At 73.2% G+C, this 54,991-nt stretch carries 52 protein-coding genes; 29 read left to right on the plus strand and 23 right to left on the minus strand.

Annotation, left to right across the window (positions count from 1 at the left end; genetic code table 11):
• Nucleotides 1–80: 80 nt before the first annotated feature.
• Nucleotides 81–827: a maleylpyruvate isomerase family mycothiol-dependent enzyme gene (locus KUM39_RS22220; RefSeq protein ID WP_217787514.1), complete on the minus strand. Its 747-nt coding sequence runs from the start codon at nt 825–827 to the stop codon at nt 81–83.
• 191 nt (nt 828–1,018) lie between these two features.
• Between KUM39_RS22220 and KUM39_RS22225 the strand changes: the two genes are divergently transcribed.
• Nucleotides 1,019–1,447 carry an ATP-binding protein gene (locus tag KUM39_RS22225; protein WP_217787515.1) on the plus strand — a complete coding sequence of 143 codons (429 nt, stop codon included), beginning with the start codon at nt 1,019–1,021 and terminating at the stop codon, nt 1,445–1,447.
• Nucleotides 1,448–1,501: 54 nt separating this feature from the next.
• Here KUM39_RS22225 and KUM39_RS22230 read toward each other — a convergent pair whose 3' ends face one another.
• Entirely contained in the window at nt 1,502–3,136 is a 1,635-nt protein-coding gene (locus KUM39_RS22230) for an alkaline phosphatase D family protein (RefSeq protein ID WP_217787516.1), read from the minus strand.
• A gap of 232 nt (nt 3,137–3,368) precedes the next feature.
• Nucleotides 3,369–3,860: a hemerythrin domain-containing protein gene (locus KUM39_RS22235; protein ID WP_217787517.1), complete on the minus strand. Its 492-nt coding sequence runs from the start codon at nt 3,858–3,860 to the stop codon at nt 3,369–3,371.
• 155 nt (nt 3,861–4,015) lie between these two features.
• Between KUM39_RS22235 and KUM39_RS22240 the strand changes: the two genes are divergently transcribed.
• Nucleotides 4,016–6,496 (plus strand): ATP-binding protein, encoded by a 2,481-nt coding sequence (locus tag KUM39_RS22240; protein WP_217787518.1) that lies wholly within the window; start codon nt 4,016–4,018, stop codon nt 6,494–6,496.
• Nucleotides 6,497–6,534: 38 nt separating this feature from the next.
• Here the strand turns inward: KUM39_RS22240 and KUM39_RS22245 are convergent, their stop codons facing one another.
• From KUM39_RS22245 to KUM39_RS22255, 3 genes are all read right to left on the minus strand, one after another.
• Nucleotides 6,535–6,984 carry a response regulator gene (locus tag KUM39_RS22245; protein WP_217787519.1) on the minus strand — a complete coding sequence of 150 codons (450 nt, stop codon included), beginning with the start codon at nt 6,982–6,984 and terminating at the stop codon, nt 6,535–6,537.
• Nucleotides 6,981–8,828: a PP2C family protein-serine/threonine phosphatase gene (locus KUM39_RS28715; RefSeq protein WP_217787520.1), complete on the minus strand. Its 1,848-nt coding sequence runs from the start codon at nt 8,826–8,828 to the stop codon at nt 6,981–6,983. The genes KUM39_RS22245 and KUM39_RS28715 overlap by 4 nt, the downstream gene beginning before the upstream one ends.
• A 118-nt stretch (nt 8,829–8,946) precedes the next feature.
• Entirely contained in the window at nt 8,947–9,360 is a 414-nt protein-coding gene (locus KUM39_RS22255) for an SRPBCC family protein (protein ID WP_217787521.1), read from the minus strand.
• Between the two features lie 261 nt (nt 9,361–9,621).
• Between KUM39_RS22255 and KUM39_RS22260 the strand changes: the two genes are divergently transcribed.
• Nucleotides 9,622–9,942 (plus strand): hypothetical protein, encoded by a 321-nt coding sequence (locus KUM39_RS22260; protein WP_217787522.1) that lies wholly within the window; start codon nt 9,622–9,624, stop codon nt 9,940–9,942.
• 85 nt (nt 9,943–10,027) lie between these two features.
• Here the strand turns inward: KUM39_RS22260 and KUM39_RS22265 are convergent, their stop codons facing one another.
• Nucleotides 10,028–10,195, minus strand: coding sequence for a hydrophobic protein (locus KUM39_RS22265; RefSeq protein ID WP_217787523.1), 168 nt, complete (start codon nt 10,193–10,195; stop codon nt 10,028–10,030).
• A 287-nt stretch (nt 10,196–10,482) separates the two neighbouring features.
• Here KUM39_RS22265 and KUM39_RS22270 point away from each other — a divergent pair, with 287 nt between their 5' ends.
• On the plus strand, nt 10,483–11,058 hold the full coding sequence (locus KUM39_RS22270; protein WP_246620567.1) for a lytic transglycosylase domain-containing protein: 576 nt from the start codon (nt 10,483–10,485) through the stop codon (nt 11,056–11,058).
• A gap of 91 nt (nt 11,059–11,149) precedes the next feature.
• On the opposite strand, the gene KUM39_RS22275 is transcribed toward KUM39_RS22270, so the two are convergent.
• The 3 genes from KUM39_RS22275 to KUM39_RS22285 all read right to left on the minus strand — a co-directional run bounded on the left by KUM39_RS22275 (nt 11,150) and on the right by KUM39_RS22285 (nt 13,426).
• Nucleotides 11,150–11,914, minus strand: coding sequence for an SDR family NAD(P)-dependent oxidoreductase (locus KUM39_RS22275; RefSeq protein ID WP_217787524.1), 765 nt, complete (start codon nt 11,912–11,914; stop codon nt 11,150–11,152).
• Between the two features lie 161 nt (nt 11,915–12,075).
• Nucleotides 12,076–12,660, minus strand: a complete 585-nt coding sequence (locus tag KUM39_RS22280) for a TetR/AcrR family transcriptional regulator (RefSeq protein WP_217787525.1) — start codon at nt 12,658–12,660, stop codon at nt 12,076–12,078.
• A gap of 79 nt (nt 12,661–12,739) precedes the next feature.
• Nucleotides 12,740–13,426: a TetR/AcrR family transcriptional regulator gene (locus KUM39_RS22285; protein WP_308288203.1), complete on the minus strand. Its 687-nt coding sequence runs from the start codon at nt 13,424–13,426 to the stop codon at nt 12,740–12,742.
• A gap of 161 nt (nt 13,427–13,587) precedes the next feature.
• Between KUM39_RS22285 and KUM39_RS22290 the strand changes: the two genes are divergently transcribed.
• The 4 genes from KUM39_RS22290 (at nt 13,588) to KUM39_RS22305 (ending at nt 16,398) form a co-directional block, all read left to right on the plus strand.
• A complete protein-coding gene (locus KUM39_RS22290) occupies nt 13,588–14,778 on the plus strand; it encodes a cytochrome P450 (RefSeq protein WP_217787526.1) in 1,191 nt (396 codons plus the stop codon).
• A gap of 7 nt (nt 14,779–14,785) precedes the next feature.
• Nucleotides 14,786–15,004 (plus strand): ferredoxin, encoded by a 219-nt coding sequence (locus KUM39_RS22295; protein WP_217787527.1) that lies wholly within the window; start codon nt 14,786–14,788, stop codon nt 15,002–15,004.
• 28 nt (nt 15,005–15,032) lie between these two features.
• Nucleotides 15,033–15,188, plus strand: coding sequence for a hypothetical protein (locus KUM39_RS22300; RefSeq protein ID WP_217787528.1), 156 nt, complete (start codon nt 15,033–15,035; stop codon nt 15,186–15,188).
• Nucleotides 15,189–15,504: 316 nt separating this feature from the next.
• Entirely contained in the window at nt 15,505–16,398 is an 894-nt protein-coding gene (locus KUM39_RS22305; RefSeq protein WP_217787529.1) for a glycoside hydrolase family 19 protein, read from the plus strand.
• A 93-nt stretch (nt 16,399–16,491) separates the two neighbouring features.
• Here the strand turns inward: KUM39_RS22305 and KUM39_RS22310 are convergent, their stop codons facing one another.
• From KUM39_RS22310 to KUM39_RS22325, 4 genes are all read right to left on the minus strand, one after another.
• Entirely contained in the window at nt 16,492–17,154 is a 663-nt protein-coding gene (locus KUM39_RS22310; RefSeq protein WP_217787530.1) for a hypothetical protein, read from the minus strand.
• A 186-nt stretch (nt 17,155–17,340) separates the two neighbouring features.
• Nucleotides 17,341–18,897 carry an FAD-dependent oxidoreductase gene (locus KUM39_RS22315; RefSeq protein ID WP_217787531.1) on the minus strand — a complete coding sequence of 519 codons (1,557 nt, stop codon included), beginning with the start codon at nt 18,895–18,897 and terminating at the stop codon, nt 17,341–17,343.
• Between the two features lie 136 nt (nt 18,898–19,033).
• The gene (locus KUM39_RS22320) at nt 19,034–19,765 is read right to left on the minus strand and encodes a class I SAM-dependent methyltransferase (protein ID WP_217787532.1); all 732 of its coding nucleotides are present in this window, start codon (nt 19,763–19,765) and stop codon (nt 19,034–19,036) included.
• 13 nt (nt 19,766–19,778) lie between these two features.
• Nucleotides 19,779–20,978, minus strand: coding sequence for a lycopene cyclase family protein (locus KUM39_RS22325; RefSeq protein WP_217787533.1), 1,200 nt, complete (start codon nt 20,976–20,978; stop codon nt 19,779–19,781).
• Between the two features lie 458 nt (nt 20,979–21,436).
• On the opposite strand from KUM39_RS22325, the gene KUM39_RS22330 reads away from it, so the two are divergent.
• From KUM39_RS22330 to KUM39_RS22390, 13 genes are all read left to right on the plus strand, one after another.
• Nucleotides 21,437–22,831 carry a polyprenyl synthetase family protein gene (locus tag KUM39_RS22330; protein ID WP_246620568.1) on the plus strand — a complete coding sequence of 465 codons (1,395 nt, stop codon included), beginning with the start codon at nt 21,437–21,439 and terminating at the stop codon, nt 22,829–22,831.
• Between the two features lie 286 nt (nt 22,832–23,117).
• Nucleotides 23,118–24,659, plus strand: a complete 1,542-nt coding sequence (gene crtI, locus KUM39_RS22335) for a phytoene desaturase family protein (protein WP_217787534.1) — start codon at nt 23,118–23,120, stop codon at nt 24,657–24,659.
• On the plus strand, nt 24,656–25,690 hold the full coding sequence (locus tag KUM39_RS22340) for a phytoene/squalene synthase family protein (RefSeq protein ID WP_217787535.1): 1,035 nt from the start codon (nt 24,656–24,658) through the stop codon (nt 25,688–25,690). The genes crtI and KUM39_RS22340 overlap by 4 nt, the downstream gene beginning before the upstream one ends.
• Nucleotides 25,687–26,703 (plus strand): Rieske (2Fe-2S) protein, encoded by a 1,017-nt coding sequence (locus KUM39_RS22345; protein WP_217787536.1) that lies wholly within the window; start codon nt 25,687–25,689, stop codon nt 26,701–26,703. Before KUM39_RS22340 ends, KUM39_RS22345 begins: the two co-directional genes overlap by 4 nt.
• A 400-nt stretch (nt 26,704–27,103) precedes the next feature.
• Complete coding sequence (locus KUM39_RS22350) at nt 27,104–27,634, plus strand: sortase family protein (protein ID WP_246620569.1); 531 nt, start codon at nt 27,104–27,106, stop codon at nt 27,632–27,634.
• A complete protein-coding gene (locus KUM39_RS22355) occupies nt 27,631–28,803 on the plus strand; it encodes a hypothetical protein (RefSeq protein ID WP_217787538.1) in 1,173 nt (390 codons plus the stop codon). Before KUM39_RS22350 ends, KUM39_RS22355 begins: the two co-directional genes overlap by 4 nt.
• A gap of 76 nt (nt 28,804–28,879) precedes the next feature.
• Nucleotides 28,880–30,055, plus strand: coding sequence for a DUF6545 domain-containing protein (locus tag KUM39_RS22360; protein ID WP_217787539.1), 1,176 nt, complete (start codon nt 28,880–28,882; stop codon nt 30,053–30,055).
• A 46-nt stretch (nt 30,056–30,101) separates the two neighbouring features.
• Nucleotides 30,102–31,703, plus strand: coding sequence for an FAD-dependent oxidoreductase (locus KUM39_RS22365; RefSeq protein WP_246620577.1), 1,602 nt, complete (start codon nt 30,102–30,104; stop codon nt 31,701–31,703).
• A gap of 399 nt (nt 31,704–32,102) precedes the next feature.
• Nucleotides 32,103–33,188: a fatty acid desaturase family protein gene (locus tag KUM39_RS22370; protein ID WP_217787541.1), complete on the plus strand. Its 1,086-nt coding sequence runs from the start codon at nt 32,103–32,105 to the stop codon at nt 33,186–33,188.
• Nucleotides 33,189–33,313: 125 nt separating this feature from the next.
• The gene (locus tag KUM39_RS22375) at nt 33,314–33,514 is read left to right on the plus strand and encodes a hypothetical protein (protein WP_217787542.1); all 201 of its coding nucleotides are present in this window, start codon (nt 33,314–33,316) and stop codon (nt 33,512–33,514) included.
• A gap of 219 nt (nt 33,515–33,733) precedes the next feature.
• On the plus strand, nt 33,734–34,810 hold the full coding sequence (locus KUM39_RS22380) for a YihY/virulence factor BrkB family protein (RefSeq protein WP_217787543.1): 1,077 nt from the start codon (nt 33,734–33,736) through the stop codon (nt 34,808–34,810).
• A 62-nt stretch (nt 34,811–34,872) separates the two neighbouring features.
• Complete coding sequence (locus KUM39_RS22385; RefSeq protein WP_308288204.1) at nt 34,873–35,298, plus strand: phage holin family protein; 426 nt, start codon at nt 34,873–34,875, stop codon at nt 35,296–35,298.
• The gene (locus KUM39_RS22390) at nt 35,295–35,807 is read left to right on the plus strand and encodes a DUF3618 domain-containing protein (RefSeq protein WP_217787544.1); all 513 of its coding nucleotides are present in this window, start codon (nt 35,295–35,297) and stop codon (nt 35,805–35,807) included. The genes KUM39_RS22385 and KUM39_RS22390 overlap by 4 nt, the downstream gene beginning before the upstream one ends.
• A gap of 239 nt (nt 35,808–36,046) precedes the next feature.
• On the opposite strand, the gene KUM39_RS22395 is transcribed toward KUM39_RS22390, so the two are convergent.
• From KUM39_RS22395 to KUM39_RS22405, 3 genes are all read right to left on the minus strand, one after another.
• Nucleotides 36,047–36,652, minus strand: coding sequence for a GNAT family N-acetyltransferase (locus KUM39_RS22395; RefSeq protein ID WP_217787545.1), 606 nt, complete (start codon nt 36,650–36,652; stop codon nt 36,047–36,049).
• Entirely contained in the window at nt 36,649–37,824 is a 1,176-nt protein-coding gene (locus KUM39_RS22400) for a ThiF family adenylyltransferase (protein ID WP_308288205.1), read from the minus strand. Before KUM39_RS22400 ends, KUM39_RS22395 begins: the two co-directional genes overlap by 4 nt.
• A 153-nt stretch (nt 37,825–37,977) precedes the next feature.
• Nucleotides 37,978–38,766 carry an SAM-dependent methyltransferase gene (locus KUM39_RS22405; RefSeq protein WP_217787546.1) on the minus strand — a complete coding sequence of 263 codons (789 nt, stop codon included), beginning with the start codon at nt 38,764–38,766 and terminating at the stop codon, nt 37,978–37,980.
• 161 nt (nt 38,767–38,927) lie between these two features.
• On the opposite strand from KUM39_RS22405, the gene KUM39_RS22410 reads away from it, so the two are divergent.
• Together KUM39_RS22410 and KUM39_RS22415 are read left to right on the plus strand one after the other, a co-directional pair.
• Nucleotides 38,928–39,953, plus strand: coding sequence for an endonuclease/exonuclease/phosphatase family protein (locus KUM39_RS22410; protein WP_217787547.1), 1,026 nt, complete (start codon nt 38,928–38,930; stop codon nt 39,951–39,953).
• A gap of 211 nt (nt 39,954–40,164) precedes the next feature.
• On the plus strand, nt 40,165–42,591 hold the full coding sequence (locus KUM39_RS22415; RefSeq protein ID WP_217787548.1) for a GH92 family glycosyl hydrolase: 2,427 nt from the start codon (nt 40,165–40,167) through the stop codon (nt 42,589–42,591).
• A 119-nt stretch (nt 42,592–42,710) separates the two neighbouring features.
• Here KUM39_RS22415 and KUM39_RS22420 read toward each other — a convergent pair whose 3' ends face one another.
• Nucleotides 42,711–43,862 (minus strand): glutathione-independent formaldehyde dehydrogenase, encoded by a 1,152-nt coding sequence (locus tag KUM39_RS22420; protein WP_217787549.1) that lies wholly within the window; start codon nt 43,860–43,862, stop codon nt 42,711–42,713.
• A gap of 406 nt (nt 43,863–44,268) precedes the next feature.
• On the opposite strand from KUM39_RS22420, the gene KUM39_RS22425 reads away from it, so the two are divergent.
• On the plus strand, nt 44,269–45,147 hold the full coding sequence (locus tag KUM39_RS22425) for an alpha/beta fold hydrolase (RefSeq protein WP_217787550.1): 879 nt from the start codon (nt 44,269–44,271) through the stop codon (nt 45,145–45,147).
• Nucleotides 45,148–45,403: 256 nt separating this feature from the next.
• Here KUM39_RS22425 and msrA read toward each other — a convergent pair whose 3' ends face one another.
• From msrA to KUM39_RS22440, 3 genes are all read right to left on the minus strand, one after another.
• On the minus strand, nt 45,404–45,925 hold the full coding sequence (msrA, locus tag KUM39_RS22430) for a peptide-methionine (S)-S-oxide reductase MsrA (RefSeq protein WP_217787551.1): 522 nt from the start codon (nt 45,923–45,925) through the stop codon (nt 45,404–45,406).
• Nucleotides 45,926–46,055: 130 nt separating this feature from the next.
• Nucleotides 46,056–46,820: an SDR family NAD(P)-dependent oxidoreductase gene (locus KUM39_RS22435; RefSeq protein ID WP_217787552.1), complete on the minus strand. Its 765-nt coding sequence runs from the start codon at nt 46,818–46,820 to the stop codon at nt 46,056–46,058.
• 141 nt (nt 46,821–46,961) lie between these two features.
• Nucleotides 46,962–47,621 carry a TetR/AcrR family transcriptional regulator gene (locus KUM39_RS22440; protein WP_308288206.1) on the minus strand — a complete coding sequence of 220 codons (660 nt, stop codon included), beginning with the start codon at nt 47,619–47,621 and terminating at the stop codon, nt 46,962–46,964.
• 146 nt (nt 47,622–47,767) lie between these two features.
• On the opposite strand from KUM39_RS22440, the gene KUM39_RS22445 reads away from it, so the two are divergent.
• Both KUM39_RS22445 and KUM39_RS22450 read left to right on the plus strand, forming a co-directional pair.
• Complete coding sequence (locus tag KUM39_RS22445) at nt 47,768–48,541, plus strand: YqjF family protein (protein ID WP_217787553.1); 774 nt, start codon at nt 47,768–47,770, stop codon at nt 48,539–48,541.
• Between the two features lie 45 nt (nt 48,542–48,586).
• Nucleotides 48,587–49,360 (plus strand): PIG-L deacetylase family protein, encoded by a 774-nt coding sequence (locus KUM39_RS22450; RefSeq protein ID WP_308288207.1) that lies wholly within the window; start codon nt 48,587–48,589, stop codon nt 49,358–49,360.
• Nucleotides 49,361–49,424: 64 nt separating this feature from the next.
• Here the strand turns inward: KUM39_RS22450 and KUM39_RS22455 are convergent, their stop codons facing one another.
• The gene (locus KUM39_RS22455) at nt 49,425–50,693 is read right to left on the minus strand and encodes an FAD-dependent oxidoreductase (protein WP_217787554.1); all 1,269 of its coding nucleotides are present in this window, start codon (nt 50,691–50,693) and stop codon (nt 49,425–49,427) included.
• Between the two features lie 337 nt (nt 50,694–51,030).
• Between KUM39_RS22455 and KUM39_RS22460 the strand changes: the two genes are divergently transcribed.
• On the plus strand, nt 51,031–52,230 hold the full coding sequence (locus KUM39_RS22460; RefSeq protein WP_308288208.1) for a PP2C family protein-serine/threonine phosphatase: 1,200 nt from the start codon (nt 51,031–51,033) through the stop codon (nt 52,228–52,230).
• 85 nt (nt 52,231–52,315) lie between these two features.
• On the opposite strand, the gene KUM39_RS22465 is transcribed toward KUM39_RS22460, so the two are convergent.
• The gene (locus KUM39_RS22465) at nt 52,316–52,483 is read right to left on the minus strand and encodes a hypothetical protein (RefSeq protein WP_217787555.1); all 168 of its coding nucleotides are present in this window, start codon (nt 52,481–52,483) and stop codon (nt 52,316–52,318) included.
• A 179-nt stretch (nt 52,484–52,662) separates the two neighbouring features.
• On the opposite strand from KUM39_RS22465, the gene KUM39_RS22470 reads away from it, so the two are divergent.
• Together KUM39_RS22470 and KUM39_RS22475 are read left to right on the plus strand one after the other, a co-directional pair.
• Nucleotides 52,663–54,555, plus strand: coding sequence for a glycoside hydrolase family 5 protein (locus tag KUM39_RS22470; RefSeq protein WP_217787556.1), 1,893 nt, complete (start codon nt 52,663–52,665; stop codon nt 54,553–54,555).
• 81 nt (nt 54,556–54,636) lie between these two features.
• On the plus strand, nt 54,637–54,882 hold the full coding sequence (locus KUM39_RS22475; protein WP_217787557.1) for a Smr/MutS family protein: 246 nt from the start codon (nt 54,637–54,639) through the stop codon (nt 54,880–54,882).
• The last annotated feature ends 109 nt before the right edge of the window (nt 54,883–54,991 follow it).

Consider the following 54,991-nt stretch of genomic DNA (forward strand, 5'->3'; position numbering starts at 1 on the left):
GCCGCGGGGGGGGGGGGGGGGGGGGGGGGGGGGGCGGCGGGGGGGGGGTGGGGGGGGGGGGGGGGGGGGGGGGGGGGGGGTCAGGACTCGGAGAGGTCCCTGGCGGGGAGGCCGCCGAGCGCGGTGAAGCCTTCGAGGTAGGGCTCGATGTCGCCCTGGCTGGTCCATCGGCGCAGCTGTGACGCGGAGCGGCGGGCGAAGAGGGCGCGGGTCAGGTCGAAGTCGGGGGCGGTGAGGACGACGGCGGCGCCGTCCGGCGGGCCGGAGGTGGCCCATCGCCAGTGCGTGCCGACGAGGGCGAGCGGGGGCAGACCGGCGGTGCGGTCGCGCAGCCGCCCGGCGAAGGTGTCGCGGAGGGTGCGCAGGGCGGGGGTGTCCTGGGCGCCGGGGACGCGGAGGGCGCCGCGCAGATCCTGCTCATGGATGATCATGTCGTTCAGCGGGCGGGGTCCGTGCGCGGTCATCCAGGCGCACAGCGCGGGGGCGACCGTCTCCCACTCGGCCAGCAGTTCGGCAGGTGTCCGGCCGCGTCGGTGTGCCACCTGACGGGCGGTCCAGGTGTCGTTGTGGTCGTCGGGTTCGTCGCCGCCCGCCACGTCGGCGCCGAGTCCGACCATGTGCGAGAGCAGGTCGCGGGCGGTCCAGTCGGGGCAGGCGGGGACGCGGAGCTCCCAGGCGGCCGGATCGGTGCGGGTGACGAGGTCGGCCACCCGGAGCCGGGCGCGGGTCCACTCCTCGACCGGGTCGGGGGTGAGGGTGGGAGCCGTGCGGCTCTGCGGGGCTTCGGCGGGATCAGCGGCTTCGGTGGGGTCGGTGGGGTCGGTCATCGGTGATTCCTACGGGGATGGCGCATGCGTCCAGTACATAACGGTTCGCCCCGGAGGAACACCGTGCCCGGAGCGGGTCGGGTCCGGTGTCGGACGGTTTGCGTACGGGGTCCATCCATGCCGGGGCGGTTCGGGGGCAGACGGTTGGGGTGCGGCAGCGACTTCGGGCTGAGGACACCTAAGGAGAGACGATGGCGGACCGTGATTCCTCCGTGAGGGCTGTGGGATGGGCCCGCTCGCTGCCGGTGAGCAGCGGGGTGAAGACGGCCCGCGACTGGACGCGCGGGCATCTGGAGAGTCTGGGATGGCAGCGGACGGCACCCGACACGATCGACTCGGTGCTGCTGACCGTGTCGGAGCTGGTGACCAACGCGCATGTGCACGCGCAGAGCGCGGCCCAGTTGATCCTGGCCTGGGACCGGGAGTGTCTGCACGTCACCGTGCACGACTCCTCCGGGCGGCTGCCCGAGCAGCGGCGGCCCGACGGGGGTGCGCTCGGCGGGCGGGGTCTGCTGCTGGTGGACGCACTGGCCGACGAGTGGGAGACCCACCGGTGTCCCAACGGAAAGGACGTGGTGGCCTGCTTCCGGCCGCCCGCGGAGGCGTCCGGGCAGGAGTGACGGGGGGCCTGTGGGGGGGGCGGCCCGGTCCGGTGCGGGGCGTGGTCCGTACGCTCAGCGCGTGCGGAGGTCCGCCTCGTGCACCGTGCTCAGCGTGCCGTCGGCGTCCGCCCGCTGGAGTCGGAGCCGGGCCGCGCGCCCGCGCAGGGTGAGGGTCATCAACTGGTTGCCGAACCAGGGGCCGCCCGTCCTGCGCCAGCTCACCGGCGGCTTCGCCACGCGGCCGTGCCGGGCGAGGGCGCGGCCGAGCAGACGGGCCGGGGCGCTCCAGCCGAACCTGAATCCGAGCCGCATCGTCAGCGGCACGGAGTTGTGCACCGGTGAGCAGGTGAGCTGGACGACCGGGGTGCCGTCCCGGTCGGACGGGGACGGCCAGGCCGCCTCCGCGACGTAGGCGTGGTGCACGTCCCCGGAGAGCACGCAGATCGTGGCCGGGGCGGAGTCGGCGGAACGGGTCTCGGCGAGCAGGTCGGCCAGGTCCGCGAAGGAGCGGGGGAAGGCGGCCCAGTGCTCCAGGTCGGCCGCCCGGCGCAGGCGCTCCCCGAGGCGCGCCCAGCGGGCGCCGCGCACTCCGGCGCACAGGGCCGCGTCCCACGCCTCGGCGTCGTGCACGAGGTGGGGCAGCAGCCAGGGCAGGGAGGTGCCGAGCAGCAGGTGGTCGTACGCCTCCGGGTCGGCCAGCACCTGTTCGCGCAGCCAGTCCTCCTCTTCCGGGTCGAGCATGGCGCGCCGGTTCTCGTCCAAGACCCGGGCGGCGCGGGAGTCGGCCATGACGACGCGGACCCGGCCGAAGTCGCGGCGGTAGCTCCAGCGGACGGAGGCGGGGTCGGCGTCGGCCTTCGCGGCGAACGCGCGCAGCGCCTCGGTGCCGTCGATCGTGGACGTGACGGCCGTGTAGGTCGGGTCGGCCGCGAGTTCCGCCGGGGACAGGTTGCCGAGGTGCTGGTGGACCCAGTACGACATCAGGCCGCTGAGCAGACGCTCCTGCCACCAGTCGGTGGCGCGCATGTCCGCGAGCCAGGCGGCGGAGGTGTTCCAGTCGTCCACCACGTCGTGGTCGTCGAAGATCATGAAACTCGGCACGGTGGAGAGCAGCCAGCGCACTCCGGGGTCGAGCCAGGACTCGTAGTAGAGGTGGGTGTACTCCTCGTAGTCCGCGACCTGGCTGCCGGGCGGCCGGTCGAGGTCGCGGCGGGCGGCGAGCCAGCCGCGGGTGGCCTCGGAGGTCTCGTCGGCGTAGATCTGGTCGCCGAGGAGGAGCAGCACGTCGGGGCGTTCGCCGTCGGGGTCGGCGGCGATCCGGCGGGCGAGGGTGTCGAGGGCGTCGGTGCCGACCGGGTCCTTGCCGTCGGCGGGCGGCGCGGCCCAGCGGCAGGAGCCGAAGGTGACCCGGACGGCGTCGCCCTCGCCGGGGACGCGGATCACCGAGGGCGGGAAGCGGGAGTCGGCGGGCGGCCAGACCCCGGCACCGTCGAGGACCACCTCGTAGCTCGGGGCGCTGCCCGCGCGCAGTCCGGTGACCGTGACCAGCGCGTAGTGGTGTCCGGCGATCCGGAAGGTGGGCGCGGAGCCGCCCGCGCCGTCGGAGCAGCGCACCTCGACGACACAGGGGCCGCTCGTCTCCAGCCACACGGTCGCGGACTCGCCGTCCGCGTACCTCAGCACGGGTCCCAGGCGCAGTTCGGCCACGGGGTCGCTCCTCCTTCGGCGCGGGGGAGGTCCCCCGAGGGCGTACGGTCCGTCCCGCGCCCGGGGCGCGGGACGGCGTGCGACGACCGTAGTACGGGGTGGTGGGGACGGGCGAGGGGCGGGGGCTTTCTTCAGGTTCTCTTCACGGACGGCGAGCCGCGAGCGGCGAGGAACTGACGGCGAGCTACGGGCTGTCCGTCACGCGAGGGACACTGCGTACGCGGGTGGCGTGCTACGACGCCAGGACGCGCCGGATGTTGTCCGGGGAGCCGCAGCCCGCCTTGAGCTGCCGGGCGCGTTCCTCCAGGAAGGCGGCGCCGAGTTCCTCGCGGCGGGACATGGGGACGTTCTCGCGGGCGCCGTTGAGGATGGTCCGTTCCTCCTCGTCGGTGTGGTGGGCGATGGCCTGGACGAGGTCCTCCAGCTTCTCGTCCCAGTCGTCGGAGCCGACCTCTTCCACCTGGAGAAGGTCCAGGAGTGCCTGGTTGCCCTCCTCGTGCTCGTGTTCGCCGTGCTCGACCTCGTCGTCGTCGATGCGCTTGAAGCGTTTGAGGGCGGGGTAGACCTCGGTCTCCTCCGCGACGGCGTGGGCGATGAGGAGGTCCGCGAACTCGTCGCGCGCGGCGGCCCGGTCGGCCTCGACGCTGCGCATCCGCCGGAACAACTCCTCCATGCGCCGGTGGTCCTGGAGGATCAGCTCGACCACGTCGCGGGTCTCGGTCATGGGACGTGCACCTCTTTCGTACGGAGAACCCCGGTGGCGTGCGAACCCCGGGGGCTACCGGTTACCCACACGAGCGCTCTTGAGCCCCCTCCCGGCCAGGTGCTTCGGTCCGGCGGTACGGGGTACTGGTGGCCGGCGTGGAGGATGATCGGCTGATGAGGGACGAGTGGTTGTCTGATCGGGCCCGTGCGGCCGAGGCGTCGGTGCCGGGCGGTTTCGACCTGTCGCTGTGCGTACGGGAGCGTATCCACCGGCTGGGCGGTGTGCAGTCGTACGGCACGCTGCTGGCGGTCGATCCGGGCACCGGGGTGGTGGACACCGCGGCCGAGAACACGCGGGCGCTGCTGGGTGCCGCCGCCGGGGATCTGGTGGGCGGGCCGGTGGGCGCGGTGCTCGCGGAGGAGGACTGGGCGGAGGCGCTGGAGTCGGCCGCCGAGGGCGACGCGGTGGCGGTGACGTTCCCGGTGACGGCCGGGGCGGCGGGCCACCGTGCGGGCTTCGACCTGTCGGTGCACCGGCGTGAGGGGCTGGTGGTGCTGGAGTTCGAGCCGCGGGACGCGGGTGAGGAGTTCCGGTTCGCCGGGTTCTACCAGGGGGTGCGCCGGGCGCTGCGTCGGCTGCGGTCGGCGGGCACGGTGCTGGAGTGCTGTCGTACGGCGGTCGGGGAGGTGCGGCGGCTCACCGGGTTCGACCGGGTGGTGGCGTACCGCTTCGACGGGCTGGACGGGCCGGGCGAGGTGGTCGCGGAGGACGTGGACGGCGACTGGGAGCCGTGGCTCGGGCTGTGGTTCCCGGCGACGGACGTCCCGCCGCAGGCCCGGCGGCTGTACGAGGAGAACTGGATTCGGGTCATCTGCGACGTGGACGACCCGACGGCCGGGCTGTTCCCGGCGCTGCGCCCGGCGACCGGTGAGCCGCTGGACCTGTCGGGCGCCGCGCTGCGCACGGTCTCGGGGTTCCATCTGGAGTATCTGCGCAACATCGGGGTGGGATCGTCCATGTCGGTGTCGTTGCTGCGCGAGGGGCGGCTGTGGGGGCTGATCGCCTGCCACGGGGCCGGTCCGACCTGGCTGCCGCCGGAGGTGCGGTCCGCGTGCGAGTTGTTCGGGGCCGCGTTCTCCATGCAGTTGGCGGCCATCGAGGAGCGGGAGCGGGCGGACGCGCTGGAGCGGTCCGGGCGGGACGCGGCGGCGGTGGCGGAGCTGCTGGACGCGGACGTGGACGCGTCCCTGATGCGTCACCACGAGGCGGTCCGCGATCTGGTCGGGGCGGACGGCGTGCTGCTGGTGCGCGGCGACCGGGTCTCGTCGGCGGGAACGCCGGTCCCGGCGGACACCGCGCGTCTGCTGTCCCGGTACGCGGCTGCCGCGGCGCCGGGTTCTGTGTGGGCGACGGACCGGTTGCCGGAGGTGCTCGCCGGGTACGGCGGCGAGGGCGGCCGGGTGCCGGAGGGGGCGGACGGGCCGGGGGCGGACGTTCAAGGGGCTGATACGCAAGGGTCCGAGGCGCAGGGGACCGAGGCGCAGGGGACGGATACGCGGGGGCCGGACGCGCGAGACCCGGGGGCAGGTGCCGCGCCCTCCCCCGCCGGAGTCCTCCTGCTGCCGCTGAGCGATGCCGGGGACTACCTCGCCTGGGTCCGTGCGGAGCGGGCCGTGCCGCGGGAGTGGGCGGCCGATCCGGCGCGGCCGGTGCTGGTGGGGCTGCGGGGCGAGCGGTTGACGCCCAGGGGTTCGGGGGCGGTGTTCCGGTCGATGATCCGGGGCCGGAGTCTGCCGTGGACGGCGCGGGAGCAGGCGGCGGCGCTGGAGATGCGTCGGCTGCTGACAGGGCTCGTACTGCGGCATGCCGACGAACTCGGCGTGCTGAACGCCGAGTTGCGTATGACGAACCTGGATCTGGACTCGTTCGCGCACGTGGCCGCGCATGATCTGAAGGAGCCGCTGCGGGGCATCGCCAACGCGGCGACGTTCACCCTGGAGGACGCGGGCGACGGGCTCGACGCGACGAGTGTGCGCCGCCTGGAGACGATGCAGCGGCTCGCGGCCCGTATGGACGACCTGCTCAACTCCCTGCTGCACTACGCCCGGATGGGCCGGACGGGGCTGCGGCGCACCGATGTGGCGCTGGACGACGTCCTCGACGCGGCGCTGGAGGTGGCCGGTCCCCGGCTGGCCGAGGAGCGGGTGCGCGTGCTGCGCCCGGCTGCCCTCCCCCGTGTGCACGCGGACTCCGACCGGCTCTACGAGATCCTGCTGAACCTGCTGGTCAACGCGGCGAAGTACGCGGCCGACCGGCCCGACCGCACGGTGGAGGTGACCGTGACGGACGCGGTGCCGCCGGGCGCGGAGACACCGGTTCCGGCGGTGGTCGTGCGGGACAACGGCATCGGCATCCCGTACGAGCGGCAGGGCGAGGTGTTCGACCTGTTCCGGCGGCTGCACGGCCCGAGTGAGCGGGGCGGCGGCACGGGTGTGGGGCTGGCGGTGGTGAAGCGGATCGTGGAGAGGCACGGGGGCAGCCTGTGGCTGACCGGCGGCCCCGGCACGGGTACGGCGTTCTACTTCACGCTGGGCGAGGAGCCGCCGCCCGGGGACGCGCCGCCCGGCGGGACGCCGTCCGGGGACGGTGCGTGACCCGGGCCCGGACCCGGACCGCGGCCCTGATTCTGCCCCTACCCCTGCCCCTGACTCTGGCCCTTGGCCTCCTGCCAGTAGTCCATCGCGCCCTTGAGGACGGTGCGGAACAGGTCGAAGTTGAGGGGCTTGTAGATGTAGCTGTCCGCTCCGGCGGCGTAGCAGGCGTCCACCTCGGCGGGGGCGGTGGACGAGGTGAAGACGACGACGGTCATCTCGGCCAGTTCGGGGCGGGACCGGATCTCCTTGAGGACCGCGTGCCCGCCGACGCCGGGCATGTTGAGGTCGAGGAGGACGATGCCGGGCACCTCGTCGGCCTCGATCAGCCGCCGTACCAGGCCCTCGCCGTGGGTGAGGAACTCCAGGCGCAGGTGCGGGTGGGTGCGGGAGAGGGCGCGTTCGATGGCCTCGGCGTCCTCCTGCGAGTCCTCCAGGACCAGCACATGGCCGTCGTCGAGCCGCTTGCCGGGGGCGTGGTCCTGTCTCACGGTCGTCCTTTCACGCGTGCGATGAGCACGGCGGTGTCGTCGTCGCCCATGTGGCGGAAGTCGGAGGCGGCACCGACCAGCCGCGCGGCGGGTGCCTCACCGGCCGGGTCGAGCCCGCTCACGGCGTCGGCCAGCCGCGCCTCGAAGTAGGCGCCGTCCGCCGACCGGGCCTCGGTGAGGCCGTCGGTGAACAGCACCAGCGCGTCGCCGTCGGCGAGTCGGACGCGCCGGGAGCGGTAGGGCGCGTTGGGGACCACTCCGAGCAGCAGGCCGCGCGCGGCGACCTCGGTGACGGTGCCGTCGGCGTGTCTCAGCAGCGGCCAGGGGTGTCCGGCCCCGGCGATCTCGGCCTCCGAGCCGCCGTCCGGGAGCGGGGTGAGGGTGGCGACCAGCGCGGTGACGAACCGGGAGGCGCCCTCCGTGGTGAGCGCGCGGTTGAGCCGGGCCAGGGCGGCGCCCGGCGGGGTGCCCTCCTCCAGGAGGATGCGCAGGGTGTGCCGGGCGAGGGAGGTGAACGCGGCGGCCTCGGCTCCGCGTCCGCACACGTCTCCGATGACCAGGGAGATCCGGTCGCCCGCCGCCACCGCGTCGTAGAAGTCGCCGCCGACGTCGAGGCTGGTGTCCCCGACCTCGTAGGCGGCGCTGAGTTCGACGCCGTCGAAGCGCGGGAGGGCCCGGGGCAGCAGGTGGCGCTGGAGCATCTCGACGTTCTGCCGCCGCTGGTCGTAGAGGGTGGCGGTGTCGATGGCGAGGGCGGCCCGTCCGGCGAGGTCGGTGAGGGTGGGCAGGTCGGAGAGGCTGGTGTCGTCGCGCCGGTAGAGGAAGGTGAGGGTGCCGAGGACACGGCCGCGGGCGCGCAGCGGGCTGATGCTGACGGCGCGGATCGTCTTGCCCTCGCCGGTGGCGTCCGGTCCGAAGGGGCCGCCGGAGAGTTCGGGGCCCTGGAGCACGCGTCCGCCGGGGTGCCGGGCGGTGCGGCGGAGTTGGGCGGCGAGCCAGGCGTCGTGCCGGGCGACCTCGCCGAGCCAGGTCTGCGCACCGGCGGCGACGTGGGCGGCGGCCACGGGTTCGAGTTCGCGGTCGGCGCGGAAGAGGTGCACCACGCAGCCCTCGGCCACGGCGGGCACGGCCAGCCGGGCGACCCGGCGCAGGGTCTCCTCGACCTCCAGGCTCTCGTCCATCTGGAGCGAGGCTTCGGCGAGGAAGGCGTCACGGGCCTGGCGGCGCTCGTGGACGCGGTTCTCCAGGATGCGCCGGTTGCTGACCATCAGCAGGTCCGCGACCTGCGTGAGCTGCTCGCCCATCCGGCGCCGGTCCTCGGTGTCCGGCATCGCCGCGAACCCCACCCACAGCGCGGCCGTGTCGTGGCTGGCGAGCGGGAAGAGGCATTCGAGGACGACCTCGGCACCGGCCTCCCGCAGCAGGGGCGCGGCGAAGGGGGTGAGGGCGGAGGGGGCGGTGGGTACGTCCTCGGGCGAGCCGGGCGGCGCGCTCTCGGGTGCCGTACCAGTGAACGGTGCGCACCAGCGCGTGTGCGGGCGTCCGTCGTCCGGGAGGGTCAGGGCGGACGGGGCGGCGAGGCCGCCGGGCCAGTCGGTGGCGGTGGGGAGCCAGGTGACGGGTGCGGTGTCGGCCGGGGTCCACAGGCGCATGTAGCGCGGGGCGCGCCGTTCCCAGCGGGCGCCGACGACGGCGACCGAGCCCGGCATCAGGGAGAGCGCGGCGTACAGGCGGGTCGCCAGCGCGGTGACGTCCTCGACCTCGACGGCGGCGAGCCACAGCCGGTGCAGCTCCCGCCACCACGAGCACGGTACGTCCGCCTGGGTGCGGGAACGGTTGCTCACGCGGTCATCTCCACAGGGCACATCCTACGGTCGGCGGGTGATCTGGTCGGGTCCGCCGGGGACCGGGGCCGGTCCGTGGCACCGTGGACGGTCGCGTACCGAGTCCGGCGGGCGGGTCTCAGCGGTCGGCCGACTCGGCGGCGCGCTTGATGCCGGTCACCGCTTCTTCCAGGCCGTGGTCCACCTGCCCGCCCTCGATGTGCTCGGTGTGGAGTGCGACGGTGAGGCGGGAGGTGCCCGCGCTGTCGCCGCCGTCCACGCGCAGTTCGCCGTGGTAGTCGTGCGGGCCCGGGGCGCCCCATTCGAGGCGCTTGCCGTCCTCGACCACATGCAGCCATGCCTCGCTGGTGACGTCCTGTCCCGGGGCGTCCGGCGGGTCGATGTGGGCGGTGACGGTCACCCTGTCGTGCCCCTCGGGCCGGACCGAGGTCAGGCGCGGCAGGTACGCGGGGAGGTGGCGCACGTCGGACAGGTACGCGAAAAGCCGGTCCGGCGGCACGCGGACGTCGATGGTCTCGCTGTAGTCACCCATGCCGGGCGGGTCCCCGGCACCGGTCACGGCAAACCGGGGTGCGGGGTGTACGCGGGGGTGGTGGCGGGTGGTGCGGCGGGTTCGCGTTGCGGACACATTTCGAACGCAAAGAACCGGTGTGCGAAGAATACGGGTGGGTATGGGAGCCCACTGAGTGCGCGAGAGCACTTCCGACCTGGGCGGGGACGCCTGCTGTCCGACGGACACGGCGATTCGGCCCACGAGCCGGTTTCCATCGGAGAACGTCGCAAGGAGACAGACGTGAAGAACCTGACGCGTCGCACGGCCACCCTCACCGCCCTCGCCACCCTGACCGGCACGATGCTGATCGCGGGCGGCGGAGCGGCTCTGGCGGCCCCTCCGCAGACCGCTCCGAACGCGGTCCCGGCCCACCACCACGGCGCCCACCAGCACGGCACTCACCACCTGGCCGCAGCTCGGGGCGATGTCCGGCCCGCGAGCGACGACCCGTGGGTGGCCGGGCAGATCGCGCGCTTCTACCCGTCGGCGGCGACGAAGGCCGCCGTGTACGACCCGTGGGTCGGGGACCAGCTCGCCTGGTTCGGGCTCGACGGTCACTGAGGTCACCGTCACCGAGCGCTCGGCGAACGAGGGGCTGCCCGGCCGTTGTCTGCCGGGCAGCCCCTCGTGGTCGTCGGTCCGCCGTCTACCAGCGGTACCAGCGGCCCTTGCGTCCGCCACTCGCGGGCCGCACCACGAAGCCGAGCAGCCACACCACGAGCACGATGACCGCGATCCACCACAGCGCCTTCACCGCGAAGCCCACGCCGAACAGGATCAGAGCCAGAAGAAGTACCAGCAAAAGGGGAACCATTGTTATCAACCTCCTGACCACCGAATGCCCTGGCGATCACTCGGCACGCACACAAAATCGAGTGTTTCTTCGAGAAAGTGAAGGGGACTCGGGCGCTTTGCGCGCGCCGTGTGACCGGCCGGAGGCGAACGCCGGTCGAGAACTCCGGGCCGCACATGAGCTGGGAGTTGTCCGACAGGTCCTACGACTCCCGGAGCGGGTCCGCGCCGGATTGAGCGCGGTACGCGGGGGAATCCGCACCCCGCGAGAGTGCCGGGCGGGACGTGCCGGGCCACAACGGGGCGGACATGACGGAGAAGGCGATGACGAGGGTGGCCGAAGAGAACATGGCGAGCGGTCCCGGACCCGTGGAGAACGCGCCCACTCCCCCGTTGCGGCCCGCCGCGTACGACCCGGCCGACTACGCGGACGTGGTCGCGGAGTGCGCCGCGGAGGCGGGAGTCACGCCCCGGCTCGTCATGGCCGTCCTGTACAACGAGGCGTACAAGCCGCACCACCCGCTGCTGGAGCGGCTGTGGCAGTGGTGGAAGCCGGCCGCGTCCTTCGGGGTGGCCAACATGCACCGGGCGACGTTCGAGGAGGTGCGCCGCCGCCACGGACTGCCGCAGCGTTGGCAGGACCTGCGCGACGACCCCGCGTTCGCCGTCCGGGCCGCCGCCCTGCATCTGGGCGACCTCGACCGCGCCCTTCCCGAGCGTCACTCCCCCGCCTACACGCGCGACGAACTCCTCGCCCTCGGCTACAACACCGGCGAACGCAACATGCGGGCCTTCGCCGGGGGCGTGGCTCCGGGGCGGATGGCCCGCTCCTATCTGCGCCGGTTCAGGGAGAACAGGGAGCGGTCCGGCGAGGTGCTGGGCTGACCCGTCTTCCGCCCCCTCCGTCAGACCCGCTCCGTACGGTCCGCTCCGTCCGACTCCGCGCGGCCGAACCCCGGGGCGTACGGCCGCGCTCTCACGCGCTCGCGCCTCCGTCCACCACCAGATCCGCGCCGATCACCGAGGCGGCGTCGGCGGAGGCCAGGTAGAGGACGGCGGCGGCGATCTCGTCCGTCGTGGAGACGCGGCCCAGCGGTGAGGTGGTGCTGACGCGGGCCGCGCGGTCCGTCTCGGTCTCGCCCGGCCGGAGGGACATAGTGGTGGCTGTCGGGCCGGGGCTGACCGCGTTGATGCGGATGCCCTCCCCGATGTGGTCGAGCGCGGCGGCGCGGGTCAGCGCGGAGACCGCCGCCTTGCTCGCCACGTACGCCGCGACGCCCGACGTACGCAGATGGGCGCCGTAGTTGGAGGCGATGTTGACGATCGTTCCTCCGCCGGACTGACGGCGCATCTGGGCGATCTCGGCCTGAAGGCTGTGGAAGACACCGGTGACGTTGACGTCCAGGAGGGTGTGCCAGTCCCCCTCCGGCAGGTCGGCGAGCGGGGTTCCGCCGAGGAAGACACCGGCGTTGTTCACCGCCACGTCCAGCCCGCCGAACTCCTCGGCCGCCCGTCGCACCAGCCCCCGTACCTCCTCGCCACGGGTCACGTCGGCGGCGACGGCGAGCGCGGTGCCGCCCTCCTTCCGGATCAGCGTGGCCGTCTCCTCCACGGTCGCGGCCGTGCGGCCCGCCACCACCACCCGTGCTCCCTCGTCGGCGAACGCGAGCGCCAGCGCCCGGCCGATACCGGAACCGGCGCCCGTGACGAGAGCGGTCTGGTCGGTGAAGCGTGCGGGCATGGGTGCCTCCTCGGCGGATTGTGCCGCGCACACGGCGCGGCGGCGGTTTCTTTTCCGGAACGTTCGTTCCCGAATGCGGGCATCCTCGTGGGCCGGTGCGTCCGAAGGCCCGTGTACCTGAAGCCAGACGCGTCCAAGGTCCCGCGCGCCCGTGCGACCGGTCAGTCCAGCGCGCGCAGCGCCTGTTCCGCCGCGTCGCGTGAACGTCCCGCGTCCGCACCGCACTTGCCCGCCACCCGCAGGCCCTGCATCAGGACGAGCAGCATCCGGGCGAGTGCGCGGGGGTCACGGTCGGCGGGGATCTCGCCCTGCGCCCGCGCCCGGCTCAGCGCGGCGTGCAGCAGGGTTTCCAGGCGGGCCCAGGACGCCTCGGCTCGGCGGGCTGCCTCCGGGTCGTGCGGGCAGAGTTCGGCGGCCGTGTTGGTGACGAAGCAGCCCCGGCTCGCGGTCTCCGCGCCGGCCGACTCCTCAGCGAACCGCCGGACCACGGCGCGTACGGCGGGCAGGGCGGGACCCGGACGCGACAACTCCTCCAGCAGACGGGTGTCGTTGGCCTCGGTGTAGTGGTCCAGCGCCTTCAGATACAGGTCGTGTTTGCTGCCGAACGTGGCGTAGAGGCTCGCCCGGCCCACTCCCAGGTGTGCCACCAGGTCGGCCATCGAGGTGGCCTCGTACCCCTGCTGCCAGAACAGTTCGACCGCTGCGCGAAGAGCGGTGTCGGGGTCGAACTCCTTTGTGCGTGCCATGCGTTGACGGTAGACCTGACGGGAACGATCGGTCAATTATGTGCGTGGGCGAGTGCAACTCGATTCCGGAGCCGACCTGTTATTCCTGCTCCCCCGTTGCGCCGCCCAACAGCCGTTCCAGTGAGGCGAGGACGAGAGCGCACACCTCGTCGGGTGCCGCGCTCGCCAGTGGCTCCTGGCCCACGACCACCCGCAGCACACCGATTCCGAGCAGCCAGGCCATCGCCAGTTGGGCGCGGAGGGCGCTGTCGTCCGTGCCCGCGAGCGCGGCAAGCGCGGAGACGTACTCGGCGCCCAGTTCCCGCACGGTGTCCGGGGTGCTGTCGGACCCGGCGACGGAGCGCAGGTACACGGCCAGCAGGCGGTCGGCACCGGGGCCGCCGCCCGCGAGCACCCCGCGCAGCGCGGTCTCGAAAAGCGCCTCCGGGGGTGTGCCGGTCAGCTGTTCCTTGCCGCCTTCGGCCATGACCTCCGCGAGCAGCGCCTTCTTCGAACCGAAGTAGCGGAATATCAGCGCCTGATTGACCTCCGCGCGGGCGGCGATGTCCCGGACGGTGGCCGCGTCGTATCCGCGCTCGGCGAAGAGGGCGCCTGCGGCGGCGAGGATGCGGGTGCGGGTGAGGCGGGCGTCGCGGGGGCGGCGGGCGGTGGTCTCGGGCGCCAGGGCGGTGTCCGGTGCGGTGTCCGACGGGGCGAGGCCGGGCTTCGTGGCGTGCGCGCCGGGCGCCTCCGGCGCACTCCCGCCCGTCCCGCCCACGCTGTCCACCCCGTGCTCCTCTCGCTCCGCGCCGTCCGTCCCGTGCGCGCCCGCCCCGCCCTCTGTCACCCCTCCGGGGAGCGGCCAGCGTAACGGCCGATTAGCGTCGTTGACCGGGGTGGGGAGGACTCCTAGCGTGGTAAGCACGTGCTTACACGAGAGAGGCAGTCGTGACACAGACGGAGAACGCACCCCTCGCCTATCCCTTCAACTCCAGCCAGGACCTGGCCCTGTCGGAGGCGTACGACCGGGCCCGCGACACGCCGGGGCTGCTGCGCGTCCAGATGGCGTACGGCGAACCTGCGTGGCTGGCCACGCGGTACGCGGATGCCCGGCTCGTCCTCGGTGACCAGCGGTTCAGCCGGGCGATGGGCCTGGAGCACGACGAGCCGCGCGCGTCGGAGGCGCGGCGGGACAGCGGAATCCTCAGCATGGACCCGCCGGACCACACACGGCTGCGGTCGCTGGTGGCGAAGGCGTTCACGGTGCGGCAGGTGGAGAAGCTCAGGCCGCAGGTCAGGGAGCTGACGTCGGGGCTGCTGGACGCGATGGAGGCGGCGGGCGCACCGGCCGACCTGGTGGACCTGTACGCGCTGCCGATCCCGGTGGCGGTGATCTGCCGCCTGCTGGGGGTGCCGGAGGAGGACCGGCCCCGCTTCCGGGAGTGGAGCGACGCGGCGCTGTCCACCAGCTCGCTGACGGCGGAGGAGTTCCTGCGCAACCGCGACGAGCTGCGCGCGTACATGGCGAAGCTGATCGACGGGCACCGGGAGCAGCCGCGGGACGATCTGATGACTGCGCTGATCGAGGCGCGGGACCACGGGGACCGGCTGTCGGAGCTGGAGCTTGTCGATCTGTGCGTCGGCATCCTGGTCGCCGGTCACGAGACGACGGCGACGCAGATCCCGAACTTCGTGCTGACCCTGCTGGATCATCCCGGTGAGCTGCAACGGCTGCGCGAGAAGCCGGAGTTGATCGGTGGCGCGGTGGAGGAGCTGCTGCGGTTCGTGCCGTTGGGCAGCGGCGCGGGGATGCCCCGGTACGCCACGGAGGACGTGGAGGTGGGTGGCACCCTGGTGCGGGCGGGCGAGCCGGTGCTGGTGGCGATCGGCGCCGCCAACCGGGACGCGCTGCGCTTCTCGGACGCGGGCACCCTCGACCTCTCCCGTACCAGCAACGCGCACATGGGTTTCGGGCACGGGGTCCACCACTGCCTGGGCGCTCCGCTGGCCCGGCTGGAGCTCCAGGAGGCCATCGGCGCGCTGGTGGCCCGCTTCCCCGGGCTGCGGGTGGCCGGTGACGTCACCTGGAAGACCGAGATGCTGGTGCGCGGGCCGCGTGTGCTGCCGGTGGCGTGGTGAGGCGCCCATGACCTGGCACGTGAAAGTCGCCTCCGACCGCTGCATCGGCTCGGGCATGTGCGCGGGCACGGCACCCGACCTCTTCACCCTGGTCGGCGAACGGTCCCGTCCCGTCCGGCCCGACATCCCCCCGGACGAGCGCGCCCTCGACGCGTCCGACATCTGCCCGATGCTGGCGATCACGGTGGAGGACGAGTCGGGCAGGGAGGTCGGACCGCGGGAGTGAACGGCCGCCCACCGGTTTCCGTGAGCGCGTGAGCGGTACGTGCCGATGCCTCGTGGGGCGGCCCGCCACTGACGGCACGAACAAGATCGACCATCTCTTCGGACCCCGAGGGCCGACCTACAACGGCGGCGTGGTGGACGGCGGACCGTCCGACCACCGGATGATCCGGCTCACGACGTCCTGACCCCTCGGAGCCTCGGTGGCCGGATTCCCACCCCTGCCACCGGGGCTCCGCCATGTGCGTCCCTCAAGCCCACGGGCGGGATTCCCGCCTTGTCCGGGGAGAGGCGGAGCAGTCGCGTCTCGGCCACCCATCAAGGCGGACCGGTCTAGACCCTTGACTGGTACATACCAAGTTGGTTCAGTGAAGGCACACCCCCCACACGGCTGCTCCGGAGCGTCGGCCGGTTCGTCGGTGTGTGCGCCGGGCCGCTCTTGGGCATGCCGCGCGCCGCCGTCACCGGTCTCCGGGAGCGGCCCGGCATCGAGGAGTTGATCCCGTGTCACAGCGTCGTCTCGCCGCCCTCCTGACCGCGGCACTCATCGGCACCGCCGCGCCCGTCCTGCTCCCGGCGGCCAGTGCGTCGGCCGCCTCCTGCGCGAGCTACCCCGCCTGGCAGGCGGGCCAGTGGTACGCGGCCGGGTCCGTCGTCCGGTACACCGACGGCCGCGCGTACATCGCGGAGCACGACAATCCCGGCTACGACCCGATCATCAGCACCTGGTACTGGGACCCGTACAACTGCGACGGTGGCGGTTCGAGCACGCCCAACGGCAACTTCGTCGTCAGCGAGGCCCAGTTCAACCAGATGTTCCCGAGCCGGAACTCGTTCTACACGTACAGCGGGCTGACCGCCGCGCTCAGCGCGTATCCGGGCTTCGCCAACACCGGCAGCGACCAGACGAAGAAGCAGGAGGCCGCCGCCTTCCTGGCCAACGTCAACCACGAGACCGGCGGACTGGTCTACGTGGTCGAGCAGAACACCGCCAACTACCCGACGTACTGCGACTGGGGCCAGTCCTACGGCTGTCCGGCGGGACAGGCCGCGTACTACGGGCGCGGGCCGATCCAGCTGAGCTGGAACTTCAACTACAAGGCTGCGGGCGACGCGTTGGGCATCGACCTGCTCAACAACCCCTACCTCGTGCAGAACGACGCGTCCGTGGCCTGGAAGACCGGGCTCTGGTACTGGAACACGCAGAACGGGCCGGGCTCGATGACCGCGCACAACGCGATGGTCAACGGCGCCGGGTTCGGACAGACCATCCGGAGCATCAACGGCTCCCTGGAGTGCGACGGCCGCAACCCCGCCCAGGTGCAGAGTCGCGTGGACGCCTACCAGCGCTTCGCGTCGATCCTCGGAGTCTCGCCGGGCGGCAACCTGTACTGCTGAACGTCTCTTTAAGACAAGGGACTTGAGGTGCGGGAAGGGCCCGGCTGCCAGGTGTACGGCCGCCGGGCCCTTCCCCGTGCACACACCCCGCACTCAGTGGGTGAGCGCCGCCGAACCGCCCCGCACCCCGCCAGCGCTGCGCCACGCGCTGACGCCCACCGCGAGCAGCCAGTACGACAGGACCGCGCCCATGAGCGCGGTCGTGCCCCAGCCGTTGGCCGCGTAGAAGTGGGCCGGGGTGTTGCCGAAGAACAGGGACGGCATGAAGGCGAAGTTGACGGCCGCGAGGGCGTAGGCGGTGCGGTGGGCCCAGCGGGGCAGCAGGCCCGCGCGGGCGACGGCGTACGCGAAGCAGGCCAGGAACATGCCGAGCAGCATCCGGGAGACGGTGCCGTAGAGGATGTACGTGCCGCTGACGGTGATCGTGGGGTCGATCGGGTGGTCGGCGGCGATCACCGCGCCCGCCTCCAGTCCGCTGGAGACCAACGTGACCACGGTGTAGGCGAGTCCGGCGACGAGGGCGAGCGTTCCGGCCGTCCCCGCCTCGGGGGCGGCCGACCCGACCAGTTCGCGGAAGCCGGTGACGAACACCATGAGGGCGCCGAGCGCGAGGATGCCGATCAGCAGGCGGGCCAGGACGTTGGTGTCCGGCGGCGGGCCCGAGTAGACGAAGTAGAGCGGCACTTCGAGGATCAGTCCCAGGGCGGCGGCGACTCCGGCCCTGCCGGTGAGGCGCCGGGCGGCGGTCTCGTTCATCGGGTGCTCCTCCGTCGGTGTGCCGCGACGGCTCACCGCGCCGCTGTCCACACCGGAAATCCTGACGCCGGTGCGGGCGGAAGTCCCTGGGCCCAAGGCCCGGAGCGGGGGTGGACCTGGGAACACCCCCGCGCGGGTGGCACCTGCCCGCAGTGACCCAACTTCCCTTCTGAATCTGCCTGTCGGTCAGCGCGCCGCCCATCGGGCCAGGCCGCGCAGGGCTGCCGTACGACCCTTCTCAGGCACTGTCCACAGGGTCTGGCCGTGTACGCCCCACTGCTCCAGGAGTGCGTTCGCGGCGAGGAATCCGGTGGTGGCCGCGCGTTCCATGAGGGCGACCGGGAGATCGGTACGGACGAGGTCGCCCGCCAGGACGAGGTTCGGGTCGGGGGTGCGGACGGTGGGCCGGTCGGTGTGGCCGCCGACCGGGAACAGCGGGCAGTCGGCGCGCCATTCGTGCCGTGCGTCGAGCACGGCGGCTCCGCCGGTCTCGGGGTAGACCCGGTGCAACTCCGCGATCAGTCGCTTCTGTTCGAGGTTCCGGTCGGCGTCAGGGCGTACGGCGTAGGCGTGCAGTTCGACCACCGAGCCGCCGGTGCGGGCGGACCAGCGGGCGGCCTCGTCCTCCCAGCGTTCCAGGACGCTGACGTTGTCCAGGCCGCCGTAGCCGCTGGTGCCGAGGAAGCCGGGCCGGTCGGCGGCGACCGGGCGGTCCAGCCACAGGCGGCTGACCAGGAACGGCGGTGCGGTGCGCAGGCGTTGGACCCGCTCGCGCCAGGCGGCGTCCCCGAGCCGGTCGGAGCGGGCGACCAGGTCGCGCAGGCCGGGGGTGTCCAGGGCGAGGACGACGGCGTCGTGGCGCTGCTCGGCGCCTTCGGCCGTGACGGAGTAACCGCCGTCCCCCGCAGGGGAGATGTGCTCGACCGGTGTGGAGGTGCGGAGGTCGGTGCCGTGGCCCTCCAGGTAGGCGGCGAGCGGCTGCCAGAGCGCCTCGGGGGAGGGGGCGCCCGGCACGTCGAAGAGCAGGCCCTCCGCCGAGCCGAGGAAATAGATGTGGAACATCAACACCATCTCGGCGGCGGACAGTTGGCGTGGGTCGGCGAAGAAGCTCCGGGAGAACACCTCGAACGCGAGGTGCCGTGCGGAGTCGGGGAAGCGGACCGCCTCCAGGAAGTCGTGGGCGCTGGTGGTGTCGAGCCGTTCGTACACCTCGGGGACCCGGACGTCCAGGAGGGGCAGCGCGGCGACGGGGTTCATCGCGGCCAGGTCGCGCGGGCCGAAGGACGGGCTGAGCGCGACGAAGCCGAGCGCGCTCCAGGGCGGGGTGCGGGGCACGTGCCGGAAGCTGTCCCGCAGGCCGTCGCTGTGCCGCAGCGGATAGTCGGGCAGAGCGGTGAGCCGTTCCAGGCGGGGATCGGTTCGGCGCAGCAGGCCGCGCAGGTTGTAGTACTGCCGGAAGAAGGCGTGGAAGCCCCGGCTCATGGTGACCGGGGTGCCGTCCGCGAGGGTGGTGGGCCAGCCGCCAACCCGGCCGCCGAGGTGGGCTTCGCGTTCGTAGAGGGTGACGGTGACCCCGCGTTCCGCGAGCGCGGTGGCGGCGGCGAGACCGGCGATGCCGCCGCCGACGACGGCGGTGGAGCGGGGGGTGGTGACGCGGGGGGTTCCAGGGGGCGCGGGCAGGACGCGGGCGCGCCGGTCCCGGCCCCGGCGCGTGCCGTCGGGACGGCGGCGGGAGACGGTCATCGGGGCTTCCTGGTAAGGGTGTTGAAGCGGAGGAGGTTCGGGACGGCGGCCGGGCCGGGTCCGCGGGAGTGGCCGCAGGCGGGGGCCGGTCCCGTACGGCATCGGCGGCGAGCGGCGTCCGGTCGTCGTCCAGTGCTCATCGCGCCGCCCTCGCGGGGCCGGTGCCGCGTCGGGCCACGAAGGTGTGCGCGATGCCGGTCTGCCACCCCGGCAGCGGGAGCGTGCGGACGGTCTCGAATCCCGCCGCGCGCAACCGGGACGCGAACCGTGGCGCGGTGTCGAAGTCCACGACGCTGCGCCACAGGTGGCGGTACAGGGCGCCGTCCCCGAGGGCCCCTGCGGCGGGCTGGACGACGCCCCGGCAGACCAGGGTCCAGACGGCGCGGTCGGTGCGGCGCCCGCTGAGGGCGTACTCGTGGACGGCGAGCCGTCCGCCGGGCGCGAGCAGGTCGTGCACCCGGCGCAGAACGGCATCCGGGTCGGTGAGGTTGCGGAAGAGGTAGGCGGCGAGGACGGCGTCGAACGGGCCGTGCACGCCTGCTTCGGCCAGCCGCTCGGCGGGGGCGTGCACGAACCGTACGCCGTCCGCCCAAGGCTTGGCCGCCGCCCGTTCCAGCATCCCGGCGGAGGCGTCCACGGCGGTGATGTCGGCGCCGGGCAGGGCGGAACGCAGGGCGGCGGTGGAGGCGCCGGTGCCGCAGCCGAGGTCCAGGACGCGCAGTCCCTCGCCGTGACCGGGGAGGCCGAGGCGGCGTACCGAGCGCCGGAGATGACCGTGGTAGCCGGGGTTGGTGGCCACCAGCGTGTCGTAGGCGCGGGCGCCACGGTCGAAGGCGGCGGCGAGTTCGTCGTCGCGCAGCAGGGTCATGCTCACTCCAGGGTCAGCGGGGCGGTTCGTGCGGGCGGCGGGGCAGCAGGCGCAGTTCGGCGGCCGAGCGGAGCATCGGGCGGGCGGGGGTGCGCAGGCCGACGGAGAGGTCTTCCAGCAGGTGGGTACGGCCGTCGAGGAAGCGCAGGACCCGGCTCGCGGGCAGCCGTTCGAACAGGCCGGAGAAGAGCGCGGGTCCGTCGATCCGGCCGCTGGCGAGGGCCCGCAGCAGGACGGCGTCCATCGCGCGGGAGCGGGCCGAGTGCGGGTCGGGCGGGACGGGCCGGCGGCCCCGGCGCAGTGCGGCGGCGACGGCGGCGGTCTGGCGCTGGAGTCCGGCGAAGGTGTAGCCGGTGGAGGGGCGGGTGGCGCCACCGGCGGCGCCGATGCGGAACACGGACTGGCCGATCCGCCGGTGGGTGGGCCCGTCGGTCATCGGGATGACACCGGTCTCGGTGGCGAGGATCTCGGTGGGGCCGAGGTGGAGCACGTCCTCGGTGTAGTGCCGTACGGCCGCCGTGTAGGCCTCGGCGGTGAGCGGGCGGGCGGAGAACTCGGTGTATTCGACCAGCGCTTCGTGGCGTCCGGTGGGCAGGACGTAGCCGAAGGACAGGCCCCCGGCGGGCTGGGGGGTGCGGAAGTCCATGAGGTCGGCGGTGTCCCGGTCGAAGACGGGCCGGGCGGTGCGGACGAACCAGCCGTGGAAGTGCTGGAGCAGGGTGGTGCGGGCGGCGGGCAGGCTGCCGAGGGGCCGCGAGTCGAACACCCAGCGGGCGGTGAGGGTGCCGGGAGTGCCGTCGGGGGCGCGGTGGATGATCCGCGCGCCGCCGGGTACGTCCTCGACCGCGTCCACGGTCGTGGTGAGGCGGCGGACGTTGCGGCTGCGGTCGAGGTCGCGGGTGACGAGTGCCTCGAAGTCGCCGGACCTGATCATCTTGTAGCGCAGGGGCGCGATGTCGCCGGTGCGGGGGGCTCCGGCGGGCGGGGTGACCCGGAGCCGCTGCCAGGCGGCGGTGACGGCGGCGTCGTAGCGGCCCCGGCCGGGCTCCCAGAAGCACCAGGTGCGGGCGGGCGGGCGCAGGGGGCCGGGCGGGGCGTCGAGCAGGACCACCGAGGGCGCGCCGCTGGTGCCGGGGGTCTGCCGTGCGAGGCGGTGGGCGAGGGAGAGTCCCGCGGCGCCCGCTCCGACGATGGCCACATCCGCGTCCCGCACGAGGTCCTCCGTCTTCTCGGGTGGTTGTGGTGGGCGGGTCGGCCCGGTGTTCCGGTGCACGGTTCGGTGGGTCGGCCCGCGTGCCGGTCGGATAGTCGGCCTGCGTTCCGGCGGCTCGTATGCCTGTCGGATGGTCGGCCTGCGTTCCGGTCGGCTCGTGTGCCGGTGTGTCCGGGGCGGTCCCGGCGGTTCCGTCCCACCCGCCTCCTTGCCCGTTCGTCCGGCCCGCTTGCGCACTCCGCCGGTTTTCCCGCCCGTGTGCCCGATCGGATGCGGGTCACTCGAATGCGACGGATGCGGGTCTCCGGCGCGCGGAGCGTGGGAGGGATGGGTCGTCCGGCCTGTCCGCCGGGGTGTCGGCCGGGTCGCCGCATCCGTACGCGGTGCCCCGGCCGAATACCTGGGGCAGCCGGGCGATGTGTGCGAGTGCGCGTGCGAGCACGACGAGAGGAAACGGGATGCGCCCCTCCGAGGCGACGGATCAGCGGACGGCCACGCAGCCGTACGGTGCCTGTCCGGGCGCCCCGCCCGATTCACCCGTCCGGCCGCACCCGGACGACGTACCAGCCGGGGCAACCGGCGCCGAGGGCCGGTGCGGCGAGGAGGCCGGGCGGCCGGAGTCCGCTGCCGTGGCCGCCGTGGACGGTGATGTGCGCGGGGCCGTCGGGCGGGTGCTCGACCAGGTGCTGGCCGACCGGGTGGCCGGGGCGCGCGCGGTTCATCCGCTGTTCGCGGAGGATCTGGCCGCGCGGGTCGCGGACTTCACCCGGTCCGGCGGCAAGCGCACCCGCTCGCGGCTGCTGTGGTGGGCGATGCGGGCGTGCGGGGCCGAGGACGAGGCGTCGGCCGCCGCCGCGCTGCGGATGGGGGCGGCGGTGGAGATCCTCCAGACCTGCGCGCTGGTCCAGGACGACGTCATGGACGGCTCGCCCTGCCGCCGGGGCCGTCCCGCGCTGCACCGGGACGTCGGGGCGCAGTACGCGGACGCGGGCGACGCGGGACAGGTGCGCCGGTTCGGGGACGCGGCGGCGGTGCTCGCCGGGGATCTCGCGCTGGCCTGGGCGGACGACGTGGTCGCGGACACCGCGCTGGCACCGGACACCGCGCGCCGGGTACGGCGGCTGTGGGGCGATCTGCGCACCGAGATGGTCGCCGGGCAGTATCTGGACGTGCACGGCCAGCTCACGGGGGCGCGTGGGGTGCCGCGCGCGCTGCGGGCGGCCTGTCTCAAGAGCGCCCTGTACTCGGTGGAGCGCCCGCTGGCGCTGGGCGCGGCGCTGGCGGGCGCCGACGAGGACACGGCGAGCGGTCTGTGTTCGGCCGGGCGGCGGGTGGGCATCGCCTTCCAGCTCCGCGACGACCTGGACGACGTGTTCGCCGACGCGGGCCGGTCCGGACGCCCGGCGGGCGGGGACGTACGGGAGGGCAAGGCGACGTATCTGGCGGCCGTGGCCCGCGCGCGGGCGGAGGCGGCGGGCGACCGGGCCGCGCTGTCGGTGCTGGACCGCTCGCTGGGCGACGACGCGCTGACGGCGGCCGGGCTCGACGAGGTGCGCGAGGTCATGGTGCGCACCGGCGCCCGGCACGCGGTGGAGGCCCGGATCGGGCGGCTGGTGACGCAGGGACTGCGCCTGTACGACTCGCTCGCGCTGCATCCGGTGGGCGGCGGCCGACTGCGGGAGCTGCTGGCGCGGGCGGCGGGCACGGGGGTGCGTACGGAGACATCGGCGGGGCCCCTGTCGGCGTCGGCCGGGGCGGCGGGGCCGGTCGGGACGGCTGGGACTGTCGGCGGGTCGGCCGGGCCGGTCGGGTCAGCCGGGTCGGCCGGGTCGGTGGAAGGAAGCCGCGCATGACGTGGGACGCGGGGTCGGGCGGTCGGGTGGCGGGGCGCGCGGGGGCCGGTCGGGCGGTACGGGTCGGCGCCCCGCGCACCACGCCCGGACGCGCCGCATCGCGGACGCACCCCGCCGACGAGCCGGTCGGCAGGCGGGCGCCTGTCCGGCCCACCCGCACCGAACACGCCCCTCGCCCCGCCGAGGAGCCGGGCGTCCGAGTACGTCGCGTCGTCCCCGCCCGCGCTGCCGACCCGCTGCTCCCGAGCCCCCGCACCGAGCCCCCCGCACCCGAGGAGTCCCGCTCATGATCCGTACTCTCCCCGGCCGTACCGATCATGTCGTGGTCGTGGGTGCCGGACTGGCCGGGCTGTCGGCCGCGTTGCATCTGCTGGGCGCGGGGCGGCGGGTGACCGTGGTGGAGCGGGAGGCGCTGCCGGGCGGGCGGGCCGGGCGGCTGGAGCTGGACGGGTTCCGGATGGACACCGGGCCGACGGTGCTGACCATGCCGGACATCGCGGACGAGGCGTTCGCGGCCGTCGGGGACAGCCTGCGGGCGCGGGTGGAGCTGGTGCCGCTGGACCCGGCGTACCGGGCGCGGTTCGCGGACGGCAGCGCTCTGGACGTGCGGACCGGGGCCGGGGCGATGGCGGCCGAGGTGGAGCGGTTCGCCGGTCCCGGTGAGGCGGAGGGCTATCTGCGGCTGCGGGCCTGGCTGGAGAAGGTGTACCGGGCGCAGATCGGCCGGTTCATCGATGCCAACTTCGATTCGCCGCTGGGGCTGCTGAACGCGGATCTGGCCCGGCTGGCGGCGCTGGGCGGGTTCGGTCGGCTGGACGCGCGGATCGGCGGGTTCCTCAAGGACGAGCGGCTGAAGCGGGTGTTCACGTTCCAGGCGCTGTACGCGGGCGTGCCGCCGAGCCGGGCGCTCGCGGCGTACGCGGTGATCGCGTACATGGACACCGTGGCCGGGGTGTACTTCCCGCGCGGCGGGATGCACGCCCTGCCCCGCGCGATGGCGGACGCGGCGGCAGCGGCGGGTGCCGAGCTGCGCTACGGCTCATCCGTGAACCGGCTGGAGCGGTCGGGCTCGCGGGTCACGGCGGTCGTCACGGACCGCGAGCGCATCCCGTGCGACGCGGTCGTACTGACCCCCGATCTGCCCGTCGCCTACGGGCTGTTGGGGCGGCGGCCCCGGCGTCCGCTGCGGCTGCGGCACTCGCCGTCGGCGGTGGTGCTGCATCTCGGCACGGACCGGACCTGGCCCCAACTCGCGCATCATACGATCTCGTTCGGCAACGCCTGGCGGGAGACGTTCGACGAACTGACGCGCGGCGGGCGGCTGATGAGCGATCCGTCGCTGCTGATCACCCGCCCCACGGCGACCGATCCGGGACTCGCCCCGCCGGGCCGCCATCTGCTCTACGTCCTCGCGCCGTGCCCCAACACCGAGGTGGGTCCGGGCGCGCGGGCGTGGGAGGGGCTCGGTCCGCGCTACCGGGACGTGCTGCTGCGGGAGTTGGAGCGGCGCGGCCTGGACGGGATCGGGTCGTCCGTGGTGTGCGAGCGGTTGGTGACCCCGGCGGACTGGCGGGCGTGGGGGCACGCGGCCGGGACGCCGTTCTCGGCGGCGCACACCTTCGCGCAGACCGGTCCGTTCCGGCCGCGGAATCTGGTGCGGGGCACGGAGAACGCCGTCCTCGCCGGGTGCGGGACCACTCCGGGGGTGGGCGTCCCGACGGTGCTGCTGTCGGGGAAGCTGGCCGCCGCCCGGATCGCCGGACCGCCGGGGCGCGGCTCCGGCCGTGCCCGTACCTCATCGGCCCACCGGAAGGAGCTGACCGTATGACCCGGCGCGAACTCGACGCGGCAGGCATCACCGATCCGGTGCTGCGTGCCGCCTACCGGCGGTGCCGCGCGCTCAACGCCCGGCACGGCAGGACGTACTTCCTGGCGACCCGGCTGCTGCCGGTGGAGCGGCGGCCCGCCGTGCACGCGTTGTACGGGTTCGCGCGCTGGGCCGACGACATCGTGGACTCGATGGATCCGGGCGTCCGTCCGGAGCGGCGGGCGGCCGAACTGGCCGCGCTCCAGACGAGCCTGACCGACGGGCTGCGCGGCGGGCCGAGCGAGGAGCCGGTGGTGCTGGCGCTGGCGGACACCGCGCGCCGCTACGGCATTCCCCGGCGGCACTTCCGGGACTTCATGGCGGCGATGAGCGCCGATCTGGTGGTCACGGAGTATCCGACGTACGCCGATCTGCGGGGCTACATGCACGGGTCGGCGGCGGTGATCGGGCTCCAGATGCTGCCCGTGCTGGGCACGGTGGTGCCGCGTGCGGAGGCCGAGCCGCACGCGGCGGCGCTCGGGGTGGCGTTCCAGCTGAGCAACTTCCTGCGGGACGTGGGCGAGGACCTCGACCGGGGCCGTGTCTACCTCCCCGGCGACCTGCTGGCGGCGCACGGTGTGGACCGCGCCCTGCTGCGCTGGAGCCGCGCCACGGGACGCCCGGAGCCCCGGATCACCGCCGCGCTCAAGGAATTCGCGGCTCTCACCCGGGGTGTCTACCGCGAGGCGGCGCCGGGGCTGCCGATGCTCGACCCGGTGTCCCGCCCCTGCATCCGGACGGCGTTCGTGCTGTACGGCGGCATCCTGGACGCGGTCGCGGCGGACGGGTACGCGGTGCTGCACCGGCGGGCGGTGGTCCCTCGTGGGCGCCGTGCGGTGGTGGCCGCCGACGGTCTCACCCGTCTCGCGGCGGCCCGCCTCCGGGCGCGTGAGGCACGGCAACCGAAGCCCCGCGAGCGGACGTTCGTCGCTGCCGGGCCGCTGTCCCGGCGTGCCGCGGCGCGGCATGCCGTACCCCAGGAGGTCGCGTGAGTGCCGAACGGCCGTCCGGACGCGGGCGGTTCCCCCTGTCCCTGCGGCGTCATGCCGTGCCGTGGGAGCGGCAGCGGCCGACCTGGCGTGAGGCCAAACCCTCCGTGATCGCCGCTGCGTTGAAGCGGGCGCAGGGGCGTCCGTCGGGCAACTGGTTCGTGGTCGGCGCCAGTCGGGGCCTGCGCGCGGACCGTCCGCTGTCCCGCACCGTCGCCGGGCGGGAGGTCGTCGTGTGGCGTGGGGCGGACGGGCGGCCGGTGGCGGGTTCCGGTGTCTGCCCGCATCTGGGGGCGCCGCTCGGGGACAGCCCGGTGCGCTGCGGCACGTTGGTGTGCCACTGGCACGGACTCGCCCTCGACGGGGCGCCGTTCGCCGGGTGGAGTCCGTTCCCGGCGTACGACGACGGGGTGTTGCTGTGGGTGCGGCTGGACGAGGTGGGCGGCGAGACGCCGTCGGACACCCCGGTGGTGCCCCGCAGGCCCGACGCGGCCCGTTCGCTCGCGGCGGTGTACGTCGGCATCGGGGTGTGCGAGCCGGAGGACGTGGTCGCCAACCGGCTGGACCCGTGGCACGGCGCGTGGTTCCACCCGTACTCGTTCGTGGATCTCACCGTGGTGGACACTCCGGCGGATTCCGGGGGCGACGGGGCGGACGGGTTCACGGTGGACGTGTCGTTCAAGGTGGCGGGGCGCCTGGTGGTTCCGGTACGGGCGGTGTTCACGGCGCCCGAGCCGCGTACGGTCGTGATGCGCATCACCGACGGTGAGGGACGGGGCTCGGTGGTGGAGACGCACGCCACCCCGCTGGGCGCGGACGCGCGGGGCCGCCCCCGTACGGCGGTCGTCGAAGCGGTGGTGGCCGCCTCCGGGCGCCCCGGCTTCGCCTTGGCCCGCCGGGCGGCCCCGGTCCTCCGGCCGCTGGTCCGCGCGGCGGCCGGGCGGCTGTGGCGTGACGACCTGGCCTACGCGGAACGGCGCTGTGAGCTGCGGTCCACGGGGCGTTTCCCCGGATAGCGGCGCGCACCGCCGGGCGGCGCGGCGGGCCCCGTACGGGTGGCCGGTCGGACCTGCCGGGCGGGGGCAGGGGGTTGGCCGGATCGGTCCGCACGCGCGGGTTTGGAGACGGCGCCTCCCCGGGTCCGCGCCCGCCCGCAGGCAGGCATACGCGCCCGAAGTCCGCACAGTGGTCGTAAAATCCGGCCACCGCAGCCGCTCCGACATGCCCGTTTTCCGTACAACGTCCCTTTTTCCGGCGTCCTTTGCCTGGTCCGGAATCGCCGGGCTCTGGCCGACCACCCCGGAACTTGGCATATTGCATGGCCGGGTGACTTCTTGAATACGCTGAGCAGCGCCGCCCCGGCGGGTCCAGCGACCGCCGGCCACACGTGGGGAGAACGTGCGTACCACAAGGAAGATGCGTCGGCTCGTGAAGGAGCTGATCGATCCCATCAGCGTCCCGCTCCCCGCCGATCCGGACGACCTGCTGCGGGCGCTGGTCGAGTCCGCGACCCGGTGGCGCGGGCGCCCCATCGTGGTGCACGAGGTCAACTTCCCGCCGCACACCACGACCACCGGGCTGTGGCTGAACCGCGAGACACGGGACGACGTGATCATCGAGGCGGACGCCCCGCCGTGGATGAAGCTCGTCATCCTGGGCCACGAGGTGTGGCACATGGCCGACGACGACCCGGACCAGAGCACGGGCCACGAGGCCGGTGCCCCCGCCCTGCCGGACGGCGAGGGCACGCACGCGACGGCGGCGCGGACCCGGTTCTTGGAGGCGGCCGAGCAGCGGGCCGACCTGTTCGGGATGCTGATCGGCGACAAGCTGCGCCCGTGGCTGGAGGCGTCCCCCGACTCCGCCTACGGCGCGCACCGTGACGTGGGCGACGACCTGGCCAGCCGGATCGGCGCCGCCCTCGACTACCGGGGGACCGGCAGATGAGCGGCCTGATCAACTACGTCAGCTTCGGCATCCTCTGGCTCGGACTCCTCGTGAAGGCCCCGGACCTGATCCGGAACCGGCGCGACCCATTCCTGCTGTCCATCACCGGAGTGCTGGCCTCCGCCTCCCTGTGCTTCCTGTTCGGTGCCCCGCCGACCGTCGGGTTCATCAACCGGGTCAGCGGGGTGCCGAACCTCGCGGCACCGCTGACGTACGGCGCGATCACCGCGTGCGGCGCGGCGCATCTGGTGCTGATCGTGTGCTGGCGCGGCGGGCCCGGCATGGTCCGCTCGGCACTGCGCTGGGTGCTGGGCTACACGGCCGTGCTGGTCGGGATCGCGGTGACGTTCGCGCTGGGCGAGACCCCGGTGGAGCGGCGCACGGACTTCGACACGTACTACGCGACGACGCCGTTCGTCGCGGAGATGATCGTGCTGTACCTGCTGGCGCACCTGACGGCGGTGTCGCTGAGCGCGTTCCGGTCGCTGGGCTGGGCCCGGCACGTGCACGGGCCGCTGCGGGCGGGGCTGCTGACGATGGGCACCGGCACGGTCGTCACCGCCGGGTACAGCTCGGCGAAGACGGTCGCCGTGGTCGCCGGGTGGTCGGGGCGGGACTGGTCGTTCCTCGGCACGGACCTCGCGCCCGCCTGCGCGGGTCTGGGCGCCGCGCTGACCGTGACCGGCATCATGATCCCGCTGGCCTGGCACCACCTCGCCACCCATGTGCGGACCTGGCGCGAGTACGTGCGGCTGCGGCCGCTGGAGCGGGCGCTGGAGGACCTCCTGGACCGCGAGTACCTGCGGGTGCCGCGTCCGTCGTGGCCGTCGGCGCACGGCTGGCTGACCTGGCGGCAGAACAGCGTCTACAACGGACTGTCCTACCTGGACCGGCAGTTGGACCAGGGCCTGTACCGGCGGGTGTACGCGGACCGGCTCGCCGCGACCGGTGACCCGGACCGGGCGGAGGCGGCGGCCTGGGCGTCGGCGGTGGTCGCGGCGACCCGGTCGGCGCGCGTGCGGGACCAGCACCACGCACCGGACCCGGCGGAGGCCGCCGCCCCGGCCCGGCCGGGCCTCCCGGCGCTGCTGCGCATCGCCGACGAACTCTCCGCCGTGCGCGGGAGCGGGTCCGGCGCTCCCGTGCCGCAGGGCGTCCCGGCGCGGTGACCGGCGTGCCGTGCTCCCCGCTCCTCCCCCACCCCCCACAGGCACCGCGCCGGGCACTGAACGGAGTCCCCCGACCATGAGTCTGGTCGTGTACACGACGGCATGCTTCCTCGGACTCGCGGCCCTGCTGCTGTTCCGCAGACCGCGCACCGCGCTCGGCGACCCGCTGATCGCGTCCACCTGCGTGTCCACGTTCCTCGGCGGGGTGTGCTTCTTCTGCTCCGCGCCGGTCACCCTGGCCGCCGTGAACCGGCTGACCGGCGTGCCCAACTTCGGCGCGCCGATGACCTACGGCGCGATCTCCGCGTACAGCGCGTCGCTGCTGGTGCTGCTGATCAACTGGCGGGGCGGGTCCGGGCGCCGGGTGCGCCGCTGGCTGTGGGGGGTCGTCGGCGCGTACGGCCTGCTGGTCGTCGCCGTGGTCACGCTGTTCGCGCTCGCGGACGCGCCCGAGGAGCGGCTCACCGACCTGGACACGTTCTACGCGAACACGCCGTACATGCGCGAGATGATCGTGCTGTACCTCGTGGGGCACGCGGTGTGCACGCTGATCATGCTGGCGGTGTGCCTGCGCTGGTCGCGCGAGGTGACGGGGCTGCTGCGCACGGGGCTGCGGCTGATCATCGTCGGGGTGGGGCTGGACGTCGTCGGGTTCGTGCTGGCCAAGATGACGGCGGTGGTGGCCCGGTGGAGCGGGCACGACCTGGACTTCCTGTCCACGGTGGTGGCGCCGCCCGCCGCGTCGCTCGGCGGCCTGATGTACAGCATGGGGTTCCTCATCCCCCGGCTGCTGCCCGCCGCCCGCGCCCAGTGGCGCAGTGCCTGGGACTACCGGGCGCTGGCCCCGCTCTGGTCGGAGCTGGAACGCGTGCCGACCGCGCCGAAACCGTCCGCGTCCCGCTGGCAGTTGCCACGCGGTCGCCTCTACTACCGTGAACTGCGCATCCTGGACGCCCTGCTCGCCCTACAGACCCGCTACGACGGGCGGATCAGGGAGCGCGCCTACGACGAGGCGCGGGCGGAGGGGGTACCCGCCGACGAGTCGCGGTACGTGGCCGTGGCGGCGATGGTGGTGGTGGCGGCCCGGCAGGTGCACCGGTCCGCCTGCGCCGACGATCCGGCCGGTGCCTCCCGGCTGCGCACCGCCGAGTTCTCCGAGACCGGCGAACTGGTGCGGCTGGCACGGGCGTTGACGGGGTCCTCGGTGGTCAGACGGGCCCGCGAGGGTACCGTTAGCACCTCTTTTGGCTGAACTCTTTCGGCCGAACATTCTCTTGGCTGGAACAACGAGGAGCATGATGTCGCGTAGAGCTGTCGTCATCGGTGCCGGAATAGCCGGCATGCTCGCCGCAGCGGCTTTGTCCACGGCCGTGGACCACGTGATCGTGCTGGACCGCGACGAACTTCCCGCCGTGCCCGAGCACCGCAGGGGCGTGCCGCAGGGTCGGCACGCGCATCTGCTGATGCCGGGCGGGCTCGCGGCGATGGAGGACCTGCTCCCGGACGTGGACATGCGCGGGCATCTGCTGGCCTCGGGCGCGCGGGAGCTGTCGCTGAGTTCGGGGATGCTGGCGCTGACGCCCGCTGGCTGGTTCCGGCGGTGGCGGCGCGACGAGCACCTGATGATGACGTGCAGCCGGGCCCTGCTGGACTGGGCGGTGCGGACGGCAGTGCTGCGCACACCGGGCATCGAGGTGCGCCGGGCGCACGTCACCGGACTGCTGGGCACGGACCGGCGGGTGCGGGGGGTGCGGATCTCCGGGGTCGGGCAGGAGCCGCTGGATGCGGAGCTGCTGCGGCTGGTGGGGGCGGACGGTGCGGGTGGCTCGGGGGGCGGCGGTTTCGGGGCCTCCGGGGGTGGCGGTTCCGGGGCTTCTGGGGCTTCCGGGGGTGGCGGTTCCAGGGCTTCCGGGGGTGGCGGGGACGACGTGCTAGAAGGCGCCGGAGGTGGGGGCGCCTTGGAGGCGGACTTCGTCGTGGACGCCAGCGGTCGCGGCACCCGTGTCGTCAACTGGCTGAACGCGCTGGGCATTCACGACATCCGGGAGCGGAACATCGACTCCGGGCTGGTCAACGCGACGCGCGTGTACCGGACTCCGGCGGGCGCCGAGGAGTGGCCGCTCACACTGGTGCAGCCGAATCCCTACACGGGTCGGCCGGGGCGCAGCGGCATGATCGTGCCCATCGAGAACGGCCAGTGGATGGTCAGCCTCGGCGGCTCGCGCGGCGGTGAACCGCCCAAGGACGAGGACGCGTTCCTCGCCTACGCGCTGGCGCTGCCGAGCCCGCTGGTGGGCCGCCTGATCGCGGACGCGGAGCCGGTGACCGGGGTGTTCACCAGCCACAGCACCAGCAACTCCCGCCGCTATCTGGAGAAGTGCCGTGTCTGGCCCGAGCGGTTCGTGGCGCTGGGCGACGCGGCGGCCACCTTCAACCCGCTGTACGGGCAGGGCATGTCGGTCGCCGCGCTGGGCGCGCTGGCGCTCGGCCGTGAGCTGGGCCGGGACGCGCTGGCCGCGCCGGGTCTGTCGCGCAGGGTGCAGCGGGCCGCGTCGGAGTCGGTGGAGTCCGCGTGGACGCTGGCCGTGAGCACGGACGTGCTCTACCCGGACGTCAAAGGCGGTCGGCCCACCTTCGGCGACCGGCTCGCGGCCGCCTACTCGCAGCGGCTCACCTCGGCGGCGACCGGCTCGTACGCCGCCGCCTCCGCACTGTGGGACGTGACCGGGATGCGGTCGGGTCCGGGGCGGCTGATGCGTCCGGCGACGGTGCTCGCAGCACTGGCCGGATCTCCCCTGCCGCCGCTGTCGGGGCCGCCGCTGACCTCGGGGGAACGAGCGTTCCTGGGGGGGCTGGGAGAGCGGAGTGGGCGGCAGGAGGCATCTCCGGCCTCTTCCTGAGCTTGGGGGTGGGGTTCAGGCGGGGCTGGGGGTGGGTGCGGGACTGGGGGGGCGGGGCTGGGGTTTGGGACCCGGGGGGATGGGGCGCGGAGCGCCTAGTGCCGGGTGCGGGGTGTGAGGGGGCACTGGGTGCGGGCGCCGGGCGCGGGATGCTGGGCCGGGTACGGCGCATCGGGTGCGGGGCGCGGGGTCTGGGGCACTGGGCGCCGGGCGCCGGGCGCGGGATGTGGTGCGCCGGGGGGCGGCGCATCTGGTGCGGGGCGCGGGAGTGGGAGTGGGGCGCCGGGTACGAGGTGCGGGCGGGGGGTTAACCCCCGGTCGGACAGGGGTGGTGGCCCTTCGTAAGGACGGTGGTGAGCTGGCTGTTTCCGGCGCCGCCCGGTCCCGAGGATGGTGGTCATGACGATCTCCTCGGACACCGCTCTCCCGACCTTCCCGGCTCTCCCGCCGGGCCGACTACTGCCCGACCCGGTGGAGGACCGGGCGGGCAGCGACTTCGCACGGCTCTCCCGGCGGATCGCGGCGGCGGGGCTGCTGGAGCGGCGCCCCGGCTACTACACAGTCCGCCTCAGCCTCGTGGTCGTGCTGTACGCGGGCTGCTGGACGGCGTTCGCCTCTCTCGGGGACAGCTGGTGGCAGCTCGCCGTCGCTGCGTTCCTGGCCTTCGTGTTCGGTCAGGTGGCACTGGTCGCGCATGATCTGGCCCACCGTCAGGTCTTCCGGAGCCGCCGCGCCTCGGAGATCGGCGGGCGGATCTTCGGCAACCTGGGCATCGGCATGGGGTACGGCTGGTGGACGCGCAAGCACACCCGCCATCACGCCAACCCCAACCACGAGGACCTGGACCCGGACGTGGCCCCGGACATTCTCGTGTGGTCCACCGGTCAGGCCCGCCGCAGCACGGGGCTGGCCCGGCTGATCGGTGGCCGACAGGCGCTGCTGTTCTTTCCTCTGCTCACCCTGGAGGGGTTCAACCTGCATGTCGCCGGGGTGCGGGCGCTCCGGTCTGCGTCGATACGGCACCGGGTACTGGAGGGCGGGCTGCTCCTGGTCCACTTCGCCGCGTATCTTGCCGCGCTGTGCGTGGTGCTGCCGCCGGGCAAGGCGGCGCTGTTCCTGCTGGTGAACCAGTGTCTGTTCGGTGTCTATCTGGGCTGCACCTTCGCCCCGAACCACAAGGGGATGCCCACCCTGACCGGGGAACAGCGGCTGGACTTCCTGCGCCGACAGGTGCTGACCTCGCGCAACGTACGGGGCGGTCCGCTCACCGATGTGCTGCTGGGTGGGCTCAACCATCAGATCGAGCACCATCTGTTCCCGAGCATGCCGACGGTGCATCTGCGCCGCGCGCGGCCGATCGTGCGGGCGTACTGCGCGGAGGCGGGGGTGCCGTATCACGAGACGGGGCTGATCGCGTCGTACCGCGAGGCGTTGGCCCATCTGCACCGGGTGGGCGAGCCGATACGCCGGGGCACCCGCGTCTGACCGGGCGAGTGGGTGTCCGGTCGGCGGAGCGGCGCGTGAAGGTCACCGGACCTTCACAGGGATTTTCCGGTGCCCGGCGACGGCAGGGGGCACCCGGTTCCTGTCGTCGCTGGAAGGAAACCAAGGTGATCGCCGTCGCTGTTTCGGTACTGCCGGTGCTGGGTGTCCTGCTCTTCGCGATGGACCGTCTGGAAGACCGTGTCCTCGGAGAGCCGACGGCGCCGCGCCACAAGCGGGTCCGCCGTCATCTGCGGCTGGTGCACAGCTCCGATGGTGGCGGGGGCGGCGCGCTTCCGTCCGCCGGGGAGCACCCCGAGGCCGCGTGAGCCGGACGGCCCGTCGCGCGAGGGACGGGGTGGCCCGCGCCTCGGTGCGGGCCACCTCTCACCGTGCGGGACGACTCGGCGGGACGACGGTGGGCGACGGCGGGAGAGCGCGTGAACGTGATCGGGCGGTCCGGGACCGGCGGGTGGCGGCTTTGTGAGCATGCGGTGCGTACGGCTCCGACCGGGCGTGATCCCCGGCAGCCGGGTTACCCGGAAGCCATGACGAAGCTGCATCTTCCAGGGCGAAAAGATCATCACGCGGACGGGGACGTCGGCGCGACGGAACCCGACCTGAAGGTGCCGTCGCCCGAGGAGGTCGGTCCCGCCCCCGAGGTCGAGGAAGCCGCACCCGACACACCCACCGATCTGTCGAAGCGGGCATGGGGCGCGGTGCTGAAGAACTCGCTCCGTGAGTTCAAGCGGGACGAGCTGACCGACCGGGCGGCGGCGCTCACCTACTACGGGGTGCTCGCGCTGTTCCCCGCGCTGCTGGTGCTGGTCTCGCTGCTCGGCATGGCGGGCGCTTCCACGACGGACCGGGTCCTGGACAACCTCCGCCGGATCGCGCCGGGTTCGGCTCGGACCGTGATCACCGACGCCGTGGAGCAGTTGCAGAGCCACGCGGGTGTCGGCTCGGTCATGGCCGTGGTGGGTGTGGTCCTGGCGGTGTGGTCGGCGTCCGGTTACGTGGCGGCGTTCATGCGCGCGGCCAACGCCGTGTTCGACATCCCGGAGGGGCGGCCGGTCTGGAAGATCCTGCCGGTGCGGGTCGGGGTGACGGTGGTGCTGATGGTGCTGGCGGTGGCCGGTGCGCTCATCGTCGTCTTCACCGGTTCGCTGGCGAACCAGGCGGGGCAGGCGCTGGGCCTGGGCGACACCGCGGTGACGGTCTGGTCGATCGCCAAGTGGCCTGTGCTGGTGCTGCTGGTGACCGTGATGATCGCCATTCTGTACCGGGCCACGCCGAACGCCCGCATCACGAGCTTCAAGTGGATCACGCCGGGCAGTTTCCTGGCCCTGCTGGTGTGGCTGATCGCCTCCGGCGGCTTCGCGTTCTACGTCGCCAACTTCGCCTCGTACAACAAGACGTACGGGACGATGGCGGGCGTCATCGTGTTCCTGGTGTGGCTGTGGATCAGCAACCTGGCGATTCTGATGGGCCTGGAGTTCGACGCCGAGGCGATGCGCCGACGGGCCGTGGAGGGCGGGCATCCGCCCGAGGCCGAACCGTACACACGTCCCCGTGACACCCGTGCCTGGGACGAGGCGGACGTGCGGCGGCTGGACGACATGTGAGACCTGCCGGGGGGGACGCGGCAGGCCGAGGACAGAGAACGAAACGACGGGAGGTGATCGCCGTGTCGAGTACCGAGGCACATCGTGCGCCGGGCGCGCAGAACGGCTCGGAGCCGGTGGGCGAACTGGTACAGCGGGCGTCGCAGCAGCTTACGGAGCTGGTGCGGGGTGAACTCCGCCTGGCCCAGGCGGAGATGAAGGAGAAGGGCAAGCGGTACGGCAAGGGCGGCGGGCTGTTCGGCGGGGCGGGTCTCGTCGGGTTCCTGATGCTGGAGGCGCTGGTCGTCACGGCCATCGCGGGGCTCGCGGTGGCGCTGCCGGTGTGGGCGGCGGCGCTGATCGTGACCGCGGTGCTCGGCGCGCTGGCCGCCGTGCTGGCCCTGACCGGCAGGAAAGAGGTCGTCGCGGCCACCCCGCCGACCCCGGAGCAGACCATCGAGAACGTGAAGGCCGACGTGGCCGAGATCAAGGAGAGTGCGCACCGATGACCCAGCCTCCGCACGACGAGCGGACCGCCGCGAGCCCCGAGGAGCTGCGCGAGCAGGTCGAGCAGACCCGGCACGAACTCGGCGAGACCGTCGAGGCGCTGGCCGCCAAGGCCGATGTGAAGGCGCGTACGCAGGAGAAGGCCGCCGAGGTCCGGGAGCAGGCCGCGGTGAAGGCCGGTGAGCTGAAGGACCAGGCGGCCGTGAAGGCGGGCGAGCTGCGGCAGCGCGCCACCGACGGCGCGGAGCGGCTGCGGGCGAAGGCGGCCGACGCGGGCCGCCAGGCCCAGGACCGGCTGCCCGACCAGGCCCGCGACAAGGCCGCCCGGGCCGCCGGGCAGGCCCGCGTCGCGGCGGACCGTGCCGAGCGGCTGTGGGAGGACAAGGCCCCGGAGCCGCTGCGGCAGCGGGCCGCGCAGGGTGTCCGGCTGGCGCGCGACAACCGCAAGGCGCTGCTGGCGGCGACCGGTGTGGCGCTGGTGTGGCTGACGGTGCGCCGCCGCAAGAACTGACCGGCCGACGGTCGGCAGGGCAGGGGAGGTTCGGTGCTGTGGGGGCGCCGGACCTCCCCGGTCTGTCCCGGGGGGCGCGGCTTGTTCCGGCGCGCGGGAGGCGGCTGCGGGCGCGGTGGCGCCGGGTGCCGGGGCGCGGATGGGCTCGGTGGCGTCGGGTGTCCGGGGGTGGAGTCGGGAAGGCGCGGGTGTCCGGGCGGGCGCGCCCGTGCGACGCGGGCCGCGGGCGGCGGCGGGGGTCAGGCGGGTACGGGGGTGCGGTCGCCGTCGAGGATGGCGTGTTCGAGGTGCGAGGCGGTCTCACGCCACTCGGGTGCGAGGGCGGCGTAGGTGGTGACGTCGTGCCAGGCGCCCCCGGTGCGGAAGAGTTGCCGCAGGGTCGCCTCGGGGCGGAGTCCGGCGGCGAGCATCACCTCGCGCATCCGGGTGTGGTCGGCGCGGTGTCCGGCCCAGATGCGGTGCAGGCCGAGCCGCCCGAAGCCGTACGCCATGAGCAGCCGTCCCGCTTCGTGGCCGTGGCCGCTGACGGAGGCGCCGGGCAGCAGGACGAGGCCGGTGAGCATGCCGTTGCTGCCGTAGTCCTCGACGAGCAGTCCCATCGTGCCGAGCATCGTGTCGTCGCCGGGGGCGCACACCACGAGGGTGTGTTTGCGGCGCGGGTGGGCGAAGGGCTGGGCGAGGGTCTGGGCGAACGCGTGCTGCACCTGGTGGTCGTCCATGCGGTCGCTGCCGAGGTAGCGGGTGAGCAGCCGGTGGGTGTGGATGCGGGTGAAGGGCGGCAGGTCGGTGGGGCGCATCTCGCGCAGCCAGAGGTGCGCGCCGTGCAGTTCGGGGACGGTCGTCATGAGGCGGCTCCCACCGGCGCCGGGACGGGGGCGGGCGCGCCGCCGACGAGGGTGTCGAGATCGACGTAGTAGCGGCCCGAGGGCAGTGGGCGGCCGAGCAGGACGCGGCGGGCGGCGTCGGTGACGAGGGCGCCGCCGAGCGCGACCCCGCTGGCGAGCTGGGGCCAGCTGGACAGGCTGGTGCCGATCCGGCCGAGGGCGTCGGTCATGGCCGGGCTGATCCGGCTCGCATCGACCACGCGGAGCAGGAACTCCACGGCGGCGGCGGGGTCGAGGTCGCGGACGTCGGCGGCGGTGAGGTCACCCGCGCGGCCGTGGAACAGAGGGCGCCCGTGTTCCTGGTCGAAGCGTTCCACGTCGAGGAGACCCCGGTCGTTGGCGTCCATGAGCACCGGGACGCCCCGGAGGCGGGCGTGTTCGCGGGCTGCGACCTTCACCCAGGGGGTGTCGCACTCCTCCACGAGCAGGTCGATGGCGGGTGCGTCGGCCGGGCCGAAGAAGTCGCCGATGGTGTCCTCGGTGACGCCCTCACGGTGGATCTCGATGTCGAGGTAGGGGTCGATCTCGTACATCTGGCGGGCGGCGAGCACGGTCTTCTCGATGCCGAGGTCGTGCACCCCGGCGCGCAGCCGGTTGAGGTTGGAGAGGCTGACCCGGTCGAAGTCCGCGAGGCGGAACGATCCTCCAACGCCTTCCTGGGCGCAGGTCAGCGCGGCACTGTTGCCGACGGACAGCCCGATGACACCGATACGGCGGCCGAGCAGCGCCTTCTGCTCCTCGCGGGTGATCTTGTCGCGGTTGCGGTCGGTGCGGACCAGCCGGAAATCGTCCTCGGGGAGCAGGTGGACGAGCCGTCCGGACCAGGGGTACCAGACCCAGGTGCCGTATCGCTGGGGCGACGCGGAGCAGCGCAGGTCGGCCGTCGCGCGGGCCATCCGCCCGGCGTCGAAGCGCTCACCGGGGTGCAGGCAGCGCACCAGCTCTTCGAGCTGTTCCTCGATGCGGTCGTGGATCTCGCGGACGGCGCCGGAGTCACGCAGTGTTGCGAGAGCCGCCGCCGTACCGTCCGCGCGGGCGTCCAGCAGGACGGGACGGTGGGCGTCCTGCGGCGGGTCGTGGGCGTCCGGGCATGACGGGGTCCGCCCGGAGGCGGAGAGGTGTGTTGGGGTCACGGAAACGGACGCTAGCAGTCCGGTGATCTTGGAAAACGGAGCTTCACTCGGGGGCGCACGCTCGAATTGATGCTCGACCGAGAGTGCCACCAGCGCACAACCGGGACGCTCCTTACGCGCCTGTGCGCCCCGGTTCCGCTGCCCGCGCCGCGCTCAGAGGACGCGGGCCACGCCCGCGTAGATGCCGCTCTGCTCGATGGTGTGCTCCGGGGTGCCCCGGTACCAGTCGGTGGCGGTGACGAGACCGGGCTCGACGAGTTCCAGACCGTCGAAGAAGCGCGCGACCTCCTCGCGGGTGCGCAGGCCGAGCCGGATGCCGCCCTTGGCGTACTCTTCGGTGACCTTGGCAGCCAGGTCGGAGAAGATGTCGGAGGCGGCGTGCGAGAGCACGAGGTAGCTGCCCGAGGGCAGCTTGGCGACCAGATCGCGCACCAGGCCGTACGGGTCCTGGTCGTCGGTGATGAAGTGCAGCAGCGCGATCAGGGACAGCGCAACGGGCTTGTCGAAGTCCAGGGTCTGCCGGGCCCGTTCGACAATCTGCTCCGGGTCGCGGACGTCGGCCTGGACGTAGTCGGTGGAACCCTCGGGGCTGCCGACGAGGAGCGCCTCGGCGTGCCGCAGGACGATCGGGTCGTTGTCGGCGTAGACGACGCGCGCGGCCGGGGTGATCTCCTGGACGACCTGGTGCAGGTTGGGCGAGGTGGGGATGCCGGTGCCGATGTCGAGGAACTGGTCGATGCCCTGCCCGGCCAGCCACGCCACAGCACGGCGCATGAACTCGCGGTTCTGCCGGGCGGCGTCCCGCGCCTCCGGCGGCAGCTTCTCCCCGACCGCCTCGTCCACGGGGTAGTTGTCCTTGCCGCCGAGCAGCCAGTCGTAGACACGCGCCGGGTGCGCCGTGCTCGTGTCGATCTGCTGGGGGCTGGGTGTGCCGGTCGTCATGGTGGGCTCCGTCGCGCGTTCGTGGCCGAAGAATACGGACGATCATTGAGTGTGGCACATCATCATCCTTACGTGGAACGGGAGTTGACTCCGCGACCGGCCCGGCGCGCACCACGGCACGCCGACATCACCTTCGGTGACGGGGCGATGGCGGGGCGCTCATGAAGGCGGCGGGAGCGGCCGTCCGTTTCGGCACGTTCAACGTCCTGCACGGGCGGCGGATCGGCCCGGACGGCCGCCCGGAGCCGGAGCGTCCGGCGGGCGCACCGGACACGAAAACGGGCACCGACCTGGGCTCGACCCCGGTCCCCGGCTCTGTCCCTGGCGCGAGCGTGAGCACGGGTGCGGACGCGGATGGGGGTGCGGACGCGGGTGCGGGACTGCGCGAGGCCGTGCGGTCGCTGGACGTGGACGTGCTGGCCCTCCAGGAACTGGACCGGCTCCAGGTCAGGTCCGGCGGCGCCGACCAGGCGGCGGAGTGCGCCGGGGCGGCACGCGCGGCGGACTGGCGCTACGCCTCGGCCGTGCACGGCAGTTACCTCCCGGACGCGGGCTGGACACCCTCCCCCACCCACCGGGGCCTGCACACCCTCGGCCCGGACAGCGCCGCAAGCAAGAGCCGGGACACGGGTACGAGCCAGGAGGTGCCCTCTCACGGCATCGCCCTGCTCACCCGCCTCCCCGTACGCCGCTGGCACGTCCGGCGTCTGCCCCCGGCCCCGGTAGGTTTTCCGCTCCGGGTGCCGGGCCGACCAGGTCTGACCCCGGTACGGGACCAGCCCCGAACGGCACTGGCGGCCGAACTGATCGGCCCCCAAGGCCCGTTCACCGTCATCGCCACGCATCTGTCGTTCGTACCCGGCTGGAACTGCGCCCAGTTGCTGGCCCTCCACCGCTGGACGGCGGACATGCCTCTCCCCCACGTCCTCCTGGGCGACCTGAACCTGATCGGAGCCGTACCGGCCACCGTGCTCAACTCGGCTTCTCTCAGACTGCCTTGGCACACACGCCCGGCGCCCGGGCCGAGGTGGCGCACCCTGGCCCGCGCCGCCACCTACCCCTCGCACCGGCCGCTGGTGCGTTTCGACCACATCCTCGGGCGCGGCGTGACCGTCTCGGCGGAGGTACGGGCGCCGAGGGCGGAAATCTCCGATCACCGGCCGCTGGTGGCTGAGTTGAGGCTCTGAACACGGCCCGACCGCTGGTGGCCGAGTGACCACTCTCAACACGGCCCGCCCGCTAGTGGCCGAGTTGACGCTCTCAACACGGCCCGTGTCCCCCACCGTTCACCCCCGCTTCACCGCCCCCACCATCCGCCCTCTTCCGCCTCACCGTCCGACCCCCTAGCCTCACCACGCCTCCCTGCCCAACCCCCCTCGCAGAAAGGCGACTTCACTTATGCACCCACCCCTGCTCAGCGCGGCGAAACAGCTCGGAACGGCCGTGGCGGCCGTGGCCGTCGCCGCGTCACTCACGGTGGCGGCCCCCTTCTCCGCACCGGCGGCAGCCGCACCGCACTCCCCCGGCATACAGCCGTCCGCCCTGGTGGACCCGCTGATCGGCTCGGCGGGCGGCGGCAACACCTACCCCGGCGCCACCCTGCCGTTCGGGATGATCGCCTGGTCCCCCACCAGCACGACCGGCGACCAGACCAGCACCGGAGCGGCCAACGGCTACGAGTACAACGCCCAGCGCATCCGGGGCCTGAGCCTGACGCACGTCAACGGTGCCGGATGCAATCCCGGTGCGGCCGGGGACGTGCCGATCATGCCGTTCGTCGGGGACGTCACGTCGTCGCCGTCGGCCGACACCAAGGACGCGGTGTACGCGGCCGACTTCTCCCACGCCGACGAGAAGGCGACGCCGGGCCGGTACACGCTCCGCCTCGCCTCGGGCGCCCGTGCGGACCTGGCCGTCACCGAGCGGGCCGGGGTCGCGGACTTCACCTTTCCGGCGGACCGGCCCGCCAACCTGCTGTTCCGGGTCTCCAACTCGCTGAACGGCAGCGCCGACGCGCACATCGACATCGACTCCGCCCACCGCAAGGTGACCGGCTGGGTGCTGACCGGCGCGTTCTGCGGCCGACGCGCCAACGGCGGGACCAACAACCGCAAGAGCTACTACCGGCTGTACTTCAGTGCCTCCTTCGACCGCGCCTTCTCCTCCACCGGCACCTGGCACGACGCCACCGTCTCCCCCGGCTCGACCACGGCCTCCGGCGGCGAGGGCTACGACACGGGCGCCAACCGCGCCGGACGCGGCTCCGGCGGCTGGGTCGGCTTCGACACCGGCGCCGACAACGATGTCCACATGCGGATCGGCATCTCGTACGTGGATCTCGCGGGCGCCGAGGCCAATCTGCGCCGGGAGACAACGCCCCGCGCGAGCGTCGCGGACGTGGCACGGGATGGCGCCCGCGCGTGGGACCGCGAGCTGGACGCCGTACGGGTCGAGGGCGGCGACACGAATCGCCGTACCGCGTTCTACACCGCGCTGTACCACTGCCTGATGCAGCCGAACCTGATCAGCGACGGGGACGGCCGCTACTGGGGAATGGACCAGGCGGTGCACCGCCTGGAACGCGGACAGCGGGCGCAGTACAGCAACTTCTCCGGCTGGGACCAGTATCGGGCGCACATCCAGTTGCTGGCACTGCTGAAGCCCACCGTGGCGGGGGACTTCGCACAGTCGTTGTTCAACTTCGCGCGGCAGAACGGCGGTACGTGGGACCGGTGGGTGCACGTCAGCGGCGCCACGCATGTGATGACGGGCGATCCCTCGGCGGCGACGCTCGCCACGTTCTACGCGATGGGTGTACGGAACTTCGACTACCGGGGTGCGTTCGACTCCCTGGTCCGGCAGGCCACCGTGCCGACGCCGGACGAGTTGTCGGACGCGGGGTGCCCCGGCCAGTGCGTGGGCCAACGGCCCAATCTCGCGCAGTATGTGGCCTCGCACTACGCGGCGCAGGACGTGTGCCACTGCTGGGGCGGCGCGGCCGAGACGCTGGAGGACGCGGTGGCGGACTCGGCGCTCGCCCAGTGGGCGGCGCTGCTGGGCCGTACGGCCGAGGCGCACGACTTCAGGGAGCGGGCCGCGTACTGGCGGAACGTGTTCAACCCGGACACGGGATACGTCCAGGCCCGTAACCTGGACGGGAGTTGGGTGACGCCGTTCGATCCGGCGAGCGACCGCGGCTTCGCGCAGGGCACCAGCGCCACGTACACCTGGATGGTGCCGCAGGACGTGGCGGGGCTGGCCGCCGCGATGGGCGGCCGGGAACGGGCCGCCGCCCGCCTCGACGGCTTCTTCCACACGGCGGACGGCTCCTGGTCGGTGCGCGGCGGCGACCCGTTGCGCTACGACCCGACCAACGAGCCCGGAATCCACGCCCCTTGGCTGTACAACGCGCTGGGACAGCCCTGGAAGACGCAGGCCACGGTGCGGCAGATCCTGGACACCGTCTACGGCACCGGACCGACCGGGCTGCCCGGTAACGACGATCTCGGCACCATGTCCGCCTGGTACGTCTTCTCGGCGCTCGGCGTCTTTCCGCAGACACCCGGCCGCGCGACCTGGCTGCTCGGCGCCCCGGTCTTCCCGAAGGCCGTCGTTCACCGTGCGGGGCGCCCGGACATCGTGCTCACCGCGCCCGACGCCGACGACGCACACCGGTACGTGAGTGGGGTGCGTCAGGATGGAGCGCCGCTGACCCGTTCCTTGGCGGACGGTGAACTGACGCTCGGCGGAGGGACGTTGGACTTCACCCTCGCCACGGAGCCGGACACCCGGTGGGCGACCGGCGAGGCCGATCTGCCGAAGTGAGCAGCCGCCGACACCGACACCTGCCTACCGGCGGTCCGGAGAATGTCCCGGACCGCCGGTAGGCGTCTCCTCTCAGGCGATCAAACGATCAAGGGATCGGGCGATCAGCCATCGAGCGATCAGGCCGACACAAGGTGACCCGGGTGCAGGACGACCTTGGTGTAGCCCTCGATCCGCTTGTCGAACTTCTCGTAGGCGGCCGGTGCCTGGTCGAGCGGGAACTCGTGCGAGACGACGAAGCTGGGCCGGGCGCGGCCCGCGATGATCATGTCGCGCAACTGCCGGTTGTACCGCTTGACGTTGCACTGCCCGGTGCCCATCTGCTGGCCCTTCTCGAACATCCTCCCGATGGAGACGAGGAGTTGGCCGTGCTTGGCGTGCTCGTCGGGGCCGCCGGGGTCGGAGGGCACGTAGAGGCCGGGTATGCCGAGCATGCCGGTCGGGCGGACGGTGTCCACCAGCGCGTTGAGGACGATGGCGGGTTCCTCGTGGCTGGCGTCGTGCGCCTGGGCCTGGTAGCCGACGGCGTCCACGCCCTTGTCGGTGCCCTCGCCGCCGGTCTGGGCCTTGATCTGCTCGGCGGGGTCGCCCCGGGTGAAGTCGATCGGGATGGCACCGATCTCCTCGGCCTTGGCGAGCCGTTCGGGCACGCGATCGACGGAGAACACCTTGGCGGCACCCCGCAGCAGCGCGGAGTACGCGGCCATCAGGCCGACCGGACCGGCACCGTAGACGGCGACCGTCTCGCCCGGTGAGACCTGGGCGAGTTCGCATCCGTGGTAGCCGGTCGGGAAGATGTCGGCGAGCAGGACGAAGTCGGTCTCGAACTCCTCACCGGCGGGCAGCTTCAGGCAGTTGAAGTCCGCGAACGGCACCCGGAGCAGCTCGGCCTGGCCGCCCTTGTACGGGCCCATCGCCACATAGCCGTAGGCGCCGCCCGCGAATCCGGGGTTGACCGTGAGACAGAACCCGGTCTTCCCCGCGAGGCAGTTCTTGCAGAACCCGCAGGCCACGTTGAACGGCATGACGACCCGGTCGCCCTTCTTCAGGGAGACCACACCGGGTCCGACCTCCTCGACGATGCCGAGGTTCTCGTGTCCGAACACGATGCCCGACTGGGCCGCCGTGCGCCCCTCGTACATGTGCAGGTCGGAACCGCAGATCGCGGTGGACGTGACCCGGACGAGCACGTCGTTGGGATGCTGGATGCCGGGATCATCGACGTCCGTCACCGTGACGGTGAACGGTTCCTCGTATACGACGGCTTTCACCTCTGTCACCTCCGCGTCGCGCGCTGGCCGGTGCGGCGAGGGAGCACCGCTGCCGGGGCACACAGGAAGGCGCGGCCCTCGGTCTGTGCCGTGGCCCCATGCGCTCGCTTCACCGCCGGTATTTCCAGGGAACGCCTGTGCGCCGCCGGTCGCAACCCGGTCGGCGCGGGCCGTCGGCACCCCGGCCCCCGACCGCTTCGCGCCCGCTCCCGCGGCCGTCGGCGGTGACACCGGGCGCACCCATGACCACGCGCGGCCACCCACGGACCGGCATGCCGTGCGGAGCGACACGGCCCGCTTGACGTCGCGGGTAATCGACCGGGCGGGCGGATGCCGGGAAGATCGGAAATGTCGGCGGATCGGGGCACATCCCGCCCGCACCCGCCTTGAACAGCGAGGAGTCGCCATGCCCTACTTCGAGAGCCCCGTCGATGGTGTCCGGCTGCATTACGCCGATCACGGCCCGGCTTCCGGTCCGGTCGCCGTGTTCGCGGCGAGCGCCTATCTGGGGCACGAGATGTGGGAGTCCCAGGCGCTCCCGCTGGCCGAGGCGGGGTTCCGCTGCGTCGGCTACGACCGGCGGGGCCACGGCCGCTCGGACGACGCCTGGAGCGGCTACGACCTGGACACCCTGGCGGACGATCTGCACGGGCTGCTGGCTCATCTGGGGCTCCGCCGGGCGACATTGATCGGGCATTCGGTGGGCGCGGCCGAGGTGGTGCGGTGTCTGACCCGGCACGGCGGCGGACGGGTGGCGCGGGCCGCGCTGGTGTCCGGACTGGTGCCGGGCATCGGCCGCTCCCCCAGCCTGCCGAACGGCATCGGCCCGGAGTTCGTCCAGGCCGACGACGCGGCGTTCCGCGCCGATCGCGCCGCCTACTTCGCCGCGTCGGCGGACGACTTCTTCGCCGCCCACCTCCCCGGCAACCGGGTCTCCCCCGCCTACGTGGACCACCTGATCGCCCGCTGTCTGACCTCCACGCTCCGCGCCTCCGACGCGGTGCGCAGGCTGAGCCTGACCCTGGACGTGACCGCCGAACTGTCCTCGCTGACGGTCCCGTTCCTCCTCGTCCACGGAACCCACGACACCTCGGCACCGCTGCCCGTCACCGGCGAACGGGCCTCCCGCCTGCTTACAGACGCGGACCTGAGGGTCTACGAGGACGCCGGTCACGGCCTGTTCGCCACGCACGGACATCAACTGCTGGCGGATCTCCGCGAGTTCATCGGTGAGCCGGAGTCCCGGACAACGACTCACCGTGAGCTGATGACCCGTCAGGCATAGCTTCAGCGGCAGCCGTTGCAGTTGACGCACCGGGTCGTGACCCCGGTGGCAGCGGTATCGGCGGCCTGCCGCTCCGGGTGCCGGAGGCATCGCGGATGAGTCGCTCATGTCGTCCCCCCCGCGCCGCAGAGGGGACGACCGTATTGCTTCACCATGCAATCTGCTGGCCGGATGACCGCCGGGCGTTCACGCGGCGATGGAGTGGTGTGCACGCTTCCCGTGCGCACTCACCGGTCGCGCCCCGGTGGGCGGTGGCTCAGTTCGCCGGGGACGAGGCCCGGCGCGGGAGCTTCCAGCCCGGCCGGGGGAAGTGGCAGGTGTAGCCGTCGGGATAGCGCTCCAGGTAGTCCTGGTGCTCGGGCTCGGCCTCCCAGAAGTCGCCCACCGGCTCGACCTCGGTGACGACCTTGCCCGGCCAGAGCCCGCTCGCCTCGACGTCCGCGATGGTGTCCACGGCGACGCGATGCTGCTGCTCGTCCGTGTAGTAGATCGCGGAGCGGTAGCTGCGGCCGAGGTCGTTGCCCTGGCGGTCCTTCGTGGTCGGGTCGTGGATTTGGAAGAAGAACTCCAGGATGTCCCGGTAGCAGGTGACGGCCGGGTCGAAAAGGATCTCGATGGACTCGGCGTGGTCGCCGTGGTTCCGGTAGGTCGCGTTCGGCGTGTCGCCGCCGCTGTAGCCGACACGGGTGGCGAGGACGCCGGGCTGCCTGCGGATGAGATCCTGCATGCCCCAGAAGCAACCGCCCGCCAGTACGGCCCGCTCTGTTCCCACTGTCATCGGTCGCTCCTCAAGCTCGATCCCGCACCGGCACACCGCCTTCGACGTGCCGGTTGTCACGGTCCTCCAGCTTATTACCCGTCCGGAGCGACCGTCCGGGCGGTGGCCCCCGGCCCGCCCTCGCCCCCGGTCACGCGGAGACGACGGCCACCCCCGTACGCCCGCCGTCCACGTCGAGCACCGCGCCCTGCACGTACGACGCCTCGCCGGACGCGAGGAACACGGCGGCGCCCGCGATCTCCTCGGGCCGTCCCATCCGCCCCGCCGGAGTGCCCTTGACCATGATCTCGGCGGGATGCGGCTCCCCGGGCCGCGATTCCTGGACGACGCCGGGCGAGATCGCGTTGACCCGCACTCCGTACGGCCCGAACTCCGCCGCCCAGGCGCGGGTCAGCGTCTCCAGCGCCCCCTTGGTCGAGCTGTAGAGCGCGCCCATCGGCACGGCGAGCCGGGCGATCCACGAGCCCAGGTTGATGATCGCACCGCCACCGGCCTCGGCCATCGCGGGTGCGACGGCGGCCGTGAGGAAGAAGGGCGCCTTGACGTTGACGGCGTAGACCTCGTCGAAGGTCTTCTCGTCGGTGTCCGGGGTGGTCGGGGCCGGGTAGACGCCGGCGCTGTTCACCAGCACGTCGATGGTTCCGCCCAGCACCGACGCGGCCTCGGCCGCCAGCCCGCGGGAGGCGTCCGCGCCGCCGTCCAGGTCGGCGCGGACGAAGTCGGCCCGCCCGCCACGGGCGCGGATGCCCTCGACCACCTCGGCACCCCGCTCGGCGCTGCGCCCCGAGACCACCACATGGGCTCCCTCGGCGGCGAACGCCTCGGCCACCGCCCGCCCGATGTTGCTCGTCGCCCCGGTCACCAGGGCACGCCTGCCCGCGAGCCGTCCACTCATCACGATCACTCCTGCCACGTCGTCGCCACGAATCCGGGCACCGCGCCCGGTCGGCAGTGCCACTGTGCGGAGTGAAAAATGGACTTGCAAGTCCAGTCTGCGGGATGGCGGCGGGCCCGCTCGGGACCGTGCGGGGTTGCCTCAGACGGCGACCGCCGCCGCTCCCCCGACCGTCCCGGCCGTGCCGTTCCCCGCGCCCGTCGCGCGCAGCCCCGCGATGCCCTCGTCCAGCGCCGCCCGCAGGTGGTAGGACTCACCGGTGGACTGGAGGATCGTGACGCCGCCCTGAATTCCCGCCAGCAGGGCGGCGGAGCGGGCCTGGACGTCGAGACCCTCCGGGAGGTGTCCGCCCGCCTGGAGTGCGCGCATTCCGGCGGCGAGGCTCGCCTGCCACTGCCGGGTCAGCTCCACCACGACCGCGCGGGCGCCGGGGGTGGTGCGGCCCAGGTGGAGGAAGAGGGCGCCGAGCGGGCAGTGCTCGCCCTGTTCCTCGTAGCGCCGGACGACGAGGTCACGCCAGCTCTGCCACGCCTCCCAGGAGTCGAGACAGCCGAGGTAGGGCTGCTGGTCCTCCAGCACCCGGTCGGCCTCGAACTGGGCAACAGAGAGCAGCAGTTCGTCCTTGCCGCCGGGGAAGTAGTGGAAGAGCTGGCTCTTGCTGGTACGGGTACGGGCCATCACGTCGTCCAGAGTGGCGAGCGCGACCCCCTTCTCCCGGAGCACCAGCGCGGCACCCTCGACGATCCGCCCGCGGGTCGCCCTGCCCTTGGCAGTCAGCCTGGCCTTCGGCTCCTGGCGCACGGCACACACCCTCTCGTAATGGACTGATTGGTCCACTTTAATCGGGAGGAGCGCCACGTGCACCGCCACCGATGACGCCCCCTCCACGCCCCGCGCCGCGTGCCAGACCCCTCCCGTACGCCTCTCCCCCGGCGGATACTGGAGCCATGACGCAGCGCCCGCCCGAGGCACCCCCGGAGCCCGTCACCGCTGAGCCGCCGCACACAGGTGGCCGGGCCCTGCTGACGCAGTCGTGGCTGGACCTGGCGTTCCTGCACTGGGCGGCGGACCCGGCGGACGTGGCTCCGCTGCTGCCGCCGGGGACCCGGCCGGACACGCTGGACGGGGTGACGTACGTCGGTCTGGTCGCGTTCCGGATGCACCGGGTCGGCTGGTTCCGGCTGCCCGGCATCCCGTACCTCGGGGCGTTCCCGGAGACCAACGTCCGGCTGTACTCGGTGGACGCGCGGGGGCGGCGGGGTGTGGTGTTCCGGTCGCTGGACGCCTCGCGGCTGCTCCCGGTCGTCGTCGGCCGGGCGGCGTTCCGGCTGCCGTACGTGTGGTCGCGGATGGAGATCCGGCGGGACGGCGCGACCGTGTCGTACACCAGCAGGCGCCGCTGGCCGGGCCCGCGCGACGCGCGCAGCGACCTGATCGTCCGCAGGGGTGAACCCGTGGAAGAGCCAACGGAGTTGGAGCACTTCCTCACCGCACGCTGGGGCATGCACACCGCCTTCCTCGGGCGGGCCCGCTATCTGCCGAACTCCCATCCACGCTGGCCGCTGCACCGCGCCGAACTGCTGCACTGCGACGAGAACCTGATCCGCGCCGCCGGTCTCCCCGCTCCCACCGGAGATCCGGTGAGCGTGCTCTACTCCCCCGGCGTACCGGTGACATTCACCCGCGCACCCCGCACCACGGGCGGCATCCCGACCCCCTGAAACCGTCCGGACAACGCCCCTCTCCCCACCGAAAGGCGGTGCCACGTGCAGGCGACCGGTCTGCTCGCGGTCTTCGCGCATCCCGACGACGAGTCGCTGATGGCCGGCGGTCTCCTCGCCCGGTACGCGGCAGCGGGCGCACGTACCGGAGTGGTGACCGCCACCTGGGCGCCGGGCACTGTGCGTGCCGCCGAACTGGCCGACGCGGTACGCACCTTGGGGGCGGGTGAGCCGCGGCTGCTCGGGTACGCGGATGCGCGGGTTCCGGAGTCGGCGCCGGACGAAGTGCGTTTTTGCGACGCTCCGTTGGACGCGGCGGTCGGCCGACTCGTCTCCCACATCAGGGAGTTCAGGCCGGACACCGTCGTCACCCACGACGGCTACGGCAATGCCACCGGCCACCCGGACCACGTCCACACCCACCGGCTGGCCGTGCTCGCCGTGCACGCGGCCGGTCTGGACGGCCTCTTCCCGGACGCCGGTGAGCCGTGGCAGCCCGGCGCGCTGTACCTGGCCACGCACCCGCGCTCGTTCCTCGCCACTCTCGCGGACGAACTCGGCGCCCGGAAAGGGCTGTTCGGCGTGCCGGACGAGCAGGTCACCGCCGCCGTGGACGTGGGCCCCTGGCTGGACCGGAAGATCGCGGCCCTGCTGTGCCACCGCTCCGAGGTGGCGCGGGGTGCGCTGCCCGGCCAGGTGGAGCGGATGTCGCGGGAGCCGCGGGAGAAGCTGTTCTCGACGGAGTGGTACGTACGGCACTGGCCAACACCGGCACCGACACCAGCGCCGGGATGGGGGCCGCCGGAACTCGCGCTCTGACGCGGCCCGTTCGGCACGCGCGCAGAGCCCGGACCTCGGCCGGAGCCTCGGCGGACACGCCCCCTCAGTCCACTCGCACCGCTTCCCCCGGCGGACGCTCGCGCAGCGCGCCGTAGCCGAAGAAGTAGGCGGGCAGGCGGCGGAGCAGCGGGAAGCCGGAGATCAGGCGGGCACCCCTGACGGCGCCGCCGAAGGGGAGCCGTCCGCCGAGCACCGGGGCGATGACCCGTGCGTGGGCGGCCCGTTGGAGGGTCTGGGTGGCGACGGTGACCGGTTCGCGGCGGCGCTGCACCGCGCGTACGTCCGCGAGCCCGACGGTGCCCCGGCGCAGCGGTCCGGCGAGCAGCCGGGCGGCGGCCACCGCGTCCTGCACGGCGAGGTTGATGCCGATGCCGAACACCGGGGACATGGCGTGCGCGGCGTCCCCGATGCAGAGCAGGCCGGGCCGGTGCCAGCGGCGGAGCCGGTCGAGGCGTACATCGAGCAGTTTCACCTCGTCCCACGAGCGCAGTTCGTCCACCCGGTCGGCCATCCACGGGACGGCGCCCACGAAGTCGGCCCGGAAACGGTCGAGTCCGGCGGCGCGGCGCTGCCGGTCGGTGCCCTTGGGGACGAGTCCGGCGCACTGCCAGTAGTCGCCCCGGTCGATCAGCGCCGTGAAGAAGCGGTGCCCGGTGCCGCCGACGAGGCCGTGCGGGTCGCCGTCGTGCCGGGGCAGCCGGAACCACCAGGTGTCCATCGGGCAGGCGAAGGCGTGCGGGCGCAGCTCCGGGAGGAAGCGGGCGAGGGAGCCGCGGCCGTCGCAGGCGACGGTGAGGGTGGCGCGCAGGGTGCCCTCGCGGCCGTCCGAGGTGCGGTACCGGACGCCGGTGACGCGGCCGGACTCGACGAGGTAGGAGGTGGCCTCGGTGTTCATGCGCAGGTCGAAGGACGGCTCGGTGCGGGCCGCGTCCGCGAGGAGGTCGAGCAGGTCCCACTGGGGCACCATCGCCACGTGGTCGTAGGGCGCGGGCAGCACGGCGAGGTCGGCGACGGTGACCATCGAGCCGCCCTCGCCGACCGGCATCGACACGGTGCGCACCTGGCGCTGGGGCAGCCGGGCGAAGCGTTCGCCGAGGCCGAGTTCGTCCAGCAGGGCGAGGGTCGAGGGGTGGACGGTGTCGCCCCGGAAGTCGCGCAGGAAGTCGCCGTGCTTCTCCAGGACGGTGACCTCGACACCGCAGCGGGCCAGCAGCAGCGCGAGCACCATCCCCGCCGGTCCGCCGCCCACCACGCAGCACGTGGTGCGTTCGGTGCGGTGCGCCGTGGCGGGTCTCCGCTCCGTCGTCGTCATGGCCGGCTCCCTCGCGGTCTCGTGGCGTGCGGAGCGGTCCTGTCGTGGGCTCCGCACGCTTCCGGTACCCCAGAATAATTCATCACATGATGAATAGGGAAGTCCCGCCGGGCCGCCGGGGACGGCGGAACATGCCGCCAGGTGGAGCAATCACCGGCGGGCGGCCCCCCGGACCAGCACCCTTGTCCCCGTGCCGAGTGGGCCAGGTCGGCCGGATCGGGTGACAGGAGTCGGGTGTGCGCAGGCCACGAGTGGCGAACCGTCCAGGACACCGGCCGCCGGGGCGGTGTCCCGGCGGCCTCACCCGCGGCGGAGCCGCGCGTCCGGAGCGGCGCGCGTGAGCGGCTCGGGCGGGCAGCGGCGCGCACGGCTGTCGAAGCTGGTGGGCGCGGGACACACGTCCGGCGACGAGGCGGGCACGGAGGCCCGCAGCCAGCTCCCCGCCACTCCGGCGTGGATGCGCTGGCTCCCGGTGCTGTACGTGGCGGCCGTGCTGGTGCTGGAACCGCTCACGCCGGTGGACTGGCCGCTGAGCTTCGTACTGATCGCCGTACCGCTGCTGGCCGCGTTCGCGTACGGGCCACTGGTCGTCGCGGGCGCCACGCTGTTCGCCATCGTCCTGGAGGGGGTTCTCGCCGGGACGCCGTGCTGCGCGGGCCGCCCGATCGGCCACCTCTGGGACCGGTACTACGTCGCCTCGTACGTCTGCACCGCCCTGGTCGGCACCCTCGGCACCGTTCTGGCCGCCCACCGCACCCGCCGTGAACGCACGCTCGCGGACGTGCGGTTCGTGGCCGACATCGCCCAGCGCGTGCTGCTGAAGCCGGTGCCGCGCCGGATCGGCACCATGCTGCTGGAGAGTCTGTACGTCGCGGCGGACGCGGAGGCGCGCATCGGCGGCGACCTGTACGAGGCCGTCCCCACCCCCTACGGCGTACGGCTGCTCATCGGGGACGTGCGCGGCAAGGGGCTGCGGGCCGTGGAGACGGCCGCCGCGCTGCTCGGGGCGTTCCGCGAGGCCGCGCACGACGAGCCCGATCTGCCAGGGCTCGCGGGGCGCGTGGAGCTGAGCATCTCCCGGCGGGCCGACATGCTCGGCGGGACGGAGCTGCGCGAGCGCTTCGTCACGGCGGTGTTCGTGGAGATCCCCCTGGACAGCCCGCGCCTGCGCATCGTGAACTGCGGCCACCCGCCCCCGCTGCGCATCCGCCCGGACGAGGTGCGCGAGCTGGACCGGGGCAACTCCTCACCGCCGCTCAACCTCGGCATGCTGGTCAGCGAGTCGTACCACGTGGACGTCTACGACTTCCGCCCCGGCGACCAGCTCCTCCTCTTCACGGACGGTGTCACCGAGACCCGTGACCCCACCGGCGCCTTCTATCCCCTCCCCGAACGCCTCCGCTCCTGGGGCCCGCTCCCCCCGCACGACCTCATCGAGCAACTCCACCAGGACCTGCTCACCTGGAGCCACAACCGCCTCAACGACGACATCGCGGCCCTGACGGCGTTCCTGCCCCGCGAGGGGGCGGGGGGCTGAGGACCGACGAGATCAGCCCGGCATCGGCCGACGGGACGGGTCCGGGGGGCGTCCCGAGGGGGCGCCCCGCTTGGTGTTCGGGTGTTCATTCCCCCTTCGTGTCCCGCGATCGTTCGCCCTCGGCCTGGGACGGTTCGGTCCTGGGGACGTCGGGTTGCTGTTCCTGGGGGTCGGTGTCGTCGCGTTCGCCCTCGGCCTGGGAGGGGGTGCGGGCGTAGAGATACGCGTCGTAGCCCGAGGCTCCGGTGGTCATGGCGGGCCTCCTTCCGCGGTGCTCTGCCTCCATCGTGCTCCGCGCGGGGGCGGGGTGCCAGGGGTGCCGGTACTTCGTCCGGCGGGGCTGTTCCCAGGGGGCGCGGGGCGCGGTAGAAACCACGGGCACGTGCACGCCTCCGTCCGGCTCGTTCCCCCACGATCTCCGAGGGCCGTCCCATGCCGATCGCACCCCTCGCCCGGCGGCTGGCCGCCGCGTTCTCCGGGCTGCTGCTCCTGACCGGGCTGCCGGTCACCGCCTCCGCGGCCTCACCCGCCACTGCTCCGGCAGCCGCCGACTGGGCCGCGCCGCTCTCCACCCGGGGCCGCTACGTCGTGGACGCCCACGGCGAGCGCTTCCGCCTCAAGGCCGCCAACTGGGACGGCGCCCAGGGCTCCTGGACGGGGAGCGGCAGCGCCGACGACCCCGCCAACCATCACGCGGGGCAGAACTCGTACGGCGTACCGCTCGGACTCGACCGGGTACCGATCGGGCAACTCCTGAGCGATTTCCATGCCTTGGACATCAACACCGTCCGGCTGCCGTTCTCCAACCAGATGATCGGCACCACGACCCCCGTCCCCGACAACGCCGTCGCGGCCAATCCCGGCCTGCGCGGGCGGACTCCGCTCCAGGTGTACGACGCGGTGGTGGACGCGCTCAGCGGGAGTGGGTTCGCGGTGATCCTCAACGACCACACGAACACGACCCGTTGGTGCTGCGGGATCGACGGGAACGAGCGGTGGAACAGCTCGCAGTCCACGCAGCGGTGGGCGGACGACTGGGTGTTCATGGCGCGGCGCTACGCGAGCGTCCCCGGTGTGGTGGGCGCCGACCTCTACAACGAGGTGCGCCGGGACGTGCTGGACGATCCCAACTGGGGTCTGGGCGACGCCCACGACTGGTACGCGGCGGCCCAGCTCGCCGCCGACCGCATCCTCACCGAGGGCAACCCGAAGCTGCTGATCGTCGTGGAGGGCATCAACTGGACCGGGATTCCCGTGGACGGGCTCCCGCACGGCAGGCCGCAGCTCACCCCCGCCCGCACGCTGTCCCACACCCTCCTGGACGCCCGCAAACTGGTCTACTCGGCCCACTTCTACGGCTACACCGGCCCCCGGCACAGCGGCGCGACCGGCGTGGGCGAGACCCATGACGCCCGCTACCAGGACCTGAACCGTGCCGAGTTGGGCGCCGCGCTGGACGACGAGGCGTTCTTCGTGGAGGAGAACGGCAGGCACTACACGGCACCCGTCTGGGTCAGCGAGTTCGGCATCGGCAGCGGGGAGACGGGCCCGGCGGCCCGCGCCTGGTTCGGCAACGTCACGGACTACTTCGCCGCGCACGACGCCGACTTCGCGTACTGGCCGCTCGTAGGGCACGAGGGCCACGACGACTGGGTGCTGCTGCGCTACGACACCGCGGGGCACCGCGCCGGTGTCCTGGACCCCGGCGACTGGCGGACCGCCGCCTGGCAGGGGCTGATGGGCGCGCCGAGCGTCTCCGGTCCGGTGGCGGCCGTACCCGCGTACCGGATGCTGAGCACCGACCACGACGACGCCGTACGGTCGGTGCGGGTGCGGGCGGCCGGGGACTGGGACGCGGGCGCGCGCAAGGCGGCCTGCCCGGACGGGTTGCGGCTGGCCGGGATCAGCCACTCGGCGGGGCGCGGGCTGTGCACGGACGCGGGCACGGGCGACCTGCGGGGTACCGGGGCCGGACAGACCGTCGTCACTGACGAGCGGTACGTACCGGGCGGCGGTGACTGGGCCTCGGGGTACACCAAGCTCCAGTGTCCGGCGGGGAGTTTCCTGATCGGGTACAGCGTGCGGGGTGCGCGGCTGTCTGCGGCGCTGTGCGCGCCGGGGCGGACGCCCCTGGCCGGGGCGGGACGCACCGTATGGTTCGACCGGTCGGACAATCGTCCCGGTGGCGCGGCGGGCGGTGACTTCGCCGAGGGCGCCTACAAGGGGCAGTGCGCGGATCATGAGTACGCGGCCGGGATCGCGTACACGACCCGGTTCGGCAGTGCGCCGGGGCCCGACGCGCTGCTGTGCCGCACCCTGTCCTGAACACGCCCGACCGCCCCGCCCGCCGTCCTGAGCCCGCCCCGTTCCGCCGCACGCCGTCCTGAGCACGAGGAGACACCCCGCATGATGTCGCTGGACCTGCATCCGCTGTTTCGCAACAACCGGGACATCGAGCTGGCGCTGCGCCAGTTCCTGTTCCGGGCGAGCAACGCGGGTGAGCCCGTCGCGGAGATCATTCCGGGGAAGGGGTCGGGGAAGCTGCGGGCGCGGGTGCTCGCGTTCCTGGACCAGAAGCACATCCGGAAGCTGTACGTCCGGCGGGAGGTGGACTCCGGGAACAGCGGGCGGGTGCTGGTGTATTTCCGCTGAGGTGCGCTTCCGTTGAGGTGCGCTTCCGCCGGGACGCGCTTCCCCCGAGGCGCGCCCCCGCCCGGGTCTGCTACCGGCGAGGCACCGCCTTCCCTCCCCCGGCCCGGGC

Source organism: Streptomyces corallincola (assembly GCF_019104725.1).
GTDB lineage: Bacteria > Actinomycetota > Actinomycetes > Streptomycetales > Streptomycetaceae > Streptomyces > Streptomyces corallincola.

Bases quoted from the DNA above. Each gene is read 5' to 3' on its own strand.
- KUM39_RS22220 (WP_217787514.1), bottom strand. From the start codon at position 827: ATGACCGACCCCACCGACCCCACCGAAGCCGCTGATCCCGCCGAAGCC.
- KUM39_RS22225 (WP_217787515.1), top strand. From the start codon at position 1,019: ATGGCGGACCGTGATTCCTCCGTGAGGGCTGTGGGATGGGCCCGCTCG.
- KUM39_RS22235 (WP_217787517.1), bottom strand. From the start codon at position 3,860: ATGACCGAGACCCGCGACGTGGTCGAGCTGATCCTCCAGGACCACCGG.
- KUM39_RS22240 (WP_217787518.1), top strand. From the start codon at position 4,016: ATGAGGGACGAGTGGTTGTCTGATCGGGCCCGTGCGGCCGAGGCGTCG.
- KUM39_RS22255 (WP_217787521.1), bottom strand. From the start codon at position 9,360: ATGGGTGACTACAGCGAGACCATCGACGTCCGCGTGCCGCCGGACCGG.
- KUM39_RS22265 (WP_217787523.1), bottom strand. From the start codon at position 10,195: ATGGTTCCCCTTTTGCTGGTACTTCTTCTGGCTCTGATCCTGTTCGGC.
- KUM39_RS22270 (WP_246620567.1), top strand. From the start codon at position 10,483: ATGACGGAGAAGGCGATGACGAGGGTGGCCGAAGAGAACATGGCGAGC.
- KUM39_RS22275 (WP_217787524.1), bottom strand. From the start codon at position 11,914: ATGCCCGCACGCTTCACCGACCAGACCGCTCTCGTCACGGGCGCCGGT.
- KUM39_RS22280 (WP_217787525.1), bottom strand. From the start codon at position 12,660: ATGGCACGCACAAAGGAGTTCGACCCCGACACCGCTCTTCGCGCAGCG.
- KUM39_RS22295 (WP_217787527.1), top strand. From the start codon at position 14,786: ATGACCTGGCACGTGAAAGTCGCCTCCGACCGCTGCATCGGCTCGGGC.
- KUM39_RS22310 (WP_217787530.1), bottom strand. From the start codon at position 17,154: ATGAACGAGACCGCCGCCCGGCGCCTCACCGGCAGGGCCGGAGTCGCC.
- KUM39_RS22315 (WP_217787531.1), bottom strand. From the start codon at position 18,897: ATGACCGTCTCCCGCCGCCGTCCCGACGGCACGCGCCGGGGCCGGGAC.
- KUM39_RS22320 (WP_217787532.1), bottom strand. From the start codon at position 19,765: ATGACCCTGCTGCGCGACGACGAACTCGCCGCCGCCTTCGACCGTGGC.
- KUM39_RS22330 (WP_246620568.1), top strand. From the start codon at position 21,437: ATGCGCCCCTCCGAGGCGACGGATCAGCGGACGGCCACGCAGCCGTAC.
- crtI (WP_217787534.1), top strand. From the start codon at position 23,118: ATGATCCGTACTCTCCCCGGCCGTACCGATCATGTCGTGGTCGTGGGT.
- KUM39_RS22340 (WP_217787535.1), top strand. From the start codon at position 24,656: ATGACCCGGCGCGAACTCGACGCGGCAGGCATCACCGATCCGGTGCTG.
- KUM39_RS22350 (WP_246620569.1), top strand. From the start codon at position 27,104: ATGCGTCGGCTCGTGAAGGAGCTGATCGATCCCATCAGCGTCCCGCTC.
- KUM39_RS22355 (WP_217787538.1), top strand. From the start codon at position 27,631: ATGAGCGGCCTGATCAACTACGTCAGCTTCGGCATCCTCTGGCTCGGA.
- KUM39_RS22360 (WP_217787539.1), top strand. From the start codon at position 28,880: ATGAGTCTGGTCGTGTACACGACGGCATGCTTCCTCGGACTCGCGGCC.
- KUM39_RS22365 (WP_246620577.1), top strand. From the start codon at position 30,102: ATGTCGCGTAGAGCTGTCGTCATCGGTGCCGGAATAGCCGGCATGCTC.
- KUM39_RS22370 (WP_217787541.1), top strand. From the start codon at position 32,103: ATGACGATCTCCTCGGACACCGCTCTCCCGACCTTCCCGGCTCTCCCG.
- KUM39_RS22380 (WP_217787543.1), top strand. From the start codon at position 33,734: ATGACGAAGCTGCATCTTCCAGGGCGAAAAGATCATCACGCGGACGGG.
- KUM39_RS22390 (WP_217787544.1), top strand. From the start codon at position 35,295: ATGACCCAGCCTCCGCACGACGAGCGGACCGCCGCGAGCCCCGAGGAG.
- KUM39_RS22395 (WP_217787545.1), bottom strand. From the start codon at position 36,652: ATGACGACCGTCCCCGAACTGCACGGCGCGCACCTCTGGCTGCGCGAG.
- KUM39_RS22405 (WP_217787546.1), bottom strand. From the start codon at position 38,766: ATGACGACCGGCACACCCAGCCCCCAGCAGATCGACACGAGCACGGCG.
- KUM39_RS22410 (WP_217787547.1), top strand. From the start codon at position 38,928: ATGAAGGCGGCGGGAGCGGCCGTCCGTTTCGGCACGTTCAACGTCCTG.
- KUM39_RS22415 (WP_217787548.1), top strand. From the start codon at position 40,165: ATGCACCCACCCCTGCTCAGCGCGGCGAAACAGCTCGGAACGGCCGTG.
- KUM39_RS22425 (WP_217787550.1), top strand. From the start codon at position 44,269: ATGCCCTACTTCGAGAGCCCCGTCGATGGTGTCCGGCTGCATTACGCC.
- msrA (WP_217787551.1), bottom strand. From the start codon at position 45,925: ATGACAGTGGGAACAGAGCGGGCCGTACTGGCGGGCGGTTGCTTCTGG.
- KUM39_RS22435 (WP_217787552.1), bottom strand. From the start codon at position 46,820: ATGAGTGGACGGCTCGCGGGCAGGCGTGCCCTGGTGACCGGGGCGACG.
- KUM39_RS22445 (WP_217787553.1), top strand. From the start codon at position 47,768: ATGACGCAGCGCCCGCCCGAGGCACCCCCGGAGCCCGTCACCGCTGAG.
- KUM39_RS22455 (WP_217787554.1), bottom strand. From the start codon at position 50,693: ATGACGACGACGGAGCGGAGACCCGCCACGGCGCACCGCACCGAACGC.
- KUM39_RS22465 (WP_217787555.1), bottom strand. From the start codon at position 52,483: ATGACCACCGGAGCCTCGGGCTACGACGCGTATCTCTACGCCCGCACC.
- KUM39_RS22470 (WP_217787556.1), top strand. From the start codon at position 52,663: ATGCCGATCGCACCCCTCGCCCGGCGGCTGGCCGCCGCGTTCTCCGGG.
- KUM39_RS22475 (WP_217787557.1), top strand. From the start codon at position 54,637: ATGATGTCGCTGGACCTGCATCCGCTGTTTCGCAACAACCGGGACATC.